This window comes from Streptomyces sp. NPDC008086 (genome assembly GCF_042957325.1).
Lineage (GTDB): Bacteria > Actinomycetota > Actinomycetes > Streptomycetales > Streptomycetaceae > Streptomyces.
The window spans coordinates 1-57671 of the sequence record NZ_JBIBIA010000019.1; the positions used below are offsets into that span (position 1 = coordinate 1).

The 57671-nt window shown below is 70.1% G+C and carries 45 protein-coding genes and 1 pseudogene (1 of these 46 running past the window's edge); 35 read left to right on the forward strand and 11 right to left on the reverse strand.

Annotated elements, in window-relative coordinates:
* From ACFZBP_RS40580 to ACFZBP_RS40600, 5 genes are all read left to right on the forward strand, one after another.
* A partial coding sequence (locus tag ACFZBP_RS40580) for an ABC transporter permease subunit (RefSeq protein ID WP_391420937.1) occupies window positions 1–548 on the forward strand: 548 nt, incomplete at its 5' end.
* A gap of 130 nt (window positions 549–678) precedes the next feature.
* On the forward strand, window positions 679–2904 hold the full coding sequence (locus ACFZBP_RS40585; RefSeq protein WP_391420938.1) for a 1,4-beta-glucanase: 2226 nt from the start codon (window positions 679–681) through the stop codon (window positions 2902–2904).
* Window positions 2904–4889 (forward strand): beta-galactosidase, encoded by a 1986-nt coding sequence (locus ACFZBP_RS40590; protein ID WP_391420939.1) that lies wholly within the window; start codon window positions 2904–2906, stop codon window positions 4887–4889. Before ACFZBP_RS40585 ends, ACFZBP_RS40590 begins: the two co-directional genes overlap by 1 nt.
* Window positions 4886–7093 carry a glycoside hydrolase N-terminal domain-containing protein gene (locus ACFZBP_RS40595; protein WP_391420940.1) on the forward strand — a complete coding sequence of 736 codons (2208 nt, stop codon included), beginning with the start codon at window positions 4886–4888 and terminating at the stop codon, window positions 7091–7093. Before ACFZBP_RS40590 ends, ACFZBP_RS40595 begins: the two co-directional genes overlap by 4 nt.
* Before the next feature lie 49 nt (window positions 7094–7142).
* Window positions 7143–7856 carry a hypothetical protein gene (locus tag ACFZBP_RS40600; protein ID WP_391420941.1) on the forward strand — a complete coding sequence of 238 codons (714 nt, stop codon included), beginning with the start codon at window positions 7143–7145 and terminating at the stop codon, window positions 7854–7856.
* Between the two features lie 25 nt (window positions 7857–7881).
* Here the strand turns inward: ACFZBP_RS40600 and ACFZBP_RS40605 are convergent, their stop codons facing one another.
* The 3 genes from ACFZBP_RS40605 to ACFZBP_RS40615 form a co-directional block, all read right to left on the reverse strand.
* Entirely contained in the window at window positions 7882–9069 is a 1188-nt protein-coding gene (locus tag ACFZBP_RS40605) for a sulfotransferase (RefSeq protein ID WP_391420942.1), read from the reverse strand.
* A gap of 108 nt (window positions 9070–9177) precedes the next feature.
* On the reverse strand, window positions 9178–11229 hold the full coding sequence (locus ACFZBP_RS40610) for a TIM-barrel domain-containing protein (RefSeq protein WP_391420943.1): 2052 nt from the start codon (window positions 11227–11229) through the stop codon (window positions 9178–9180).
* 91 nt (window positions 11230–11320) lie between these two features.
* Entirely contained in the window at window positions 11321–12340 is a 1020-nt protein-coding gene (locus tag ACFZBP_RS40615) for a LacI family DNA-binding transcriptional regulator (RefSeq protein WP_383461168.1), read from the reverse strand.
* Between the two features lie 357 nt (window positions 12341–12697).
* Here ACFZBP_RS40615 and ACFZBP_RS40620 point away from each other — a divergent pair, with 357 nt between their 5' ends.
* From ACFZBP_RS40620 to ACFZBP_RS40655, 8 genes are all read left to right on the forward strand, one after another.
* Window positions 12698–13507: an endo-1,4-beta-glucanase gene (locus tag ACFZBP_RS40620; RefSeq protein ID WP_391420944.1), complete on the forward strand. Its 810-nt coding sequence runs from the start codon at window positions 12698–12700 to the stop codon at window positions 13505–13507.
* A 110-nt stretch (window positions 13508–13617) separates the two neighbouring features.
* On the forward strand, window positions 13618–15552 hold the full coding sequence (locus ACFZBP_RS40625) for an acyl-CoA dehydrogenase family protein (RefSeq protein WP_383459913.1): 1935 nt from the start codon (window positions 13618–13620) through the stop codon (window positions 15550–15552).
* A 106-nt stretch (window positions 15553–15658) separates the two neighbouring features.
* Window positions 15659–16915, forward strand: a complete 1257-nt coding sequence (dxr, locus tag ACFZBP_RS40630; RefSeq protein ID WP_391420945.1) for a 1-deoxy-D-xylulose-5-phosphate reductoisomerase — start codon at window positions 15659–15661, stop codon at window positions 16913–16915.
* Window positions 16916–16923: 8 nt separating this feature from the next.
* Complete coding sequence (locus ACFZBP_RS40635) at window positions 16924–18216, forward strand: M50 family metallopeptidase (RefSeq protein ID WP_383459922.1); 1293 nt, start codon at window positions 16924–16926, stop codon at window positions 18214–18216.
* Window positions 18217–18385: 169 nt separating this feature from the next.
* A complete protein-coding gene (gene ispG / locus ACFZBP_RS40640) occupies window positions 18386–19543 on the forward strand; it encodes a flavodoxin-dependent (E)-4-hydroxy-3-methylbut-2-enyl-diphosphate synthase (protein ID WP_391420946.1) in 1158 nt (385 codons plus the stop codon).
* A gap of 229 nt (window positions 19544–19772) precedes the next feature.
* On the forward strand, window positions 19773–20621 hold the full coding sequence (locus tag ACFZBP_RS40645; protein ID WP_383459906.1) for a GNAT family N-acetyltransferase: 849 nt from the start codon (window positions 19773–19775) through the stop codon (window positions 20619–20621).
* An 88-nt stretch (window positions 20622–20709) separates the two neighbouring features.
* Entirely contained in the window at window positions 20710–21276 is a 567-nt protein-coding gene (locus tag ACFZBP_RS40650) for a GNAT family N-acetyltransferase (protein WP_383459903.1), read from the forward strand.
* 88 nt (window positions 21277–21364) lie between these two features.
* Entirely contained in the window at window positions 21365–23068 is a 1704-nt protein-coding gene (locus ACFZBP_RS40655; protein ID WP_383459900.1) for a proline--tRNA ligase, read from the forward strand.
* 307 nt (window positions 23069–23375) lie between these two features.
* On the opposite strand, the gene ACFZBP_RS40660 is transcribed toward ACFZBP_RS40655, so the two are convergent.
* From ACFZBP_RS40660 to ACFZBP_RS40670, 3 genes are all read right to left on the reverse strand, one after another.
* Window positions 23376–24275: an aminoglycoside phosphotransferase family protein gene (locus ACFZBP_RS40660; RefSeq protein ID WP_383459898.1), complete on the reverse strand. Its 900-nt coding sequence runs from the start codon at window positions 24273–24275 to the stop codon at window positions 23376–23378.
* A 61-nt stretch (window positions 24276–24336) separates the two neighbouring features.
* Window positions 24337–24813: a ferritin-like domain-containing protein gene (locus ACFZBP_RS40665; RefSeq protein WP_383459895.1), complete on the reverse strand. Its 477-nt coding sequence runs from the start codon at window positions 24811–24813 to the stop codon at window positions 24337–24339.
* Window positions 24810–25376 (reverse strand): hypothetical protein, encoded by a 567-nt coding sequence (locus ACFZBP_RS40670; RefSeq protein WP_383459891.1) that lies wholly within the window; start codon window positions 25374–25376, stop codon window positions 24810–24812. The genes ACFZBP_RS40665 and ACFZBP_RS40670 overlap by 4 nt, the downstream gene beginning before the upstream one ends.
* Window positions 25377–25586: 210 nt before the next feature.
* On the opposite strand from ACFZBP_RS40670, the gene rimP reads away from it, so the two are divergent.
* The 9 genes from rimP to ACFZBP_RS40715 all read left to right on the forward strand — a co-directional run bounded on the left by rimP (window position 25587) and on the right by ACFZBP_RS40715 (window position 37681).
* Entirely contained in the window at window positions 25587–26099 is a 513-nt protein-coding gene (gene rimP / locus ACFZBP_RS40675; RefSeq protein WP_391420947.1) for a ribosome maturation factor RimP, read from the forward strand.
* 2 nt (window positions 26100–26101) lie between these two features.
* On the forward strand, window positions 26102–27088 hold the full coding sequence (gene nusA, locus ACFZBP_RS40680; RefSeq protein ID WP_030054478.1) for a transcription termination factor NusA: 987 nt from the start codon (window positions 26102–26104) through the stop codon (window positions 27086–27088).
* A 102-nt stretch (window positions 27089–27190) separates the two neighbouring features.
* Window positions 27191–27487 (forward strand): YlxR family protein, encoded by a 297-nt coding sequence (locus ACFZBP_RS40685; RefSeq protein WP_079056305.1) that lies wholly within the window; start codon window positions 27191–27193, stop codon window positions 27485–27487.
* Window positions 27488–27634: 147 nt separating this feature from the next.
* On the forward strand, window positions 27635–30754 hold the full coding sequence (gene infB, locus ACFZBP_RS40690) for a translation initiation factor IF-2 (protein ID WP_391420948.1): 3120 nt from the start codon (window positions 27635–27637) through the stop codon (window positions 30752–30754).
* Window positions 30755–30938: 184 nt separating this feature from the next.
* Window positions 30939–31232, forward strand: a complete 294-nt coding sequence (locus tag ACFZBP_RS40695; RefSeq protein ID WP_383459879.1) for a DUF503 domain-containing protein — start codon at window positions 30939–30941, stop codon at window positions 31230–31232.
* A 37-nt stretch (window positions 31233–31269) separates the two neighbouring features.
* A complete protein-coding gene (rbfA, locus tag ACFZBP_RS40700) occupies window positions 31270–31725 on the forward strand; it encodes a 30S ribosome-binding factor RbfA (protein ID WP_031484943.1) in 456 nt (151 codons plus the stop codon).
* On the forward strand, window positions 31722–32627 hold the full coding sequence (gene truB, locus ACFZBP_RS40705; protein ID WP_383459876.1) for a tRNA pseudouridine(55) synthase TruB: 906 nt from the start codon (window positions 31722–31724) through the stop codon (window positions 32625–32627). The genes rbfA and truB overlap by 4 nt, the downstream gene beginning before the upstream one ends.
* Before the next feature lie 540 nt (window positions 32628–33167).
* On the forward strand, window positions 33168–36584 hold the full coding sequence (locus tag ACFZBP_RS40710; RefSeq protein ID WP_391420949.1) for a serine protease: 3417 nt from the start codon (window positions 33168–33170) through the stop codon (window positions 36582–36584).
* Between the two features lie 134 nt (window positions 36585–36718).
* The gene (locus tag ACFZBP_RS40715; RefSeq protein ID WP_391420950.1) at window positions 36719–37681 is read left to right on the forward strand and encodes a bifunctional riboflavin kinase/FAD synthetase; all 963 of its coding nucleotides are present in this window, start codon (window positions 36719–36721) and stop codon (window positions 37679–37681) included.
* A 75-nt stretch (window positions 37682–37756) separates the two neighbouring features.
* Here the strand turns inward: ACFZBP_RS40715 and ACFZBP_RS40720 are convergent, their stop codons facing one another.
* The 4 genes and pseudogenes from ACFZBP_RS40720 to eccE all read right to left on the reverse strand — a co-directional run bounded on the left by ACFZBP_RS40720 (window position 37757) and on the right by eccE (window position 43378).
* Window positions 37757–40600 (reverse strand): AAA family ATPase, encoded by a 2844-nt coding sequence (locus tag ACFZBP_RS40720; protein ID WP_391420991.1) that lies wholly within the window; start codon window positions 40598–40600, stop codon window positions 37757–37759.
* Window positions 40601–40765: 165 nt separating this feature from the next.
* Window positions 40766–40957, reverse strand: a pseudogene (locus ACFZBP_RS40725) (SCO5717 family growth-regulating ATPase); the annotation flags it as partial.
* A gap of 250 nt (window positions 40958–41207) precedes the next feature.
* A complete protein-coding gene (locus tag ACFZBP_RS40730; protein ID WP_383459866.1) occupies window positions 41208–42053 on the reverse strand; it encodes a hypothetical protein in 846 nt (281 codons plus the stop codon).
* Complete coding sequence (gene eccE, locus ACFZBP_RS40735; protein ID WP_383459863.1) at window positions 42053–43378, reverse strand: type VII secretion protein EccE; 1326 nt, start codon at window positions 43376–43378, stop codon at window positions 42053–42055. The genes ACFZBP_RS40730 and eccE overlap by 1 nt, the downstream gene beginning before the upstream one ends.
* Before the next feature lie 451 nt (window positions 43379–43829).
* Between eccE and eccB the strand changes: the two genes are divergently transcribed.
* From eccB to ACFZBP_RS40770, 7 genes are all read left to right on the forward strand, one after another.
* Window positions 43830–45419, forward strand: a complete 1590-nt coding sequence (gene eccB / locus ACFZBP_RS40740) for a type VII secretion protein EccB (RefSeq protein WP_383459861.1) — start codon at window positions 43830–43832, stop codon at window positions 45417–45419.
* A 219-nt stretch (window positions 45420–45638) separates the two neighbouring features.
* The gene (locus ACFZBP_RS40745; RefSeq protein WP_048584643.1) at window positions 45639–45950 is read left to right on the forward strand and encodes a WXG100 family type VII secretion target; all 312 of its coding nucleotides are present in this window, start codon (window positions 45639–45641) and stop codon (window positions 45948–45950) included.
* 130 nt (window positions 45951–46080) lie between these two features.
* The gene (locus ACFZBP_RS40750; RefSeq protein WP_383459858.1) at window positions 46081–46371 is read left to right on the forward strand and encodes a WXG100 family type VII secretion target; all 291 of its coding nucleotides are present in this window, start codon (window positions 46081–46083) and stop codon (window positions 46369–46371) included.
* A 234-nt stretch (window positions 46372–46605) separates the two neighbouring features.
* Entirely contained in the window at window positions 46606–48150 is a 1545-nt protein-coding gene (gene mycP, locus ACFZBP_RS40755) for a type VII secretion-associated serine protease mycosin (protein WP_391420951.1), read from the forward strand.
* Between the two features lie 55 nt (window positions 48151–48205).
* Window positions 48206–48541, forward strand: a complete 336-nt coding sequence (locus ACFZBP_RS40760; RefSeq protein WP_391420952.1) for a hypothetical protein — start codon at window positions 48206–48208, stop codon at window positions 48539–48541.
* 42 nt (window positions 48542–48583) lie between these two features.
* Window positions 48584–50122, forward strand: a complete 1539-nt coding sequence (locus ACFZBP_RS40765) for a WXG100 family type VII secretion target (protein ID WP_391420953.1) — start codon at window positions 48584–48586, stop codon at window positions 50120–50122.
* Between the two features lie 208 nt (window positions 50123–50330).
* Window positions 50331–51560: a S8 family serine peptidase gene (locus ACFZBP_RS40770; protein ID WP_391420954.1), complete on the forward strand. Its 1230-nt coding sequence runs from the start codon at window positions 50331–50333 to the stop codon at window positions 51558–51560.
* 94 nt (window positions 51561–51654) lie between these two features.
* On the opposite strand, the gene ACFZBP_RS40775 is transcribed toward ACFZBP_RS40770, so the two are convergent.
* The gene (locus tag ACFZBP_RS40775) at window positions 51655–51879 is read right to left on the reverse strand and encodes a hypothetical protein (protein ID WP_391420955.1); all 225 of its coding nucleotides are present in this window, start codon (window positions 51877–51879) and stop codon (window positions 51655–51657) included.
* A gap of 257 nt (window positions 51880–52136) precedes the next feature.
* On the opposite strand from ACFZBP_RS40775, the gene ACFZBP_RS40780 reads away from it, so the two are divergent.
* The 6 genes from ACFZBP_RS40780 to ACFZBP_RS40805 form a co-directional block, all read left to right on the forward strand.
* On the forward strand, window positions 52137–52463 hold the full coding sequence (locus ACFZBP_RS40780) for a hypothetical protein (RefSeq protein ID WP_391420956.1): 327 nt from the start codon (window positions 52137–52139) through the stop codon (window positions 52461–52463).
* Window positions 52463–53755, forward strand: coding sequence for a putative T7SS-secreted protein (locus ACFZBP_RS40785; RefSeq protein WP_391420957.1), 1293 nt, complete (start codon window positions 52463–52465; stop codon window positions 53753–53755). Before ACFZBP_RS40780 ends, ACFZBP_RS40785 begins: the two co-directional genes overlap by 1 nt.
* Window positions 53756–53792: 37 nt before the next feature.
* Window positions 53793–54500: a hypothetical protein gene (locus ACFZBP_RS40790; protein ID WP_391420958.1), complete on the forward strand. Its 708-nt coding sequence runs from the start codon at window positions 53793–53795 to the stop codon at window positions 54498–54500.
* Between the two features lie 14 nt (window positions 54501–54514).
* Complete coding sequence (locus ACFZBP_RS40795) at window positions 54515–55144, forward strand: hypothetical protein (RefSeq protein WP_391420959.1); 630 nt, start codon at window positions 54515–54517, stop codon at window positions 55142–55144.
* 470 nt (window positions 55145–55614) lie between these two features.
* Window positions 55615–56928 carry a hypothetical protein gene (locus tag ACFZBP_RS40800; RefSeq protein WP_391420960.1) on the forward strand — a complete coding sequence of 438 codons (1314 nt, stop codon included), beginning with the start codon at window positions 55615–55617 and terminating at the stop codon, window positions 56926–56928.
* Window positions 56928–57671, forward strand: partial view of a PQQ-binding-like beta-propeller repeat protein gene (locus tag ACFZBP_RS40805; protein ID WP_391420961.1) — the start only. It continues 828 nt past the right edge of the window; 744 of the gene's 1572 nt are visible here — the first part of the coding sequence; it begins with the start codon at window positions 56928–56930; the stop codon falls past the right edge of the window. Before ACFZBP_RS40800 ends, ACFZBP_RS40805 begins: the two co-directional genes overlap by 1 nt.

Genomic DNA, 57671 nt, shown 5'->3' on the forward strand with positions numbered 1-57671 from the left:
TCCTGATGACCATGATGGCGACGATGTTCTTCGGCGCCGGGCTGATTCCGACGTATCTGCTGGTGCAGTCGCTCGGGCTGACCGACACGTATCTGTCGTTGATCCTTCCCAGCGCGGTCAGTGTCTTCAACATCCTGGTGCTGCGGGCGTTCTTCATGGGGATCTCGCCCGAGCTGACCGAGTCGGCGCGGATCGACGGGGCCAGTGACCTGCGGATTCTGCTGACCATCATCATGCCGCTTTCGCGGGCTGTGCTGGCCGTGATCTCCCTGTTCTACGCGGTCGGGTACTGGAGTGCCTGGTTCAACGCGTCCATCTATCTCACGGACCAGCAGATGATGCCGTTGCAGAACGTGCTCATTCAGTTGGTGCAGAAGAACACCGAGGCGCCGACGGGGCTTCAGCAGGCGGTGCGTACGGGGCAACTCTCCTCGCTCGGGTTGCAGATGGCGGTCATGGTCCTCGCGCTCATTCCTGTCGCGGTTGCTTCTCCCTTCGTCCAGCGGCATTTCAAGAAGGGCATGCTGACGGGCGCGGTCAAGGGCTGATCGGCGCCCACTCAACGGGGTGCATCGGTTGTTTGGCGGCTGCGGGTTGGTCGTGGCTGGTCGCGCAGTTCCCCGCGCCCCTTCAGGGGCGCTCCCCTCCCCTTCCTTTCAGAGCAACGAGGTATGTGTCATGCATGCGTCCAGCCCCACCAGAAGAACCGTTCTCGCCGGCACCGCGGCCGCCGCCGCGCTCACCGCCCTTCCGTCCGTTGCCGGGCAGACGGCCCTCGCCGCGCCGCCCGCTGCCGCCGCCGGTGGGGCCTACCGCTGGCGGACCGCCGTCATGGGCGGCACCGGATTCGTCACCGGCGTGCTCTTCCACCCCTCCGTCCGCGGTCTCGCCTACGCCCGAACCGACATCGGCGGCGCCTACCGCTGGGACGACCGGACCGGCCAGTGGATCCCGCTGACCGATCATCTCGGGTGGGACGACTGGAACCTGCTCGGCGTCGAGGCCATGGCCGTCGACCCCGCGCACCCGAACCGGGTCTACCTCTCCCTCGGCACGTACGCCCAGTCCTGGGCCGGCAACGGAGCCGTGCTGCGCTCCGAGGACCGGGGTGCCACCTGGAAGCGCACCGACCTGACCGTGAAGCTCGGGGCCAACGAGGACGGGCGGGGTGCGGGGGAGCGGCTGCTCGTCGATCCGCGGGACAGTGACACGCTGTGGCTGGGCACCCGGCACGACGGACTGCTCAAGTCGACCGACCGAGGCGCCAGTTGGCAGGCGGTGAGCTTCCCGGCCGTGCCCAGTGCCACCGGCCAGGGCGTCACGCTGCTGGTCGCGGCCGGCCGTACCGTCTACGCCGGCTGGGGCGACTCCGACGGCACCGCCGGCCGGCCCAACCTGTACCGCACGTCCGACCGCACGACCTGGGAGGCCGTCCCCGGGCAGCCCACCGGCGCAGCGGCCAAGGTGCCGATCCGTGCCGCGTACGACCGGCACACGCGTGAGCTGTACGTGACGTACGGCAACGCGCCCGGCCCCAACGGGCAGTCGGACGGCAGCGTGCACAAGCTGCGGACCACCGACGGGAAGTGGACCGAGGTCACGCCGGTGAAGCCCGGCGGGGCGACGGACGACGGCGGGACCGACACCTTCGCCTACGGCGGAGTCGCCGTGGACGCCCGATGCCCCGGGACCGTCGTCGTCTCCACCAACAACCGCTGGGCGCTGGTCGACACCCTGTACCGGAGCACCGACGGCGGCCGCAGCTGGACGTCCCTGAAGGACAGGGCCGTCCTCGACGTCTCCGAGACCCCCTTCCTGACCTTCGGCGCCGACGCGCCCAAGTTCGGCTGGTGGATCCAGGCGGTCGGCATCGACCCGTACGACTCGAAGCACATCGTCTACGGCACCGGCGCGACCCTCTACGGCACCCGCGACCTGAAGAACTGGGCCCCGCAGATCCGCGGCCTGGAGGAGACGTCCGTCCGTCAGCTGCTCTCGCCCCCGGCCGGAGCGGCGCACCTGATCAGCGGCAACGGCGACATCGGCGTGATGTACCACGAGTCGCTCACGGCATCGCCCTCGCAAGGCATGGCCTCGAACCCGGTCTTCGGGTCGGCCACCGGGCTCTCCCAGGCCGCGGCCAAGCCGTCGTACGTCGTCCGGGCCGGCTGGGGCGACCACGGCAACGGCGCCTACTCCAACGACGGCGGCAGGACCTGGGCGCCCTTCGAGGCACAGCCCGCCATCGCCAAGGACGCGCCGGGGCCGATCGTCACCAACGCCGACGGCAGTGCGCTGCTGTGGTCCTTCGCGCACTGGGACGGCACCCTGTACCCGACCCGGCGCTCGGCCGACAACGGTGCCACCTGGGCCGAGGTCGCCACTCTGCCGAAGGGCGCCGTCATCGTCGCGGACCCCGTCGAGCCGAAGCTCTTCTACGCCTTCGACACCGCCACCGGCACCCTCCACGCCAGCACCGACGGCGGCCTGACCTTCACCGCCCGGGCCACCGGTCTGCAGTCCGGTGACAAGGAGTTCCAGCTGGCCGCCGCCCCGGGCCGGTCCGGCGACCTGTGGCTGAGCCTCAAGTGGAACGGGCTGTACCGCTCCACCGACGGCGGCGCCACCTTCAGCAAGGTCGGCAGCTGCCGGGCGTCGTACACGCTCGGCTTCGGCAAGGCCGCCGAGGGCGCCTCCTACCCGGCGGTCTACCTGGTCGGCTCGACCGAGACGATCACCGCCGTGTACCGCTCCGACGACGAGGCCAGGACCTGGACGCGGATCAACGACGACCAGCACCAGTGGGGCTGGATCGGCGCCGCCGTCACGGGGGATCCGAGGGTGTACGGCCGGGTCTACGTCGCCACCAACGGGCGCGGTGTTCAGTACGGGGAGCCCGTCTGATGCCCGAGCGACAAGGGCGGCCAGCCCTGAGCGACGCCACCCGTGGGCGCCTCCTCTTCGGCGGCGACTACAACCCCGAGCAGTGGCCCGAGGAGACCTGGCACGAGGACGTCCGGCTGATGAAGGCCGCCGGCGTCAACTCGGTCACCCTCGGTGTCTTCTCCTGGTCCACGCTGGAACCGGAGCCGGGCGCGCGGGAGTTCGGCTGGCTGGACCGGCTGATGGACCTGATGCACGACAACGGCATCGGTGTCGTCCTGGCCACCCCGACCTCCTCGCCCCCGCCGTGGATGGGCCGGCTGCACCCCGACACCCTGCCCGTCACCGAGGACGGCCGCACCGAGTGGTGGGGCGGCCGGCAGCACTTCTCGCACTCCAGCGCCACCTACCGGCGCTACGCCGCCGCCATCACCGAGGACCTGGCCGCCCGCTACGGCGGCCACCCGGCGCTGACGATGTGGCACATCAACAACGAGTACTGCACCTACGACTACGGCGACGAGGCCGCGGCCGCCTTCCGCCGGTGGCTCCGGGAGAGGTACGGCACCCTCGACGCGCTCAACGAGGCCTGGGGAACCGCCTTCTGGAGTCAGGGCTACGACACCTGGGACGGCGTCCTGCCGGCCCGTCTGCCGCACTACATGCGCAATCCCGCCCAGGTGCTGGACTTTCGCCGCTTCACCTCCGACATGCTCCTGGAGTGCTACGTCGCCGAGCGGGACATCGTCCGGCGGCACACCCCGCATCTGCCGGTGACCAGCAACTTCATGCCGCTGTGGTTCGGGCAGGACGCCTGGCGCTGGGCCCGGGAGGAGGACGTCGTCTCCGTCGACATCTACCCCGACCCGCACGACCCGCTCGGCGCCCAGACCGGCGCCCTCGTCCAGGACATGACCCGCTCCCAGGCACACGGGCCCTGGATGCTCATGGAACAGGCCGCCGGGCCTGTCAACTCCCGGGGCGTCAACCACCCCAAGCCCCGCGGCCTCAACCGCCTGTGGTCCCTGCAGGCCGTCGCCCGCGGCGCCGACGCCGTCTGCTACTTCCAGTGGCGCCAGTCCCGGCAGGGCGCGGAGAAGTTCCACTCCGGCATGGTCAGTCACGCCGGCGAGGAGGGCCGGACGTACCAGGAGGTCAAGCAACTCGGCGCCGACCTCGCGCGGATCGCCCCGGAGGTGTCCGGCCGGCACAGCGCCGCCGACGTCGCCGTCCTGCACGACTGGCACGCCTGGTGGGCCGGCGCCCAGGACGGCCGCCTCTCCCAGCGGGTCGACCACGCGGACGTACTCAAGGCGTGGCACCGCGCCCTGTGGCAGGCCCACCTCACCACCGACTTCGCCCACCCCGAGCACGACCTCTCCGCGTACCGGCTGGTCGTCGTACCACAGCTGTACCTCCTCACGGACGCGGCGATCGAGAACCTCCTCGCCTACGTCCGCGGCGGCGGCACCCTCGTCTGCGGCTTCCTCACCGGCGTCGCCGACGAGGACGACCGGGTGCGTCCCGGCGGCATGGACGCCCGGCTGCGCGAGCTGTTCGGCATCCGCACGCTGCACGAGTGGTGGCCGCTGGACGCCGGGGAGACCGTCGACTGCGAGGGCTTCGGCGGCACGCTGTGGTCCGAGGAACTGGAGGCCGACGGCACCGCCGACGAGACCGTGCCCTACAAGGGCGGCGAACTCGACGGACTGCCCGCCGTCCTGCGCAAGGACCGCGCCTGGTACGTCTCCACCCTCCCCGAGCCGGAGGCGTTGCGCGACCTGCTGGCCCGTATCGCGGCCGGCACGGGTGTCCGTCCGGTGCTCGACGGCCTCCCCGAGCAGGTCGAGGCGGTACGCCGGGGCGAGGTGCTGTTCGTGCTGAACCACGGCCGGGAGCCGGTGACCGTGGAGGTGCCCGGCACCCACCACGACCTGCTGACCGGGACGTCCGTCACGGACCGGGTCACCCTCGGCCGCTACGACGTGGTGATACTGCGGCCATGACCAGAACCCCGGCCCACGGAACGTGGGAACCGCAGCCCGCCGCCCGCTGGGAGGACGCCTTCCTCAGCGGCAACGGCCACCACGGCACCCTCGCGTTCGGTGACCCGAACGACGACCGCGTCATCGTCACCCATCACACCCTGGTGTGCCCCAACGGCAGCGACACCCGCCCCCCGAAGCTCGCCGCCGACCTCCCCGCCCTCCAGGACCGCCTCCTGGCCGGCGACCACACCGCGGCGGAGCGCTTCACCGACGGCCGCCCGCTGCAGTGGGTGCAGCCCTTCCACCCCGCCTTCCAGATCCGGCTGCGCCGCCCCTCCGACGAGGGGCACGGCTACCGCCGGTCCGTCGACTTCGCCACGGGCGTCGTCCGCGCGGAGTGTGCCGACCGGTCCAGCGAGGTCTTCGTCTCCCGCGCCGACGACGTCATCGTCCAGCGCATCACGACCCCCGGCCCCACCCTCGACATCTCACTGGACCACGCCCTGCCCGGCGCACCCGCCGCACTGGGCGTCGGCCACGGAGCCGCCCTCACCCCCGAGGGCGCCCTGCTCAGCCTGCGCGCCCGCTACCCCGACAGCGACCGCGCCTTCACCGGCGTCACCCTGATCGCCGTCACCGGCGGCACGACGGCTCTGACACCCCCGGGCGCACGCATCGAGGGCGCCCGGTCCGTCCTGCTCCTCACCCGGGTCCGGCGCCACACCGGCGAACTGGACGTGACCGCGGAGGGCCGCGGCCTGCGTGACCTGGCGGCCACGGAGTACGACGAACTCCTCGCACGCCATGTCGCCCTGCACCGCACCGCCTACGAGCGCGTCACCCTCGACCTCGCCGCCGACCCGGCCGAACGGGCTCTGCCAGGCTCCGAGTTGCTGAAGCGCCCCGGCGCCGCCGCCCTGCTGGAGCGGCTCTTCGCGGCCGGCCGCTACCACCTGCTGTCCGCCAGCGGCCTCTTCCCGCCCCGGCTGACCGGCCTGTGGACCGGCGACTGGAACACCGCGTGGTCGGGCGCGTTCACCAACGACGCCAACCTCAACCTCCAGACCGCCTCCGCCGCGGCCGCCGCCCTCCCCGAGGTCACCGAGGCCCACGCCACGCTGATCCAACGCCAGCTGCCCGACTGGCGCGACAACGCCCGCGCTGTCTTCGGCACCCGGGGCGTGGTGGCGCCCGCCCACACCGACGGCGAGTCCGGGCACATCTACCACTTCAACCGCGAATACCCCCTCCACCTGTGGACCGCTGGCGCCGACTGGCTGCTCAAGCCCCTCGTCGACCACGACGAGACCCACGGCACCCGCGACCCGCGCACCGCCGCCGCCCTCGCCGAAGTCGCCCACTTCTACGAGGACTTCCTCACCCGGACCGACGACGACGGCCATCTGGTCGTCGTCCCCTCCTACTCGCCCGAGAACCGCCCGGCCAACGCGAGCTGGGGCACGCTCAACGCCGCCATGGACCTCTCGGCGGCCCGGCACGCACTGCTCACCGCCGCCGACCACCACCCGGACACCCCGGACGCCGACCGCTGGCGCGCCCTCGCCGACCGCCTCCCCGCGCACCGGATCAACGCCGACGGCGCCCTCGCCGAATGGGCCTGGCCCGGCCTCGCGGACACCTATGACCACCGCCACCTCAGCCACCTCTACGGCGTCTGGCCGCTCGACGAGATCACCCCGTACGACACCCCCGACCTCGCGAGGGCCGCCCATCGCGCCCTCGCACTGCGCGGCGCCGAGAACGACTCCGCGCACGGCCACCTCCACCACGCCCTCATCGCGGCCCGCCTCAGGGACGCCGGCCGGGTCGCCCACGCCCTCGACCAGGTCCTGGGTGGCGACTTCTTCCACGCCTCCCTGATGAGCGCCCACTACCCGAACCGCGACGTCTACAACGCGGACGCCGCGCACACCCTGCCCGCCGTACTGATCGAGATGCTCGTGCAGTCGACCCCGGACCGACTGGTCCTGCTGCCCGCCCTTCCCCCCACCCTCCGGGAGGGCCGGCTCCTGGGCGTCCGCACCCGGTTCGGCGCGGAGGTCGACCTGACCTGGACGCGCGACGGCGCCACGGCGGTCCTCAAGCCGTCCCGCACCGTCCGCGTCGAACTCCGGACTTCCTCCGGCGACGGTGACAGCACCGCACAACCGCTCGACCTCGTCGCCGGAGAAGACCACGTCCTCAGCCTGGGGGCGTGGTAGCTCCCCGCACATCCCCCCGCATTTCCCCCCACCCATGGAAAGGGACACCATGGCAAAGAGCGCACTGCGCAAGATCACCATGGCCGTGCTGGCCCCGGCGATGGCCGTCGGCGCCACCGTCGGACTGGCCTCCGCCCCCGCCTCGGCCGCGGTCTGGAACTCCTGCGACCAGTGGGGCAACACCAGCCTGAACGGCTACACGCTCTACAACAACATCTGGGGCTCCGGCGCCGGCAGCCAGTGCATATGGGCCAACTCCGGCACCAACTGGGGTGTCTGGGCCAACCACCCCAACACCGGCGGCATCAAGTCCTACCCCAACTCCAAGAAGGTGATCAACAAGACGATCGCCTCCCTCGGCTCGCTCACCAGCAACTACAACGTCACCGTCCCGTCGTCCGGCGCCTACAACACGTCGTACGACATCTGGGACACCGACTACGACCACGAGATCATGCTCTGGGTCAACTACAACGGAGCCGTCGGCCCGATCGGCACGTCACAGGGCACCGTCAGCCTCGGCGGCCACACCTGGAACGTCTTCAGGGGCTCCAACGGCGCCAACAACGTGTACTCGTTCCTGCGGACCTCCGACTCCAGCTCCGGCACCGTGGACATCAAGCCGATCCTCAACTGGATCGCCGGCAAGGGCTGGATGTCCAGCAGCGAGACCATCGGTGACGTCCAGTTCGGCTACGAGATCACCTCGTCGTCCGGCGGTCTGGACTTCAACACCAACAACCTGACGGTCAGCAGCAGCTGACCTGGCGTCAGGGCCGGGGTCGACCTCAGCCGGGGTCGACCTCGGCCCGCAGCGCGTTGTAGTCCGCGAACGCCGACTCGACCTCGGCGTGGGTCAGACCGTAGCGGGCCAGGTCGTAGCGGTGCGGGCGGGTGCCCTTCGGGCGGGCGACGGCACCGGCGAGCCGGGCGGCCTCGGCGTCGGTCCACCGGGCGCCGACGGCGTCGTAGAGCTTCGGAGCGCCCGCGGCCGGGTCGGCGCCGAGCCAGGAGTACGGGGCGTCGACCACCGCCCGGGCGGGGAGGGCGGCACGGGCCGCGAGGCCGCGTCGCACGGCGGTGCTCAGCAGACCGGACCAGGTGGCTCCGATGCCGTGCAGGTCCAGCGGCCGGGTGCTGACCGCCATGCCGTGCTCGACCAGACTGCAGAACGACGCCACGGCGGTGACCGGATCCCGGTGGCACCACACGAGCGTGGCGTCCGGGAACACGGTGTGCAGCGCGTCCAGGTTGCCCAGATGCAGCGGTGACTTCAGGATCCAGCGGCGGCGCGGACGGCCGTGCTGCAGGACCTGGAACACCTGCTTGAGGTACCGGTAGTCGTCGGTGAAGTCCCGCTCGCGGTACCACGCCTCGTACTGCGGGAGCAGCGCCTGCGACAGCGGCATCAGCGCGTGGGGGAGGGCGAAGGTGCACTCCTCCGGTCCCTCGGCGGCCATCGGGTGGATGTCGCGGAAGCGCGGGGCGAACAGGTTGGTGCCCTGGACCATACGGCGACCGGCGGTGATCGCCTTGCGGCGGGCACGGGGCGAGGGCTCCGGGCCGGGCGTGAGCAGCTCCCACAGCAAGGGGGCGCGGTGCTCCTCCGACAGCGACAGCACGGTGTGCGTCACCGTCGTCGCGGTGCGCGGCAGGCCCACCACGAACACGGGCCGCTCGATCGGCTCCCGCTCGATCTCCGGGTGCTCGGCGATCAGCCCTCGCACCCGGGCCCGGTTGGCGAGATGCCTGCGCACGAAGGCCTGCGCCGACTGCCAGCCGACCGGCGTGAGGTTCTCCGCCTCGGCCCACCAGCCCAGCAGTGACCGGAAGTCGTCCACGAACTGCCTGTCGCCCTCCGCCCCGCCCGTCTCGGCGACGATCCGGTCGAAGATCCGGTCCGGACTGCGGCGGGAGGCGAAGCCCGGCCGCAGCAGCTGGTTGGCGAGGGTGAGGGCGAGCGGAGGCGAGGACACGGAAGGACCCTATCGCGCCGAACTCACCTGAGATGAAGGGCAGTTGATGAAAGGGAGGAGGAAGGGCGACCGGAAGACCTCCACCGTCCGGCCGCCCCCTCGACACGGCTACTCCGCTACAGGCAGCCGTGCCCCGTCCCGCAGGAACAGCGGGATGCGGTCCAGCGGGGCGTCGACCGTCACGGCCGCACCGCCCTCGTACGTCTCACCCGTCCACGCGTCCGTCCACCGCGCCCCCGTCGGAAGATACGTCGTCCAGGTGGTCGCCCCGGCCGTCAGCACCGGCGCGACCAGCAGGTCCCGGCCGAGCAGATACGCGTCGTCGACCGCCCACGCCGCCTCGTCCTCGGGGAACTCCAGGAACAGCGGCCGCATCACCGGCAGCCCCTCCTCGTGGGCCTCGCGCATGACCTGAAGGATGTACGGCTTCAGGCGCTCGCGCAGCCGGAGGTACCGCTCCAGGATCGCGCCGGCCTCCTCGCCGTACGACCACACCTCGTTGGGACCGCCGGTCATCTCCGGGCCGAGCGGCATGCCCGGGTCACGGAAGCCGTGCAGACGCATCAGCGGGGACAGCGCGCCGAACTGGAACCAGCGGACCATCACCTCGCGGTACGCCGGGTCGTCCGGGTCGCCGCCGTGGAAGCCGCCGATGTCCGTGTTCCACCAGGGGATCCCGGACAGTGCGGTGTTGAGCCCGGCCGCGATCTGGCGGCGCAGCGTCGGGAAGTCGGTGCCGATGTCGCCGGACCACAGAGCGGCGCCATAGCGCTGGCTGCCTGCCCAGGCCGAGCGGTTGAGGGTGACGATCTCCTCCTCGCCGGACGCGCGCAGCCCCTCGTAGAAGGTGCGGGCGTTCTCCGCCGGGTAGATGTTGCCGACCTCCAGGCCCGGACCCGTCCAGTAGCGCAGGTTCTCCTGGAAGCCCGGCTTCAGCTCCGGCTCGCAGGCGTCCAGCCAGAACGCCGTGATGCCGTACTGGTCGAGGTAGTTCTGCCTGACCTTGGACCACACGAACTCGCGGGCCTCGGGGTTCGTAGCGTCGTAGAAGGCCACCTGGACCGTCGAGGCCACCTCTTTGTCAGGCCAGTCGGCGTGCGCCATGGGGCCGTACTGGGTGCCGATGAAGTAGCCGCGCTGCTCCATGACGGGGTGGTTCTCGGAGAGCGGGGAGACCGACGGCCAGACGGACACGACGAGCTTGATGCCGAGCCCGTCCAGCTCGCGCACCATCGCCGCCGGGTCCGGCCACTCGGCCGGGTCGAACTTCCACTCACCCAGGTGCGTCCAGTGGAAGAAGTCGCAGACGATCGCGGAGATCGGCAGACCGCGGCGCTTGTACTCCCGGGCCACTTCGAGGAGTTCGTCCTGCGTGCGGTAGCGCAGCTTGCACTGCCAGAAGCCCGCCGCCCACTCCGGCAGCATCGGCGTACGGCCGGTCACCGCGCTGTAGCGGCGCTGGCCGTCGGCCGGGGCGCCCGCGGTGATCCAGTAGTCGATCTGCCGGGCGGAGTCGGCGACCCACCGGGTGCCGTTGTGCGCCAGCTCCACACGGCCGATCGCCGGGTTGTTCCACAGCAGGGTGTAGCCCCGGCTGGAGGCCAGCACCGGGATGCCGACCTCGGCGTTGCGCTGGATCAGGTCCAGCACCAGGCCCTTCTGGTCGAACCGCCCGTGCTGGTGCTGCCCGAGGCCGTACAGCTTCTCGTCCTCGTAGGCGGCGAAACGCTGCTCCAGCCGGTGGTAGCCGTTGCCGACGGCGGTGTAGAGCCGCGGGCCCGGCCACCAGAAGTGGGCGCGCTCCTCGGCGAGCACCTCCGTGCCGTCCTCGGTGCGCAGGAACCGGATCAGGCCCTCGGCGTCGACCTGGACGGTCAGCGCGCCGACGGTCAGCACCCCCAGCCCGTCCTCGATCTTGACGGTGGACTCGGTCGCCGGGGCGGACTCCAGCAGCGCGCCGGGCAGCCCGTCGAGGACCGGACCGCCGAGCCGGGCACGCACCCGGACCGCGTCCGGCCCCCACGGCTCGACCCGCAGGGTCTCCTGACGGCCGCTCCACTCCAGCGCGCCGTCCCGCTCACGGAACGTGCCGACGGTCGGGGAGGACTGCGCGAGGCTGACCGTGCCTGGCTGGGGCTGGTTTTCGGCAGGCTGATTCACGTGGGCGCTCCTGAAGAGGGCAGCGGGTGCAGACGGGGGGTGCCCGGGAGGGGCACGGTGAGGTGGCGGTGCGGGGGCGTTCGCGGGACGGTCAGTGGTGGGTGGCGGACGGCGCCGGGCCCGTGCTCGCCCGGATCGTCAACTCGGGGGCGATCAGCACGACTTCGTCGCTCCCGCGGCCGTCGAGCTTGGCGACCAGCTGCTCCACCGCGTGCCGGCCCATCTCCTGCGCGGGAATGGAGACGGACGTCAGCCGCACCGAGGCCTGGACGGCGACCTGGTCGGGGCAGACGGCGACCACCGACACGTCCTCGGGCACGGCCCGGCCCTGCTGGCGCAGCAGGGCGAGCAGCGGCTCGACCGCCGACTCGTTCTGCACGACGAACCCGGTGGTGCCCGGGCGTTCGTCGAGGATGCGGGCGAGGGTGACGGCCATCGCGTCGTACCCGCCCTCGCACGGCCGGTGCAGCAGCCGCATCCCCAGTTCCTGGGAGCGCAGCCGTAGTCCGTCGAGCGTGCGCTCGGCGAAACCGGTGTGCCGCTCGTAGACGGCGGGGGCCTCGCCTATGACAGCGATGTCGCGGTGCCCCAGCATCGCCAGATGCTCCACACAGAGCGCGCCGGTCGCCTTGAAGTCGAGATCGACGCAGGTCAGCCCGGTGGTGTCGGCGGGCAGCCCGATGAGCACGGACGGCTGGTCGGTGCCGCGCAGCAGCGGCAGCCGCTCGTCGTCCAACTGGACGTCCATCAGGATCATCGCGTCGGCCAGCCCACTGCCGGTGACCCGGCGTACGGCGTCGGGGCCCTCCTCGCCGGTCAGCAGGAGGACGTCGTAGCCGTGCGTCCGGGCCGTGGTGGCCACGGCTATGGCGATCTCCATCATCACCGGCACGTACATGTCGGTACGCAGCGGGATCATCAGCGCGATGATGTTCGACCTGCTGCTGGCCAGGGCGCGGGCGCCCGCGTTCGGGTGGTAGCCGAGCTCGCGGATGCTCTGCTCGACCCGCGTCCGGGTGGTCGCGGAGATGGACCGCTTGCCGCTGAGGACATAGCTCACCGTGCTCGCCGAGACTCCGGCGTGCTGGGCGACCTCGGCGAGGGTGACCATCCAGCTCTCCAAGCTTTGTGAAGCGCTTCGACAGTGCGCGCTGCGTACAGGGGTGGGTGTGAGGGTGGTTCGACAGTAGCTCCACCGGGGGTGGGTGTCCATAGGTTGTCGAAGCGCTTCGACTCCGATTTTCGAACCCGGCCGCGGCTCGCGCGGAGAACGCCGCCGCCCGGCAGGCGGCGGGCCCGGGGCGGTCTGCCCGGGGGCTCGGGTCCCTGCCTACCACGACCGGCCCCGGGGAGCCATGGAACGGGGCGCGAGGCATGGGACTCCGGCCGCCCGACGGCAACCTTCCGGCGCCGCCGCGGCCACTGAGGGGACGTAACCCGATCCACCCCTCCGGAAGGACCGCCCCCCATGCAGCACCGCCGCCCCCGCCTGTCCAAGAAGGCGAAGACCCTCGTCTCCGGCGCGGTCGCCCTCGCGGCCGCCGCCGGCGTCACCGTCGCCCGGGCGGACGAGTCGAGCAAGAAGTGCGCGGCCTTCGACACGATCACGCTCGGCAAGTACTACCTGAACAACAACCTCTGGAACGAGGGCAAGTACACCGGCACCCAGTGCGTCTGGGACAACTCCCGGTCCGGCTCGACGATCTCCTGGGGCACCGACTACAGCCTGGCCAACAGCGCCACCGGCAAGGACGAGGACGTGAAGTCGTACGCCTCCTCCGTCCTCGGCTGGCACTGGGGCTGGAAGGTCGACAAGGCGGCCACCGGACTGCCGATCCGCGTCGGCGACCGCAAGCCGGTCCGCACGAGCTGGGAGTTCTCGGTCAGCTCGAACCCCGGCACCATGAACGTCGCCCACGACCTGTGGCTGCACGCCAACAACACCGCCGACTGGCAGGACCAGCCCACCGACGAGGTGATGATCTGGCTCAACCGTCAGGGCGGCGCGGGCCCGCTGGGCACGAAGTACGGCAGCGTCAGCCTGGGCGGCGCTAGGTGGGACATCTACGAGGGCGACATCGGCTGGAAGGTCCACTCCTTCGTCCGCCGGACCAACACCACCGAGGCCACCCTGAACCTCGACGACTTCACCCAGGCACTCGTACGGCGCAACCTCCTCGGCAACGACAAGTACGTCTCCGGCATCGAGTCCGGCACGGAGGTCTTCAAGGGCACGGGCCGTCTGGACACCAAGGCGTACTCCGTCGACATCGGGTGAACGGGCGCGCGCAGGGTGGTGAGGTCGCCCGTAATCGGGTACATACGATCGGGTAGCACCCGTCGGTAACCAAACGGCCCAACATCCCGATTCGCGGCGAGGTGAGCCTCATGTCCGCAGCACCCACGAAGCCCACTGTCACTGAGCGTGAGGCACGCCAGGTGGCGGAGGCGGCCCGGCAGCAGGAGTGGCGCAAGCCCAGCTTCGCCAAGGAACTGTTCCTCGGCCGCTTCCGCCTCGACCTCATCCACCCCCACCCGATGCCCACCGACGAGGCCGCCCAGCGTGGCGAGGAGTTCCTCGCCAAACTGCGCGACTTCGTCGAGACGAAGGTCGACGGCGCCCTCATCGAGCGCGAGGCCCGCATCCCCGACGACGTGATCGACGGGCTCAAGGAGCTCGGCGCGTTCGGCATGAAGATCGACACCAAGTACGGCGGGCTCGGCCTCGGCCAGGTCTACTACAACAAGGCCCTCGCCCTGGCCGGCTCGGCCTCGCCCGCGATCGGAGTGCTGCTCTCCGCCCATCAGTCGATCGGCGTACCGCAGCCGCTGAAGCTGTTCGGCACGCAGGAGCAGAAGGAGACCTTCCTGCCGCGCTGCGCCCGCACCGACATCAGCGCCTTCCTGCTCACCGAGCCGGACGTGGGCTCCGACCCGGCCCGCCTCGCCACCTCCGCCGTACCCGACGGCGACGACTACGTCCTCGACGGGGTCAAGCTGTGGACGACCAACGGCGTGGTCGCCGACCTCCTCGTCGTCATGGCCCGCGTACCGAAGTCCGAGGGCCACAAGGGCGGCATCACGGCCTTCGTCGTGGAGACCAACTCGCCCGGCATCACCGTGGAGAACCGCAACGCCTTCATGGGCCTGCGCGGCATCGAGAACGGCGTCACCCGCTTCCACCAGGTCCGCGTCCCGGCGGCGAACCGCATCGGCCCCGAGGGCGCCGGCCTGAAGATCGCGCTGACGACGCTGAACACCGGACGGCTCTCCCTCCCCGCGTCCTGCGTCGCGGCCGGCAAGTGGTGCCTGAAGATCGCCCGCGAGTGGTCGGCAGCCCGTGAGCAGTGGGGCAAGCCGCTCGCGCACCACGAGGCCGTCGGCTCGAAGATCTCCTTCATCGCCGCCACCACCTTCGCCCTGGAGGCGATCACCGACCTCGCCTCGCAGATGGCCGACGAGGACCGCAACGACATCCGCATCGAAGGCGCCCTCGCCAAGCTCTACGCCTCCGAGATGGCCTGGACGATCGCCGACGAACTCGTCCAGATCCGCGGCGGCCGCGGCTTCGAGACCGCCGAGTCGCTACGGGCCCGCGGCGAGCGCCCCGTCCCCGCCGAGCAGGTCCTGCGCGACCTGCGCATCAACCGCATCTTCGAGGGCTCGACGGAGATCATGCACCTGCTGATCGCCCGCGAGGCCGTGGACGCCCACCTCTCGGTCGCCGGCGACCTCATCGACCCCGACAAGTCCCTCCAGGACAAGGCGAAGGCGGGCGCGGGCGCCGGTGTCTTCTACGCCAAGTGGCTGCCGAAGCTGGTCGCCGGCCAGGGGCAACTGCCATACGCGTACGGCGAGTTCAAGCAGAGCGTCGACCTCTCCCCGCACCTGCGCTACGTCGAACGCACGTCCCGCAAGCTCGCCCGCTCCACCTTCTACGCCATGTCCCGCTGGCAGGGCCGCATGGAGACCAAGCAGGGCTTCCTCGGCCGTGTCGTCGACATCGGCGCCGAGCTGTTCGCCATGAGCGCGGCCTGCGTCCGTGCCGAGCACCTGCGCACCCAGGGCGACCACGGCCGCGAGGCCTACCAGCTCGCCGACGCCTTCTGCCGCCAGTCCCGCCTGCGCGTCGAGGAACTCTTCGGCCGCCTGTGGTCCAACACCGACGACCTCGACCGCAAGGTCGTCAAGGGCGTGATGTCGGGCACGTACGAGTGGCTCGAGCAGGGCATCGTCGACCCGTCGGACGACGGCTCCCCGTGGATCGCGGACGCGACACCGGGCCCGAGCGGGCGGGAGAACGTGCACCGTCCGATCAGGTGAGGTCCTGGTGAGGGGTCACTGCCCGCGGCGACCCCTCACCATCCTGTTACCCGCTCGATGGGGATGCCCTGTGCTCCCCGTCGGTCGTTGCGGACACAATGGGGGGATGAGCGACAGTCCAGCCCCACTCGCCGACCCCCACCTCGTCTACGACCCCGTAGCGGGCGACGGCCCCAAGGACGTGGTGATCCTCGGCTCCACCGGATCGATCGGCACCCAGGCCATCGACCTCGTGCTGCGCAACCCCGACCGGTTCCGGGTCACCGCGCTCTCCGCCAACGGCGGCCGGGTCGCCCTCCTCGCCGAGCAGGCGTACCGGCTGAAGGCGCGGACCGTCGCCGTGGCCCGCGAGGACGTCGTCCCGGCGTTGCGCGAGGCACTCGCCGCGCAGTACGGCGCGGGGGAGCCGCTCCCGGAGATCCTCGCGGGCCCGGACGCGGCCACCCAGGTCGCCGCGTCGGACTGCCACACCGTTCTGAACGGCATCACCGGCTCCATCGGACTCGCGCCCACCCTCGCCGCCCTGGAGGCCGGCCGGACTCTCGCGCTCGCCAACAAGGAGTCCCTGATCGTCGGCGGCCCGCTGGTCAAGGCGCTCGCCAAGCCCGGGCAGATCATCCCGGTCGACTCCGAGCACGCCGCCCTGTTCCAGGCCCTGGCGTCCGGCACGCGCGCGGACGTCCGCAAGCTCGTCGTCACCGCCTCCGGCGGCCCCTTCCGCGGCCGTACGAAGGCGGACCTGGCCCAGGTGACCGTCGAGGACGCCCTCGCGCACCCCACCTGGGCGATGGGCCCGGTCATCACGATCAACTCCGCGACCCTGGTCAACAAGGGCCTGGAGGTCATCGAGGCGCACCTGCTCTACGACATTTCCTTCGACCGCATTGAGGTGGTCGTGCATCCCCAGTCGTATGTTCACTCGATGGTTGAGTTCACGGACGGATCCACGATCGCCCAGGCGACGCCCCCCGACATGCGCGGGCCGATCGCCATCGGCCTCGGCTGGCCCGAACGCATTCCCGACGCCGCGCCCACCTTCGACTGGAGCAAGGCGTCGACCTGGGAGTTCTTCCCCCTCGACAACGACGCGTTCCCCTCGGTCAACCTGGCGCGCCACGTGGGGCGGCTCGCGGGCACGGCCCCGGCGGTGTTCAATGCGGCCAACGAGGAGTGCGTGGAGGCCTTCCGGGCCGGCGCACTGCCGTTCAACGGGATCATGGAGACCGTCACCCGGGTGGTGGAGGAGCACGGCACCCCGGACGCGGGAACTTCCCTGACCGTCGCGGACGTCCTCGAAGCGGAGACCTGGGCCCGCAGGCGGGCACAGGAACTGGCGGCACACACGGCGGAGGCCCGTGCATGACGACCCTGATGTTCATCCTCGGCATAGTGCTGTTCGCGGTCGGGCTGCTCGCCTCGATCGCCTGGCACGAGCTGGGCCACCTGTCCACGGCCAAGCTGTTCGGCATCCGCGTGCCGCAGTACATGGTCGGCTTCGGCCCGACCATCTGGTCGCGGAAGAAGGGCGACACCGAGTACGGCATCAAGGCGATCCCGTTCGGCGGCTACATCCGCATGATCGGCATGTTCCCGCCCGGCCCCGACGGCCGTCTCGAAGCCCGCTCGACCTCGCCCTGGCGCGGCATGATCGAGGACGCCCGCTCGGCGGCGTTCGAGGAGCTCAAGCCGGGTGACGAGACCCGCCTCTTCTACACGCGCAAGCCGTGGAAGCGGGTCATCGTGATGTTCGCGGGCCCCTTCATGAACCTCGTCCTCGCGGTGGGCCTGTTCCTCACCGTGCTGATGGGCTTCGGCATCCAGCAGCAGACCACCACCGTCAGCTCGGTCTCCCAGTGCGTCATCGACCAGAAGGAGAACCGCGACGACTGCAAGGCGTCCGACGCGAAGTCCCCGGCCGCCGCCGCGGGCATGAAGGCCGGCGACAAGATCGTCTCCTTCGGCGGGGTGCGCACCGACGACTGGAACACCCTCTCCGACCTCATCCGCGCCAGCGCCGGCAAGGACGTCCCGATCGTCGTCGACCGCAAGGGCGAGCAACTGACCCTGCACGCGACGATCGCCACCAACTGGGTCGTGAAGAAGGACGCCAGCGGGGCGTACGTCAAGGACGACTACGTCCGGGCCGGCTTCCTCGGCTTCGGCGCCGCCACCGGCGTCGTCAAACAGGACTTCGGCGACTCGGTGACCTGGATGACCGACCGGGTCGGCGAGGCCGTCGACTCCCTGGTGGCCCTGCCCTCCAAGATCCCCGCCCTGTGGGACGCGGCCTTCGGCGACGGCCCGCGCGAGCCGGACTCCCCGATGGGCATCGTCGGCGCGGCGAGAGTGAGCGGCGAGATCGCCACCTTGGACATCCCGGCGTCGCAGCAGCTGGCGACGTTCGTCTTCCTGCTGGCGGGCTTCAACCTGTCCCTCTTCCTCTTCAACATGCTCCCGCTGCTGCCCCTCGACGGCGGCCATATCGCGGGCGCCCTGTGGGAGTCACTGCGCCGCAACACCGCGAAGGTGCTGCGCCGGCCGGATCCGGGCCCGTTCGATGTGGCGAAGCTGATGCCGGTGGCGTACGTGGTGGCAGGAATCTTCGTCTGCTTCACGCTTCTCGTACTCGTGGCAGACGTCGTCAACCCGGTCAGAATCTCCTAGTCACACGGAGTTCGAGGCGGCCCAGGATCGTATGTCCCGGGCCGCCTTCGTATGAGTGGGTTTACGGACCGTGATGTGCTGGGGCCCGCTGTGGTGCCGTAATCTCGAAGCCTGGAGCCCGCCGCTGACGGGACCGGACCTTGATCCACGACTTGGGGTTGCACAGCACATGACTGCGATTTCTCTCGGCATGCCGTCCGTTCCGACCAAGCTCGCCGAGCGCCGGAAGAGCAGGCAGATCCAGGTCGGGACGGTGGCGGTGGGCGGCGACGCCCCGGTGTCGGTCCAGTCGATGACGACGACGCGTACGTCCGACATCGGCGCGACCTTGCAGCAGATCGCCGAGCTGACGGCGTCCGGCTGCCAGATCGTGCGCGTGGCCTGCCCCACGCAGGACGACGCGGACGCCCTCTCCACCATCGCCCGCAAGTCGCAGATCCCGGTGATCGCGGACATCCACTTCCAGCCGAAGTACGTGTTCGCGGCGATCGAGGCGGGCTGTGCGGCGGTCCGCGTCAATCCCGGGAACATCAAGCAGTTCGACGACAAGGTCAAGGAGATCGCGCGGGCCGCCAAGGACCACGGCACCCCGATCCGCATCGGCGTCAACGCCGGCTCCCTGGACCGGCGCCTGCTGCAGAAGTACGGCAAGGCGACGCCGGAGGCGCTGGTCGAATCGGCCCTCTGGGAGGCGTCGCTGTTCGAGGAGCACGAGTTCCGGGACATCAAGATCTCGGTCAAGCACAACGACCCGGTCGTCATGATCGAGGCGTACAAGCAGCTGGCCGCCCAGTGCGACTACCCGCTCCACCTCGGCGTGACCGAGGCGGGCCCGGCGTTCCAGGGCACGATCAAGTCGGCCGTCGCCTTCGGCGCCCTCCTCTCCCAGGGCATCGGCGACACCATCAGGGTCTCCCTCTCGGCCCCGCCGGTCGAGGAGGTCAAGGTCGGCAACCAGATCCTGGAGTCCCTGAACCTCAAGCAGCGCGGCCTGGAGATCGTCTCCTGCCCCTCCTGCGGCCGCGCCCAGGTCGACGTCTACAAGCTCGCCGAGGAAGTCACCGCCGGCCTCACCGGCATGGAGGTCCCCCTCCGCGTCGCCGTCATGGGCTGCGTCGTCAACGGCCCCGGCGAGGCCCGCGAGGCCGACCTCGGCGTCGCCTCCGGCAACGGCAAGGGCCAGATCTTCGTCAAGGGCGAGGTCATCAAGACCGTCCCCGAGTCCAAGATCGTCGAGACCCTCATCGAAGAGGCCATGAAGCTCGCCGAACAGATGGAGGCGGACGGCGTGGAGTCGGGCGAGCCGTCGGTGGCAGTGGCCGGCTGAGGCTCCTCGCCCCCGCCGCCCCTACCCGCCCCGTCCTTTCAGCCCGTCCGGCGTTTGAGGACGAGGCCCGGAGGGCCGACAGCGGGGGGCTGGGGGCGCCGCCCCCAGGGGCGGTGCCGTGGCCCACCGTCCCCTCCTGAACGCCGGCCAACCTCCACAGGGCGGCGTGGCTCAGCTTCCGCAGGTACAGTGCGGGGACCAGCAGAACCCCAGCGTGAGGTCCCCGTACGTGTTGACCCAGACCACCTCCCGGGTCCTCGAACCGAGCGACCTGGACGCCGCGCTCGCCGTCCTCGACAGCGAGCCGGTCGCGAACGCCTTCGTGACCTCCCGGGTCCAGATCGCCGGCCTCGACCCCTGGCGCCTCGGCGGCGAGATGTGGGGCTGGTACGAGGGAGGCATGCTCACCTCCCTGTGCTACGCGGGCGCCAACCTTGTCCCCATCTGCGCGACCCCCCGAGCCGTACGCGCCTTCGCCGACCGCGCCCGCCGGGCCGGCCGCCGCTGCTCCTCCATCGTCGGCCCCGCCGAGGCCACCGCCCAGCTGTGGCGCCTGCTGGAACCCAGCTGGGGCCCGGCCCGCGAGGTCCGCGCCCACCAGCCCCTCATGGTCACCGACCACATGCCGGCCGACATCACCCCGGATCCGTACGTCCGCCGTATCCGCAAGGACGAGATGGAGACGATCATGCCGGCGTGCGTGGCGATGTTCACCGAGGAGGTCGGCGTATCGCCGCTCGCGGGGGACGGCGGCCTGCTCTACCAGGCCCGCGTCGCCGAACTCGTCGGCTCCGGCCGCTCCTTCGCCCGCCTCGACCAGGACGGCAAGGTCGTCTTCAAGGCGGAGATCGGCGCCGCGACGGACAGGGCCTGCCAGATCCAGGGCGTGTGGGTGGCCCCGGAGTACCGCGGGCAGGGACTCGCGGCCCCCGGTATGGCGGCGGTCCTCCGCTATGCCCTGGCGGACGTCGCCCCGGTGGTGAGCCTGTACGTCAACGACTTCAACACGGCGGCGAGAAGGACGTACGCCAGGGTGGGCTTCCAGGAGGTCGGCGCTTTCATGAGCATCCTGTTCTGAAACCCCCCTGGGGCGCGGGGAACTGCGCGAGCAAGCACGGATGAGCCGCACCCGGAATGCAGCGCGAACCCCACTGTAGGCTCCCCACATGCGCCTTCCCGGTCACGCACACCGCCGCCAACCCGACGACATCGTGATCGGCCCCCTGGACCTCGCGGCCCGAGTCGACGAGGCCCTCGCGGTCCAGGCCGTCGCTTTCGGCCTGGGCCCGGACGAGGTCGCGGTACGCCGCCAGATCGTCCTGCGCCACATGACGTACCCAGGAGCACGAGCCCTCGGCGCCACCACAGGGGAGCGCCTCGTCGGGTTCGTCTACGGCATGCCCAACGACCGCACCCACTGGTGGTCCACCGTCGTGGAGCCGTACCTCCGTGCCCAGGGCTACGACGACTGGCTCGACGAGTCCTTCGTCATCACGGAACTCCATGTCCTCCCGCAGTACCAGAACCGCGGCGTGGGCCGTTCCCTCATCACCACGATCACCGACGGCGCCGCCGAACCCCGCTCGATCCTCTCGGCGATCGACATCGAGAGCCCGGCCCGCGGCCTCTACCGCTCCCTCGGCTACCAGGACCTCGCCCGCCAGGTCCTGTTCCCCAGCGCCCCCAAGCCGTACGCCGTGATGGGCGCCCCCCTCCCGCTCCGCCGCCGGTAGGGGCAGGCCGCCGCAAACCGATTTCCACCGTCCCGTACCCCCCGGCTAACCTCCTGCCATAACCCAAACCAGCAGGAGTACGAGAACCATGGCGAACGCACCGGTCCAGCGCATGTCCCAGTTGATGGCGAAGACGCTGCGCGACGACCCGGCGGACGCCGAGGTCCTCAGCCACAAGCTGCTCGTCCGCGCCGGCTACGTCCGCCGCACGGCGGCCGGCATCTGGTCGTGGCTGCCCCTCGGCAAGCGGGTCCTCGCCAACGTCGAGCGCATCGTCCGCGAGGAGATGGACGCCATCGGCGCCCAGGAGGTGCTGCTCCCCGCGCTGCTGCCGCGCGAGCCGTACGACGCGACGGGCCGCTGGGACGAGTACGGCCAGGAGCTGTTCCGGCTCAAGGACCGCAAGGGCGGCGACTACCTGCTCGGCCCGACCCACGAGGAGATCTTCACCCTGCTGGTGAAGGACCAGGCGTCCTCCTACAAGGACCTGCCGGTCATCCTCTACCAGATCCAGCACAAGTACCGTGACGAGGCCCGCCCCCGGGCCGGCATCCTGCGCGGCCGCGAGTTCCTGATGAAGGACTCGTACTCCTTCGACACCGAGGACGAGGGCCTGGCGAAGTCCTACGCCCTGCACCGCGAGGCGTACCAGAAGATCTTCGCGCGCCTCGGCCTGGACTACCGCATCTGCGCCGCCACCGCGGGCGCGATGGGCGGCTCCAAGTCGGAGGAGTTCCTCGCCCCGGCCGGCGCCGGCGAGGACACCTTCGCCGACTGCCCGAACTGCGACTTCGCGGCCAACACCGAGGCGATCTCGTACGAGCTGAAGCCGGTGGACGCCGACGGAGTGGCCGCCCTCGAAGAGATCCCGACGCCCGACACCCCGACCATCGAGACCCTCGCCGCCCACCTCGGCGTCCCGGCCTCCGCGACCCTCAAGAACCTCCTCGTCAAGGTCGACGGCGAGATCGTCGCCGTCGGCGTGCCCGGCGACCGCGAGGTCGACATGGACAAGGTCGAGGCGCACTTCGCGCCGGCCGTCGTCGAGATGGTCACCGAGGCGGACTTCGCGGCCCGCCCCGACCTGGTCCGCGGCTACGTCGGCCCGCAGGGCCTGGGCGAGAAGGTCAAGTACATCGCCGACCCGCGCGTGGCCCCCGGCACCTCCTGGATCACCGGCGCCAACAAGGACGCCACGCACGCCAAGAACGTCGTCGCGGGCCGTGACTTCGAGGTCGGCGAGTACGTCGACGTCGTGGTCGTCCAGGAGGGCGACCCCTGCCCGAAGTGCGGCACCGGCCTCAAGCTCGACCGCGCCATCGAGATCGGACACATCTTCCAGCTGGGCCGCAAGTACGCCGACGCCCTCAAGCTCGATGTCCTCGGCCAGAACGGCAAGCCGGTCCGCGTCACCATGGGCTCCTACGGCGTCGGCGTCTCCCGCGCGGTCGCGGCCCTCGCCGAGCAGACCGCCGACGACAAGGGCCTGTGCTGGCCCGCCGAGGTCGCCCCGGCCGACGTCCACGTGGTCGCCGCCGGCAAGGCCCTGCAGACCGAACTCGCCCTCGACGTCTCCGAGAAGCTGTCCGCGGCCGGCCTGCGCGTCCTGTGCGACGACCGGGCGGGCGTCTCGCCGGGCGTGAAGTTCACCGACTCGGAGCTGATCGGCGTACCGAAGATCCTTGTGGCCGGGCGGCGCGCGGCCGAGGGTGTCGTCGAGCTCAAGGACCGCAGGACCGGTGAGCGCGAGGAGCTGACCGTCGACGAGGCCATCGCGCGCCTGACCGCGTAAAGGAAGCCCTCAGAAACCTCTCGGGGCGCCCAAAGGCACCTCACAGCTTTCCCTCAGGCCGTTCCCCGACCGTAGGACGTGACAGAGCGTCACTACGGGAGGGGAACGGTCCTGCGTACCAGAGTCCGAGGCCGACGCCGCCCGCAGCCGCTTCCGCACGGACTCGGAACTCGCCGCCCCCCAACGCGACGGCGGCGACGGCTGACTGCTCCGCCCGGGCTCTGCAACCAGCGGCGAGGCGGCCTACCCAGGGGCGCGGGGAACTGCGCGACAAGCCCCCACTCGCCGGAAGACAAGACACAACCCTCTAAAGCCACCCGGCAAACTCCAGCAACAACTCCGCATCCCTCGCCCGCCCCACCCGCAGCGCCCGCACCCCCGACTCCACGGCCCGGAACAACGTCCACCCGCGCAACCGCTCCTGATCCACCTCCAACGACTCCGCAAGCCGCTTCACCCGCCGCCGGGTGATCGCCGCCCCCGAAGGCGAGGCAATCAGATCCTCCACCCGGTCCCGCACCAGCCGGGCCAGGTCGAACGCACTCTCACCCACCACCGGATCCGGCCCCACCGCCAACCACGGCATCCGTTCCCCGGCCAACACCTTGCTCTGCCGAAACGTCCCATGCAGCAACCGCACCTCGGGCGGCGCGGCCAGCAACTCCTCCCGGGCGGCAAGAGCGGCATCCACGAGCACCGCCACCTCGCCGAAGTCCGACGCGGTCGCCCGCATCGCCTCGGCCTGCCGTCCCGTCCGCCGGTCGACGGTCTCGAAGGGATGGTCACCAGGCGGCTCCACCCACAGCCGCCGCAGCGTCCCCGCCGCCTCCAGCAACGCCTTCGCCTCCGGCAACGACCGCACCGACACGTCCGGATGCAACCGCTCCAGCAGCAGCACACCCTCGACCGGAGCCTCGTCGAGCAGTTGCACGGCGCCCACCCCGCCCCAGCGCGCCAGCGCCGCCCGCTCGCTCTCCGGACGCGCCCGTGGCGGGGCAAGCTTCAGCACGGCAGGGGTGCCGTCCGCCCGCCGGACCAGTACCACCAGGCTGCTGCGCCCGCCCGGCACCTGCACCCGCTCAACGGTCAACTCGCGTAGCGCGACGGCCTGGTGGGCCGTCTCCGGCAGCCTCTCCAACCAGTCGTCACCGTCCGGCGCCGTTTCACCGAGCGCCCTGACCAGACGCTGCGGCGGTTCGAAAGCCATGCGCGAGTCGTTCCCTTCCCGTACTTCCCTGCGGCCGTACGTGTTCGCCGGCCGGTCGGCGTCAGGCGGTGGGCGCCGGTGATGCCGACGCGGTGTCCGCCCGCTCGGCGAGCCCAGGGAAGGCTACGCTCTCGCCCCGCCAGCGCACCGCCCGCACCGCAGCCTCCCGCAGCGCCTCCGCTGCCGTACCCCGCAACGGGCCCTCGGCTGCCCGCACCAGGTCGGAGTACACCCCGGCCACCCGGTCCTCCAGGCCGGCCGCGAACCGGACGGCCGCCGCCGAGTCCGGCACCGGGAAGGGCAGCGCGTACGCGGCGCTCGCGGCGACCGGCTCAGCGCCCAGGTCACGCACCTCGCGCGCCAGCGCGTCCCGTCGCGCCCGGTGCGCGTCATAGGCTGCCCGTGCTTCCGAGCGCTGCTCCTCCCGGATCCGGCCGCCGACGACGCCGTACCCGTACACCGCCGCGTGCTCGGCGGCCAGCGCCGCCTGAAGGGCCTTCAGCTGCCCCTTCTTGCCGCCGTCGTCCGTCTCGCTCACTTGGCCCCCTCCGTCAGCAGATACGCGTGCGCCGCCCCGGCCGCCGCCACGGAGGCCAGCAGCCGCGCCAGTTCGCCCGGCAGCTCGAGCAGCGCCTTCGCCCGGCGGTCCGCGAGCGCCCGTTCGGCGGCGGCCAGCTCGGCCAGCGCGTCCCTCTCGTCCACGGGCACGGCGGCCGAAGGAGAGGCTGACGGCGACGCCTGCGCCCTACCGCCCGTCGACTCACCGTCCTTCGGCGCCTCGGACGTCGTGGAAGGCCCCCCGGCGGGCCCCCCGCCGAACGCCTCCACATGCCGTACGGCCTCCGTCCGCAACGGCACCACCAGCGCCGCCAGTCCCGGATGGACGCCGAGCACGGCGTCGTACCGCGCGACCAGCCCCTCGCTGTCCCGGGCCGCCCGCGCGCGTGCCCGCTCGGCCAGTGACGGACTGCCGCTGGTGCCGCCGTCCGAGTCCTCGGACCCGGAGGAGCAGCCCACCAGCAGCGCGGCACCCGCGGCGGAGGCGAGCAGGGTTCTTCTGCGCGGCCCCGAGGGGGAGCGCGGCGGCGAGGGGTACGGCACGGCAGACGTCCTCGGGGAACTCGTACGAAAGCGGTTACGGGAACAGCGGGTCGAACAGGCCCGTGATCACCGTACCCGCGCGAGCCGACGGCACCACTCATCGGCACCGTCCGTACGCAGGTGGACGGCAACAGTCCTTGCGACCGGATACCCTTTGACCAGACACGCGCCCCATCCCACAACAGCACACGCGGCCGAGGAGTCACCCGGATGAGCACCACCCAGAGCGAGAGGCTGCGAGAACTACTGGAGCCGCTCGTCAGCTCCCAGGGCCTGGATCTCGAAGAGCTCGCAGTGGACTCCGTCGGACGCAAGCGTGTGCTCCGCGTGGTCGTCGACTCCGACACCGGTGCCGACCTGGACCGGATCGCCGATGTGAGCCGCGCGCTCTCGGCGAAGCTCGACGAGACGGACGCGATGGGCCAGGGCGAGTACACCCTCGAAGTGGGTACCCCGGGCGCGGAGCGCCCCCTCACCGAGCACCGCCACTACGTACGTGCCGTCGACCGGCTGGTGAAGTTCCAACTCGCCGAGGGCGGCGAGCTGGTGGCGCGGATCCTGAAGGTCGACGACGACGGACTCGACCTCGAGGTGCCGGGAGTGAAGGGCCGTAAGGCCACCACCCGCAGACTCGGTTTCCCGGAGATCGACAAGGCGCGCGTGCAGGTCGAGTTCAACCGCAAGGACAGCAAGAACGAGAACGAGAAGGAAGAGGAGGCGTAGCCGTGGACATCGACATGAGTGCCCTGCGGGGCTTGGTACGGGAGAAGGAGATCTCCTTCCCCCTGCTGGTCGAGGCGATCGAGTCGGCCCTCCTCATCGCCTACCACCGCACCGAGGGAAGCCGCCGCCACGCGCGCGTGGAGCTGAACCGGGAGACCGGACACGTCACCGTGTGGGCGAAGGAGGATCCCGAGGATCTGGAGGAGGGCCAGGAGGCCCGCGAGTTCGACGACACCCCGTCCGGCTTCGGCCGTATCGCCGCCACCACCGCCAAGCAGGTCATCCTGCAGCGGCTGCGCGACGCCGAGGACGACGCGACGCTCGGCGAGTACGCGGGGCGCGAGGGCGACATCGTCACCGGAGTGGTCCAGCAGGGCCGCGACCCGAAGAACGTGCTCGTCGACATCGGCAAGCTCGAGGCCATCCTGCCGGTGCAGGAGCAGGTGCCCGGCGAGACGTATCCGCACGGCATGCGGCTTCGTTCGTACGTCGTCCGGGTGGCGAAGGGCGTCCGCGGCCCCTCCGTGACCCTCTCGCGCACGCACCCCAACCTGGTGAAGAAGCTCTTCGCGCTGGAGGTGCCGGAGATCGCCGACGGGTCCGTCGAGATCGCCGCCATCGCCCGCGAGGCCGGCCACCGCACGAAGATCGCCGTACGGTCCACCCGCAGCGGTCTGAACGCCAAGGGCGCCTGTATCGGCCCCATGGGCGGCCGTGTGCGCAATGTCATGGGCGAGCTGAACGGCGAGAAGATCGACATCGTCGACTGGTCGGACGACCCGGCCGAGATGGTGGCGAACGCGCTGTCGCCGGCCCGGGTCTCCAAGGTGGAGGTCGTGGACATGGCGGCCCGCTCGGCCCGCGTGACCGTGCCCGACTACCAGCTGTCGCTGGCCATCGGCAAGGAAGGGCAGAACGCCCGGCTCGCCGCCCGACTCACCGGCTGGCGGATCGACATCCGTCCGGACACCGAGCAGGCCGGGGAATAGATCCCGGCCTCAGGTCGCTCAGATCACGTCAGGTTACTGCGCGGCAACTGTTCGAATCCTGCCCCAAAGGGGTGAGGTCGGTACGGGGAGGTAGACTTAAAGGTGTCTGGCCGGACACGCGTCCGCGCATGCCCTGAACGCACCTGTGTGGGGTGCCGGGAGCGAGCGGCCAAGGCTGATCTGCTGCGCATCGTGGCGATCAAGGACGAGTGCGTCCCTGATCCTCGCGGTACGCTGCCCGGCCGGGGTGCGTATGTACACCCCGCACTGGTCTGTCTCGACCAGGCGGTGCGCCGCCGGGCGTTCACGCGGGCGTTGCGCGCCCCGGGAGCGCTCGACACAAAGGCGTTGCGCCAGTACGTCGAGCAGACAACAGTTGCTGAGCAGGCAACACCGTAAGAAGCGTCGTGCGGAACCGCCGTGCGGCCCAGGTACCCCGCGAGTTGGAAGTAGGTCGAGATTGCGATGAGCACTCGATGAGCACGCGATGAGTACGCCCATGAAGTAGCGACGGTCCGGCCGCAACCCGGACCTAAAAGGAGCGAAGTGGCTAAGGTCCGGGTATACGAACTCGCCAAGGAGTTCGGTGTGGAGAGCAAGGTCGTCATGGCCAAGCTCCAGGAACTCGGTGAATTCGTCCGTTCGGCGTCTTCGACCATCGAAGCGCCCGTCGTCCGCAAACTGACGGACGCCCTCCAGCAGGGCAGCGGTGGCGGCAAGCCCGCCCCCGCCCGCAAGGCTGCCCCGGCGAAGCCGGCGGCCCCCTCTCCGGCGCAGGCTGCCCGTCCGGCCGCCCCGCGCCCGCCGGCCCCCAAGCCGGCCGCTGCCGAGAAGCCCGCGGCTCCCGCCGCGCCGGCCGCTCCCGGCCCCCGTCCCACCCCGGGCCCGAAGCCCGCGCCGCGCCCCGCGCCGGCGTCCCCGGCTCCGACCACGCCCGAGTTCACGGCGCCCCCGGCGGCTCCCGCCGCTCCGGCCGCCTCTCAGGGCCAGGGCTCCGGCCCGCGTCCGGGTGCTCCGCGTCCGGGCGGCCAGGCGCCGCGCCCCGGCGCCCCCCGTCCGGGTGGTCCCGGCCAGGGCGGCCAGGGCCGTGGTGACCGCGGCGACCGTCCCGGCGCTCCGCGTCCGGGTGGCGGCGGCGCGCGTCCCGGTGCCCGTCCGGCCGGTCCCCGTCCGGGCAACAACCCGTTCACCTCTGGTGGCTCCACCGGCATGGCGCGCCCGCAGGCGCCCCGTCCGGGCGGCGCCCCGCGTCCCGGCGGCCAGGGCGGCCCCGGTGCCCCCGGCGGCGCTCCGCGTCCGCAGGGTCAGGGCGGTCCCCGTCCTCAGGGTGCGGCGGGCGGTCCCCGTCCGCAGGCTCCGGGCGGCGCTCGTCCCACCCCGGGCGGCATGCCCCGTCCGCAGGGCGGCGGCCCGCGTCCCGGTGGCGGCCCCGGTGGTCCGCGTCCGAACCCCGGCATGATGCCGCAGCGTCCCGCTGCGGGCCCGCGTCCCGGTGGCGGTGGCCCCGGCGGCCGTGGTCCCGGTGGCGGCGGTCGCCCCGGTGGCGGCGGCGGTCGTCCGGGCGGCGGCGGCTTCGCCGGTCGTCCCGGTGGCGGCGGCGGTGGCGGCTTCGCCGGTCGTCCGGGTGGTCCCGGTGGCGGTGGCGGCGGTTTCGCCGGCCGTCCGGGTGGTCCCGGTGGTGGCGGCGGTGGCCGTCCCGGCTTCGGCGGTCGTCCCGGTGGTCCGGGCGGTCGTGGTGGCACGCAGGGCGCCTTCGGTCGTCCCGGTGGACCCGCGCGTCGTGGCCGCAAGTCGAAGCGGCAGAGGCGCCAGGAGTACGAGGCCATGCAGGCCCCGTCGGTCGGCGGCGTGATGCTGCCTCGCGGCAACGGCGAGTCCATTCGCCTGTCGCGCGGTGCTTCGCTCACCGACTTCGCGGAGAAGATCAACGCCAACCCGGCGTCGCTCGTCGCGGTCATGATGAACCTCGGCGAGATGGTCACGGCCACGCAGTCCGTCTCCGACGAGACGCTGCAGCTCCTCGCCGACGAGATGAACTACACGGTTCAGATCGTCAGCCCGGAGGAGGAGGACCGCGAGCTTCTCGAGTCCTTCGACATCGAGTTCGGCGAGGACGAGGGCGACGAGGAGGACCTGGTGGTCCGCCCGCCGGTCGTCACCGTCATGGGTCACGTCGACCACGGTAAGACCCGACTCCTCGACGCCATCCGCAAGACGAACGTCATCGCGGGCGAGGCCGGCGGCATCACCCAGCACATCGGTGCCTACCAGGTCTCCACCCAGGTCAACGACGAGGACCGCGCGATCACCTTCATCGACACCCCGGGTCACGAGGCGTTCACCGCCATGCGTGCCCGTGGTGCCCGGTCGACGGACATCGCGATCCTGGTCGTCGCGGCCAACGACGGCGTCATGCCGCAGACGGTCGAGGCGCTCAACCACGCCAAGGCGGCGGACGTCCCGATCGTCGTCGCGGTCAACAAGATCGACGTCGAGGGCGCCGACCCGACCAAGGTGCGCGGTCAGCTCACCGAGTACGGGCTGGTGGCCGAGGAGTACGGCGGCGACACGATGTTCGTCGACATCTCCGCCAAGCAGGGGCTGCACATCGACTCCCTGCTGGAGGCCGTGATCCTGACGGCCGACGCCTCGCTCGACCTGCGGGCCAACCCGAACCAGGACGCGCAGGGCATCTCGATCGAGTCCCGCCTCGACCGCGGCCGCGGTGCCGTGGCGACGGTCCTCGTCCAGCGAGGCACCCTGCGGGTCGGCGACACGATGGTCGTGGGCGACGCCTACGGTCGTGTGCGCGCCATGCTCGACGACAACGGCAACAACGTCGCCGAGGCCGGTCCGTCGACGCCGGTCCAGGTGTTGGGTCTCACCAACGTCCCGGGCGCGGGCGACAACTTCCTCGTCGTCGAGGAGGACCGTACGGCCCGCCAGATCGCGGAGAAGCGTGCCGCTCGCGAGCGCAATGCGGCCTTCGCGAAGCGCACGCGCCGCGTGTCGCTGGAGGACCTGGACAAGGTGCTGAAGGCCGGCGAGGTCCAGCAGCTGAACCTGATCATCAAGGGCGACGCGTCCGGATCGGTCGAGGCTCTGGAGTCCTCCCTGCTGCAGCTGGACGTCGGCGAAGAGGTCGACATCCGCGTCCTGCACCGCGGCGTCGGTGCGGTCACGGAGTCCGACATCGACCTGGCCATGGGCTCCGACGCCATCGTCATCGGCTTCAACGTCCGGGCAGCCGGCCGTGCGCAGCAGATGGCGGAGCGCGAGGGCGTGGACGTCCGGTACTACTCGGTCATCTACCAGGCGATCGAGGAGATCGAGGCGGCCCTCAAGGGCATGCTCAAGCCGGAGTACGAAGAGGTCGAGCTCGGTACGGCGGAGATCCGCGAGGTCTTCAAGTCGTCCAAGCTGGGCAACATCGCGGGTGTTCTCATCCGCTCCGGCGAGGTCAAGCGCAACACCAAGGCGCGCCTCGTCCGCGATGGCAAGGTCATCGCGGAGAACCTCAACATCGAGGGTCTGCGTCGCTTCAAGGACGACGTCACCGAGATCCGCGAAGGGTTCGAGGGCGGTATCAACCTCGGCAACTTCAACGACATCAAGGTCGACGACGTCATCGCGACGTACGAGATGCGCGAGAAGCCGCGGGCGTAACAGCCACGGTTGGTGCCGGCCGGCGGGACTTCGGTTCCGTCGGCCGGCACGCCGTTTGGCCCTCGGTCAGCGGTGCGTAATATCCGTCGATCGGCTCACCCCCTTCGATGTACCGTTCTGATGTCCCTGCCGATCAGCCGGCGGGGCCATCGATCCCGGGCCGGCGGGTGAACCGGTTTCACACATGTATGTGGGGACTCTGTCCTTCGACCTGCTCCTCGGTGACGTGCACTCACTGAAGGAGAAGCGCTCTCTCGTCCGTCCGATCGTGGCCGAACTCCAGCGCAAGTACGCGGTGAGTGTGGCGGAGACGGGGAACCAGAACCTCCATCGCAGGGCCGAGATCGGGCTCGCGGTGGTCTCCGGGGACACGGGACACCTCGCCGACGTACTGGACCGCTGTGAGCGGCTGGTCGCCGGGCGGCCCGAGGTGGAACTGCTCTCGGTTCGACGCAGACTCCACAGCGACGAAGACTGAAGCAAGCAGCAAGAGAAGTTACTAAGGAGACGGACCAGTGGCCGACAACGCGCGGGCGAAAAGGCTGGCGGACCTCATCCGGGAGGTGGTGGCCCAGAAGCTGCAGCGTGGGATCAAGGACCCGCGGCTCGGCTCGCACGTCACCATCACGGACACCCGGGTCACGGGTGACCTGCGGGAGGCGACCGTCTTCTACACGGTGTACGGGGACGACGAGGAGCGGGCGGCCGCCGCGGCCGGACTGGAGAGCGCCAAGGGCGTACTGCGGTCGGCGGTCGGGGCCGCCGCGGGCGTGAAGTTCACGCCGACCCTGACCTTCGTCGCCGACGCCCTTCCGGACACCGCCCGGACCATCGAGGACCTCCTCGACAAGGCCCGGCAGTCGGACGAGAAGGTGCGTGAGGTGTCCGCGGGCGCCAAGTACGCCGGTGAGGCGGACCCCTACCGCAAGCCGGGCGCCGAGGACGAGACGGACGGCGACACCGCGGAATGACGCAGAAGCACACCACGCCCGACGGCCTTGTCATCGTCGACAAGCCGTCGGGCTTCACTTCGCACGACGTCGTCGCCAAGATGCGCGGTATCGCGCGCACACGGCGCGTCGGGCACGCCGGCACCCTCGACCCCATGGCGACGGGCGTCCTCGTCCTCGGCGTCGAGAAGGCGACCAAGCTGCTCGGTCACCTGGCCCTGACCGAGAAGGAGTACCTGGGCACGATCCGCCTTGGCCAGACCACCGTCACCGACGACGCCGAGGGCGAGATCACGGCGGCGGTCGACGCCTCGAAGGTCACCCGCGACGCCATCGACGCCGGGATCGCCAAGCTGACCGGCGACATCATGCAGGTGCCGTCCAAGGTCAGCGCCATCAAGATCGACGGGGTGCGCTCCTACAAGCGGGCGCGGGAGGGGGAGGACTTCGAGATCCCGGCGAGGCCGGTCACCGTCTCGTCGTTCTCGGTCTACGACGTCCGGGACGCGGTCGCCGACGATGGCACCGCCGTCCTCGACCTGGTCGTCTCGGTGGTCTGCTCCTCCGGCACGTACATCCGTGCCCTTGCCCGTGACCTCGGTGCCGACCTCGGCGTGGGCGGCCACCTCACGGCGCTGCGCCGCACCCGGGTCGGCCCGTACAAGCTGGACTCGGCGAGGACCCTGGAGCAGCTCCAGCAGGAGCTGACGGTCATGCCGATCGCCGAGGCCGCTGCGGCCGCGTTCCCCCGCTGGGACGTCGACGCCAGACGGGCCCGGCTGCTGATCAACGGGGTCCGGCTCGACATGCCCGACGAGTACGCGGGTGCCGGCTCGGTCGCCGTCTTCGGCCCCGAGGGCCGCCTCCTCGCGCTCGTGGAGGAACACAAGGGCAAGGCGAAGAGCCTGGCCGTCTTCGGCTGAGGCGCGCTATCGGTTGCCTGCCCGTGGAGCGGCGGTCACGGGGTCGTGCCCGCCGCTCCACGGTCCCCCCTCGGTTCCCCCACCTCTAGGGTGTATCCAACGACGCCCGCCTGTTCACCCGTCTGTGCAGGCGCTCGGAGTGAACCGAGGGAGCGGAAGGGGGCGCGTTCGCCGAGCGATCTGTCCCGCTGATCACATCCCGCCTACCGTCGAAAGAACAGGGCGTAGGCGTATGGGCGTGTGGGCGCACGGCGGGAAGGTTCGACGATGGCGGATGCCGGGGCATGTCCTTGGGGTTTGGGGGATGCGTCGGGTTCCTGGGCGGCGGCTGACGGGGGCGGTGCGGCTCAGGCGGATGTCGGGTCGGGGCTTCGGGATCTCGGGGAGGCGGCCGGGCCCTGGGCCGGCGCGGAGTTCCTCGGTGCGGCTGACCGGGTCCCGCGCCGGGACGGTGGGTCCGGGGGCGGGGTCGATGAAGGTCGTGGTGGGGAATGCCCGGGCCGCGAGGGGCCGGGTGTGCGGGTCCGGGACGAGGACCTGGTGCGTATTCATGATCTGGCCGGTCGGCCCCGGGGGGTCGGGTTCGTGGCCGACCATCGTGGGACCGTCGTCACCAGCCCGGAGGTCGTCGACGGCCTGGACCGGGTGGTCCTGCGCGCCGCCGACGGGGAACGCTGCTGTGTGGTGCCCGCGGCCGAGGTGACCTCGTTGGCGGAGGCGGGGCTGGCGCTCGTACCGACTCAGGGGCTGGGCGTCGGGCCGTTGCCGGTGAGTGGGCGGGAGCGGGTCGGGGTCGGGGCGTATGTGCGGATCGCGGCCGGCGGGTGGCGGGAGGCGCGGGTGCTGGGCGACGTGTCCGCGACGTACGCCGGGGCGGACCGCGTTCATCTCGTCGACCGCGCACTGGAGTTGGCGATCGGCACCGCAGGACGGGACGCGCTGCGGCAGGGTGGCGGGGCGGCCGGGGGACCCGTGCTCGATGCCGGTACCGGCACTGTCGTGGGTGTGCTCGGCACGGCCCTGCGGTCCGGTCAGCGTGACGCCGTACTCGCCGTGCCGCTGAGCCCCACGGCCGACGGGCCGCTGGCCGAGCTGCTGGCCGAGAACGCGGCGACCGTGCCGGCGTACGGAGCCGACCTCAACCTGGCGGGCGTACTGGAGCTGACGGCCACGTCGGTCGGGCAGGACGGTCCGCCGGCGGACGCCGGGGGAGCGGTGGCTCCGGTCGAACGGGTCTCCATCACGCGGGAGTTCAGCGCCTTCACCGCGAGCCGGGCGGGCGTGCTGGGCCTCGTCGGGCGCCCCGGCAGCGGCCGTACTACGGAACTCGCGGCCCTCGCCGCCCGCCGCCACCACGGCCCGGAACCGGCCCCCACCCTGTGGCTGCGCGGCGCCGACCTGAAGGGCGACGACACCTCCGTGGCCGACGCCGCGCGCCGGGCGCTGACCCGGGCGGCGCGCATCGTGGCGGCGTCGGCCCGCGTCGACGCGGCGGCCCTCGGCGACACGACCCCGGAACGCCTGGCCGACGTCTCCCGCGCCACCGGCCGCCCCCTGCTGCTCCTCCTGGACGGCCCGGAGGAGATGCCGCCCGTCCTGGCCCACCGGCTCACGGAGTGGACCGAGGGCACGGAGGAGTGGCTGCGGGTGACGGGGGCGCGGCTGGTGGTGGCGTGCCGGGCGGAGTACTGGGAGGGAGCCGGCGCCGAGTTTCCGCGGGAGCTGCTGTACCGCCCCGCCGAGCCGGCCGGGGACGGGGCGTCCGACCGGTTTCCGGCCTGTGTGCCGCTCGACGACCTCACCCCCGACGAGGCCCGGCAGGCACGCGCCCGCTACGGCATCCCGGAAGGCGCCCTCACCGGCCCCGATGCCCGCCACCCCCTCACCCTCCGGCTCCTGTCCGACGTGCGCGCCGCCCTCCCCGACGCCCCGGCCGCCCCGGTCGACCGCGACGACGTCCTCTCCGCCCACCTCGACCTGATGTGCCTGCGCGTCGCCGTCCGCCTCGCCGTCGAGAACGGCCTGCGCGGCACCGCCGTACGCCGCCTCGCCGCCAAGGTCTCCGGCCAGGTCCACGAGGCCGCGCGGCGCAGCCTCGGGCCGGGGCAGGGAGAGCTGGACCGGGCGTCGTTCGAGGCGCTGTTCCCGTGGAGCCAGGCGCCCGCGAGGCTCGGCGGCGGTACAGGCTGGGCCTCCGCCGTCCTCGCCGAAGGCCTCCTCGTCCCCGCGGGCAACGGCTACCGCTTCGCCCACGAGGAGCTCGCCGACTGGATCCAGGGCATGCACCTCGACCTGGACGAGGCCCTGCACGCCCTGGTCCACCGCCGCCGCACCGACCCCGACGCCGAGCACCCCCTCCCCGTACCGCGCCACCGCGTCGGACCCGTCGTCCAGGCCCTCCTGCTGCTCCCGCGCCACCAAGGCCCTCACCAACTCACCCTGCGCCTCCATGAGTTGATGGACGCGCTGGAGGCCGACCGCAGCTCCTGGTGGGCCGCCCGGCTCCTCGCCGAGACCCTGCTGCGCGTCCCCAACGCGACGCCGTACCTGGACGTACTGCGCCTCCTCACCGACCGGATCGTGGTCTGGCGGCGCCACGAACGCGTCGCGCCCCGCGAGTTCGACCCCGGCTTCTGGACCGCGCTGCCGCTCCCGGACGGCGAACGTCTCGGGCTGCTGCGCCGCCTCGTCCTCACCGACGGCCCGCCGACCGAGACACCAGACGCCGGGGAGCCCGGCCAGCCCCGGCACCCCCGCTACCTGGACGCCGTCGCCACGCTCCTCGCCGCCGACCCCACCGCCGTACAACGTCACCTCACCCGCTGGTTCGACGACGACCGCCCGCTGCCCGCCACCCCGCACGCGACCGTCGCCCGCGCCGCCCAGGCGCTGCTCCACACGCACCGCCACGGCGCCCTCGACGACCTCACCGAGACCCTCGTCGACAGCGCGCACCGCAGGGCCGACGAACTCCTCGCCGTACTGGCCGAGGAGGAGACGTCCGCGATCTGCCGGGCCGTCGACCGCTGGGCGCGTGACGAGCGGCCCGGGCGGCGCGTCGCGGCGGTGGCCTACGGGCTGCGCGCCGCACCCCATGTCCGCACCGAGGCCGACCGCGAGCTGCTGCGCTACGCCGCCCTCGCCCTGCTCGCCCGCCCCGACGACTGCACCCTGCACGGCGGCGCGCTCGCCGTCCTGGTCCAGGACCCCCGCACCCGTACCCGCCATCTCCCGCGGGCGCTGGCGCACTTCGCGGCCGACGACCCCCAGTTCCCGCCCGGTGCCCTGCTCGTCGCCCTGGCGACCCATCCCGAGCAGGTCCTCGGAGCCTTCCAGGACCGGCTGAGCCGGCCGGACGCCGCAGAGGCGCTGCGCGCACTCGCCGACGCCGCCACGCCCGGCCAAGCGCGCAGGGTCGCCGGCGTCGTCGGGGAGGCGGTGCGGCGGCGCCCCGAGACCGCCGCGGACGTCGCCGTGTACGTCGGCCGGCGCCTGGAGCAGGGGCCGAGCGTCCGCGCGGTCCTCCTGCCGCTGGTCACCGGGCTGCTGGACGGCGGCACGGAACCGGTGCGGGCCGCCCTCGCCGTCGTCCTCGCCGCCCCCGGCACACCCGACTCCCGCGCCCTGCGCCGCGAGCTGCTGGACTTCCTCCTCGCCCACGAACGCGCGCCCGCCGTGCTCGACGCCTTCCTGCACGCCACCGTGCGGCGGCGCGGCGAGGGGTCGGACGACGGCCTGCGCGACCTCGTCCACCACACCGGCCTGCTGCTCGTCCGCACCCCGGACGGCGCGGCCCGCTTCGACCGCGGCCTGGTCGACCTGGGTCGCCACGTCCCCGGCTTCGCCGCCCGGGTCGCCGGCTGGCTGACCGACACCCCGCAGGAGTGGACGGCGGTGGTGGGCCCGAGCACCCGCAGGATGATCGAGAACCTGTCCGGCGTCCGAGTCCCCGCATGAGCGGCGCGTCCGTACGTGCACCCGGTCACAGCACCCATGCCGATGCGGGCCGTGAGCGCCCGGCATGGCACCCTTAGACCTGCGTAAGAGCGTACGAGCAAACACGGACACGGGTTCGACGAGGAGCGGTCACAGTGCAGCGCTGGCGTGGCTTGGAGGACATCCCCCAGGACTGGGGGCGCAGCGTCGTCACCATCGGTTCCTACGACGGGGTGCACCGCGGGCACCAGCTGATTATCCGGCATGCCGTGGACCGCGCCCGGCAGCTGGGCGTCCCCGCCGTCGTCGTCACCTTCGACCCGCACCCCAGCGAGGTCGTGCGCCCCGGCAGCCACCCGCCCCTGCTCGCCCCGCACCACCGCCGCGCCGACCTCATGGCCGAGCTGGGCGTGGACGCGGTGCTGATCCTCCCCTTCACGACCGAGTTCTCGAAGCTGTCGCCGGCCGACTTCGTCGTCAAGGTCCTGGTCGACAAGCTGCACGCCAAGGCGGTAGTCGAGGGCCCGAACTTCCGCTTCGGCCACCGGGCCGCGGGGAACGTCGAGTTCCTCGCCGAACAGGGCAAGACCTACGACTTCGAGGTCGAGGTCGTGGACCTGTTCGTGACCGGTGAGGCGGGCGGCGGTCAGCCCTTCTCCTCGACCCTGACCCGGCGCCTGGTCGGCGAGGGCGACGTCGAGGGCGCGGCCGAGATCCTGGGCCGCCCGCACCGCGTCGAGGGCGTCGTCGTACGCGGCGCCCAGCGGGGCCGCGAGCTCGGCTTCCCCACGGCCAACGTCGAGACGCTCCCGCACACCGCCATCCCCGCCGACGGCGTCTACGCCGGCTGGCTGCACGCGCAGGGCGAGCGGATGCCGGCCGCGATCTCCGTCGGTACCAACCCGCAGTTCGACGGCACGGAGCGCACGGTCGAGGCGTACGCGATCGACCGTGTCGGCCTGGACCTGTACGGCCTGCACGTCGCCGTCGACTTCCTCGCCTTCGTCCGCGGCCAGGCGAAGTTCGAGTCCCTGGACGCCCTGCTGGAGCAGATGGCCGCCGACGTCAAGCGCTGCCGGGAGCTGATCGCGGCCGCCGAGACGCACGAGAAGCAGTAGCCGGTCCCACCACGACGAAGGGCGGCCGGTGCCTCGTAGGCACCGGCCGCCCTTCGTGGTTCACGCGCTCGCGCGCTACTGCTGCGTCCAGCCGGGCGGTACGGAACCCTGCTGGGGGTGCTGGCCCTGCTGCGGGTCCTGGGGCGGCGGCGCCTGCTGCTGCCAGCCCTGGCCGGGCGCGGGCTGCTGCGGGGCCTGTCCCCAGCCCTGACCCGGCTGCGGGGCGCCGCCCTGCTGGGGGTAGGGCTGCTGGGGCTGCTGCTGCGGGGCCGGGTAACCCTGCTGGTCCGGGTAACCCTGCTGCGGCTGCTGGTACTGCATGTTCGGGTTGCCGAAGCCCTGCTGGGTGCGCGCGATGTCCTCGGCGATGACCGAGGCGAGGTCGAAGTAGGCCTCGCGCGTCTTCGGACGCATCATGTCGAGGTCCACCTCGGCGCCCGCCGCGAGGTGCTCGTCGAACGGGATCACGACGACACCGCGGCAACGGGTCTCGAAGTGCGCGACGATGTCCTCAACCTTGATCATCTTGCCCGTCTCACGGACACCGGAGATCACGGTGATCGACCGCTGGACGAGATCGGCGAAGCCGTTCGCCGACAGCCAGTCGAGCGTCGTCGAGGCACTGCTCGCACCGTCGACCGAGGGCGTGGAGATGATGATCAACTGGTGGGCGAGGTCCAGCACTCCGCGCATCGCGCTGTAGAGCAGACCCGTACCCGAGTCCGTGAGGATGATCGGGTACTGCTTGCCGAGCACGTCCAGCGCGCTGCGGTAGTCCTGGTCGTTGAAGGTGGTGGAGACCGCCGGGTCCACGTCGTTGGCGATGATCTCGAGGCCCGAGGGCGCCTGCGAGGTGAAGCGGCGGATATCCATGTAGCTGTTGAGCTGCGGGATCGCCTGCACCAGGTCACGGATGGTGGCACCCGTCTCACGCCGGACCCGTCGGCCGAGGGTGCCGGCGTCCGGGTTGGCGTCGATCGCGAGGATCTTGTCCTGGCGCTCGCTGGCGAGCGTGGCGCCGAGCGCCATCGTCGTCGTGGTCTTGCCGACGCCGCCCTTGAGGCTGATGACCGCGATCCGGTAGCAGGACATCACCGGCGTACGGATCAGACCGAGCTTCCGCTCCCGCTCCGCCGCCTCCTTCTTGGCTCCGAGCTTGAACCGGGAAGGGGCCTGGTTGTTCTTGCGGGCCTTGGGCTGGTTGCGCAGCAGCCGGTCGGACGACAGCTCCACGGCCGCGTTGTAGCCGAGCGGAGTGCCGGGCGCGGCTTGCTGCTGCTGCTGGGGTGCGCCGGGGCCGGCCTGCGGGCCGGGCGGGGCGCTCCAGCCCTGGTTGCCCTGGCCCTGGTTGCCGTAGGCGGCGGGCGGGACAGCCGGGTTCTGCTGGGGTGCGGGCTGCTGCGGCGCCTGCTGCTGGGGCTGGGCCGGGGGCTGCTGCTGGGGTGGCTGCTGGGGGTAGCCGTAGCCGCCCTGCTGGGGCGGGTAGCCGTAACCGGGCTGCGCGGGCTGCTGCGGGGGCTGCGGGTAGCCGTAGCCCTCGGCCTGGGGCTGGACCGGCTGGGGCTGCCCGGGGTGCGGCTGCGGCTGGGGCTGCTGCTGCGCGGGCTGCGGCTGGCCGGGGTGCGGGGCCTGGGGCGGGTAGCCGTAACCGTCGGCCTGGGGCTGCGGCTGCGGCTGGCCCGGGTGCGGTGCTCCCTGCTGCGGGTAGCCGTATCCGGCTGCCTGCGGCCCTCCGGGCTGGTGCGCCTGGCGCGGGTCGGCGGGCGCGGGCTGTCCGCCCTGCGCCGGGTAGCCGGGCTGCGGCTGGGCAGGGCCGAACGCGCCCTGCGCCGGGGCCTGTTGCCCGGGCTGACCGGGGTGCGGCTGGGCGGGGGGCTGGGGGTAGCCGTAACCGGCGGCCGCGGCGGCCTGCGGGTCCGGCTGCCCGGCCTGCTGCGGTGCTCCCTGGGCGGGGTGCGCGGGCGCGAAGCCCTGCGGCAGCGGAGGGAGGCCCTGCTGGGGCTGGGGCTGGGGCGGCACGGGGGGCTGCGCCTGCGGCTGCTCCGGTGCCTGTGGGGCGGGCTGCGCCTGCGGCGGCAGCGGGACCTGGCCGGTCGACTGGGGCTGGGGCTGCTGTCCCTCGGGCGCGGGCGGCTGGGCGGGAGCGGTGGGGGCAGCGGGGGCGGGCGCGGACTGCGCGTCCGGGGCTCCCTCCGGCTCCGGCTCCGGCGCGGCAGGGGCCGCCGAGGTGGCCGGGGGCTGGGGCTGGGCGGCGGAGGCGGACTCGTCGCCTTCCGCGCCTGCCGTGCCGTCCGGCACGGAGACGGAACCGGTGGAGTCGGCCGACTCCGCCTCGTCGTTCCGCTCCTGCTCCGGCTCCACGTCATCGTCGTCGCCGAACAGGCGCGCGGCCTCGGCGTCGGCGGCGGCGTGGTTGAGCTCGGGCTCCGGCTCCGCCACCGGCTGCGCGGGGGCGGGCGGTTCGGGCGCGGTCGGCGCCGGGACGCCGGCCGCCGGGGTGGCGGTCGGCGAGGGAGCTGCCTGGGCGTCCGGGTCCACAGGGCGCAGCACCGGGAAGCCGGGGGCGCCGGGCGCCTGGGCGGGCGGCTGCTGCGGGGGTGCCGCGGCAGGCGGCTGGGCAGGGGAGTGTTGCTGCGGGACGCCGAAGCCGCCGGAGGTGCCCTGGCCCTGCTGCGGGGCACCGAAGCCGCCGGACGTGTCCTGCCCCTGCTGGGGAACGCCGAAGCCACCCGACGTGTCCTGGCCCTGCTGGGGCGCCGGCTGCTGGGGGTAGCCGTAGCCACCGGCAGCGGGCGCGCCCGGCGCGGACTGCTGCTGCGGGAAGCCGTAGCCACCCGTGCCGGGGTTCTGCTGGCCGGCGTTCGGCGTGCCCTGCGGCGGGGTGGCCTGCGCGGGCGGGGCCGGCTGCTGCTGAGGCACGCCCTGGGCGGGCGGCTGCGCCGGGGGAGCGTGCGGTCCCGGAGCCTGGGGCGCTGCGCCGGGAGGCCCGGTGGGCGACCCGACGGGTGAGCCGGTCGGCGGTGGCGGCGTGGGCCGGTCACCGTCCGGCTGTCCACCGGACGAGGAACCACTTTGCGTACTTTGGGCGTACCAGGCGGGAGGTGTGTAGACGATTTCGAACTCGCCGGTGAGATCCACCTCGTGATCGTCCCCGTCCGAGGAAGGGCTCCCGCCGTTGTACTCGGACCGATCCCTGTTCACTGCTTGCCTCCTGGTCAGCCACTGCTGCTGAGCTGGTCGTCGTCGCGGCCGGGCGGACCGAGTGGCTAGTCCCACGCGACTGCGATCGTCACCGCACCACCAGAAGCCTAATCACTCGCATGGCGGGACGGAAAAGCCCCCATGGGGGCGGACGCTATAGCCCCGGGTGTGTGGACGGAAGGGCCTCATGGTGCGTACGGAACGCCCTGTGGCCGAGCCTTCGCAACACCCTGTGACCGAGGCCTCGTCACCCCACGTGGCCGAAATCTCGTAACACCACGTGGCCGAGGCCCCGTTCGCGCCCCGCTCCCGGGACGACGACCTCTCAGTCCATACGACGGGCCACGCCGAGCAGCCCCGTCTCCGCATCGGTGGGTTCGGTCATGACGAACTTCTGATGCTTGCGAGTGCACCACAGGGCGACGCCGTCGTGAAGGGTCGGCAGGTGCTGGAGTTGCTCCTCCGGGATGCCCAGCGTGTCTCGTACGGCCTCGGTCTCGTAGGGCGAGATGCGCTGAATCCCCACCAGATGGGCCTGGGACAGCCAGCGCGGCGCGTGCTCGCTGACGAACGGCAGCACCGTCACCACCGCCTGCCACGGCACCGACGTCACCCGGCCCCGCGGCGGGCGGATACCGCAGTCCCGGATCAGCACGACCGGGCTCGAAACCGACGGCCCCTGCGCGGGCACCCGGCCCACCGGATAGACCGTGACGCACTGCTGGCCGCCGCCCGCCGCCTGGGCCAACTGCTGCCAGGCCTGCGGACGACCGGTCTCCACACCCACGCGCGCGCCCGTCGCGGCCGCCCGCAGCGCCAGCACCTGGGCGAGCCACAGACCGCCCACGAGCACGACGTCGAACGGCGTCGGACGGGACAGACCGAGCACCGCCGGCTGCGACTCCGGGTCGGTGCCGATCAGTACGCCGTCGTCACCGATCGGCATGCTGATCGCCGCGAGCTCGTCGACGGTGACGACATGGCGGTTGCGGCGCGGGCCGCGCAGCCCGAACCCCGGGCTGAAGATGCGCCGTTGCTGCTGCGGTGCCTCCGGCTGCCGACCGATGATCGGGATCATGCCGGTGTCGGTGGGCGAGGCCACGTGAGCCGGAGTGCGCCCGGGGGCCCGGCCCTGCTGCCCCGGAGGCATGGTCGATGCGGGGTGGGACATCAGTGCGTACCTCCGAGCGGCAGAGTGGCGAGGGCTCCGGGGACCTGCTCCCGGTCGAGACGGACCAGGCCGACCTTCGCGGCACTCGCGGCCCGCTCCAACTCACGCCCCACCTGGCCGAGTTCGCTGTCACCGCGAGCGGTGACCCGGACGTGCCCGGTGAGGGCGACACCGCGGTTGCCGGCCTTGCTCAGGGTCATGCTGAACGTCGTGGCGAGCACGGGCAGTGAGGTGAACCGCGTCACCAGCTCGGGCAGCGCCACACCGCCACTGCCCAACTGCGGCCAGCGGGACACCCAGTACGTCGTGTGCCACCGGTCGTCGACCCGCCAGGTGCGGACCGCCTCGACCGTACGGCGCTGCGGGGTCCGCCCGTCCTGGGAGTGCTGCGCGTTGGCACGCGGGTTCAGACAGCTGGACGTCGCCAGCGCCTGCACCAGCTCGGTCTCGTCCAGGATGGTCGCCTTGAAGCCGGCCCCGGCCAGTCGGCTGGCCAACTGGTCGGCCACCCGCAGCAGGGCGCGCTGCGCACCGGGAACGCCGTCCCCGCGCGCCTTGACCGCCTCCGGGCACAGCTCCGGGTCGAGCTTGAGGGCGACCCAGGTGAGTCGGAGCGCGGGGGAGCCGGCCTGCGCCTGGAGGGGGCCGTACGAGCGCGCGGCCAGCGACTGCGAGGGCAGGTGCGGGGCGGGCGCCGGCTGGGTGTGCTGCACGACCTGGACGGAGGCGAGACGGATCCCGTCGACCTCCAGGGCGTCCTGGATCAGTCGCAGCGGCAGCTGCCGGTCGGCGGCCGCGGGACGCAGCGGCTGGTCTCCCGGCTGGACGAAGAGGACGGCGGTCAGGAAGGAGCCGTCGCCGATCATGCCGATCGAGCGGTCGTCACGGGAGACGAAGGAGTACGTCCGCAGGGCCGGGTCGCACTCCACGACCGGCGCCAGCATCGCGTCCGTCCCCGGCGGAACGGGCTGCTTCGCGTCACGGCGGCGCTGCCTCAGCGCGCGCGAGGTCTCGTACCACTCGGGCAGCGGACGGCGGCCCCGGCGCAGGACGGCCAGGAGCAGCAGCAGCGCGGCGACGACACCGGCCGGGACCAGCAGCCAGGACTGGTCGGCGGCCCAGGCGGCCAGCATGACCGCCGCCGCCAGCTCCACCAGGATGAGCTGCTGGAGCCGTACCGGACCCAGACCGCCCGGGCGGGGCAGCGTGCGCGGCGACGCGGCGGCGGGGGCGGCCGGAGTGGCCGACGCACGTCTGCCGCCGCCCGGACCTCCCTGTTGCTGCTGTGCGCGGCGTCCGCGCCGAGTGCTCGTAGCGCTGGTCATCCCCCGGGACATCCCTTTCGCGAAGTAGTGGCCGTGGGCAGGGCCGGATCCTCTGTGTCCGAGAAGTCCGAGAGGTCCGAGATCCCGGCGACGGTCCAGGGCACCGATGCCCTCAACATCCATGCGGGTGGCTCACGGTACCCGCTGCGGAACACCGGGCGACACAGGGGACACCCAAAACCCAGGTGGTCAGCCTGTCATGGACCGACCCCGCATGGTGGAGCGCTGTGGTGAAGCTCTGTGAAGATGCGGGGGCGGCCGCAGACCTGATGGATCGTCGCCCTTCGGCGCAAGGCATAGTAGGGGCCTGCGCGGCCGAGCCCGTCTGACGCGCCGGCCCGCCGGGTACGGCCGGCCCGGACAATGCCGAACATCACGGCCGCGGTCGGACATCGCAACACGTCGGACATCGCAACACGATCGAGCATCACAAACGGGAGACACGGGGACCATGGCAAAGCGTCGGGATGAGCTCGCCGCCTACACGTTCGCTCGCAAGCGCACCGTCGCGGCGTTCCTGGCGCCGTCGCCGGGCGGCTCGGAGGAAGGCGCTCCGCGTCCCATCCGCACGGTTATGCCCAGCCTCGGTGTGGGCCTGGTGCTGGTCATAGGGTTCATCGCCTGGGGCGTGATCAAGCCCACGGCGCCCAAGGGTTGGGACACCCCGGGCGAGTACATCATCGTCGACAGCGACTCGACGACGCGGTACGTGGTCCTCGACCCGGACCCCAAGGACGGCAAGGTCGAGAAGGTCCTACACCCGGTGCTCAACTACGCCTCCGCCAAGCTGCTGCTCGACAAGGGCAAGGGCAGCGTGCTGGAGGTCCCCGGCAAGGAGATCGACAAGAGCGGGATCCGGCACGGGGCCACCGTCGGCATTCCGTACGCCCCCGACCGGCTGCCGTCCAAGGACGACGCGGCGAAGGCGAAGACCTGGGCGGTGTGCGAACGCCCCGTCGAGGGTTCGGCGAACGCCATCGACCGCGCCGTCTTCGTCTTCGACTCCGACGACGCCAAGTCGGTCAGGAACGCGGGCAAGGTAGACCACCGTGAGGCCCTGTACGTCATCGACAGCCAGACCAGGCGGGAATTCCTGGTCGACGGCAACGGCAACCTGTTCATGCTGGGCGACAAGGCGGGTCTCGACCCGGCCACCATGGTGCAGCTGCGGTCCGCCGTCTTCGGCCGGGACGCCAAGCCGCAGCCGGTGAGCCGTGAGTGGCTGCACACCTTCAACGAGGGCGGGGTCATCGACTTCCCGAAGGTGCCGTCCGTCGGCGAGACCACCTCGCTCCAGGGGCTCCCCCCGGAGGCGAGCACGGTGGGACGGGTGCTCAAGGCGCCGGACGCGCAGGGCGAGCAGTACTACGTGGTCCTCAAGGACCAGATCGCCGCCATCACGCCCTTCGTCGCCGCCCTGCTCAAGGCGTCGCCCTCCGCGCAGACGGCGTACGGCACGAACCCGATCGAGGACATCAAGGTCGACACCCAGACCATCACCACGGCCAACCGCGGTGAGGCGAACCGCTTCTACCAGGCCCAGGGCTGGCCCCAGACCGTTCCGCAGCAGGCCAACCCCGCGGCCACGGCGAGCAGCGACGCCCGTACCACCTCGTGCAGTGTCTACAACGGCACCATCGGCCAGGACAACAAGCCGCAACTCGCCGCCTGGGCCGGGACGGCGTACCCGAAGAGGGTCATCGCCGACTCACTGAGCGCCTACGTCTCCTCCGGCTCCGGCCTGCTCTTCACCGAGATCACCGGTGCGGCGGCCGGCGGCGGCGCCCAGTACCTGCTGACGGACACGGGCCTGCGCTACTCGCTGCCGAAGAGCAACGACAGCGCGGCGAAGGGGTCGGACAGCGACTCGGCGACTTCGGACTCCTCCGGCGGCGACGCCAGCGAAACGGACAAGGCACGTACGCGGCTTGGCTACGAGGACGTGTCGCGGCCCGCGATCGTGCCGCAGACGTGGGCGGAATTCATCCCGAAGGGCCCCACCCTGGACACCGGCAGCGCCGCGCAGGAGCAGAGTCAGTGAGCCGCCAACAGGCTTACGGGCACAGGCACTTGAGAGTAAGACGGCGCGAGAGTCACAGGATGATCGCTCAAGTGTGTGAGCCGTGTAACTGATTGGTCTTGCCTGTGGTTGAGTGACAGGCTGACGATAGAGTGTTTGCAGCGCTCAAGCGTGCGAAGCACTCGTCCGGGTACCGGTACAGGTTTCCCGGATCAACGACGACATGGGGGAAGGTTCATCATGGCCGGCCAGTTCCGGGTAACAGAGGACGAACTCACCAAGCTCTCGGGCGACATCAACACCGTGAACGGTCAGCTGCAGGGCGAGATCCGCCGCCTCAACGGAGTGATCGACCAGATCGCCGGCGGCTGGAAGGGCCAGGCGGCCCAGTCCTACCGCCAGCTGCAGGATCGTTGGAACCAGGACGCGAAGAGGATGAGCGACATCCTCAACGACATCAAGGAAGCCGTGGACTCCACGCGGAGCAACTACTCCGCGTCGGAAGAGCAGCAGAACGCCGAGATCAGCAAGATCATGTCGGACTTCGGCTGATCGAGCCGTCCGGCCTGAAGGCCTCCGGGCGAGCTTCGGCCCTGCTGAACGCTCCCGAGTCCTGAGTCCTTCGGATCCTTCTGATCCCCACCGACTTCCTTCGGTTTCATCCGGTTCATCCTGAAAGGGAATGACGATGTCGATCCTCGTCAATTACGCAACGATCACCAACGCGTCCACGGACGTGAAGTCCACCGCCGGCCGCATCAAGCAGCAGCTCGACGACCTCGAGGCCGCGGTCAAGCGCGTCGCCAGCACCTGGGAGGGTGAGGCGCAGGAGGGCTACCAGCGCAAGCAGCGTGAGTGGGACAAGACCGCTGCCGACCTGCACACCACCCTCCTGAAGATCTCGACGGCGCTCCAGAGCGCGGCCGAGAGCTACCAGGCCACGGAGAAGAGCAACGCCAACACCTGGAGCTGAGCCCGTCGGCGGCCCAAGGGGCATGAGATGAAGAGATTCGGCCCAGCCGACGCCACAGCGTCCGCTGGGCCGTCCTCTGCTTCGGGGGCCTCCACAGCTTCTGCGGAACCGCAGGAACTCCCCTACGGGGATGCACACAGCAAATTCCGCAAACATTCACACACGTCGCAACACCCGCGACACACACCTGACCCAGCTTCGAAGGAAGCAAGGAAGCCCTGGGGGCCTGAAGAGATGAGGGGCCTGAACGTGGTGGGCCTGAACGCGGTGAGCCTGAATGCGGCGGGCAGCACGGCCCGCTCGCACAGCCGCACCGGCCGCGCCGGCCGCAACGGTGGAACCCGCGCACTGCAGCGGGCTTTCGGCGTGCTCGCGGTGACGGGGATCTGCCTCGCGGCGGCACCGCCGGCGGTGGCTGGGCCTGCGGGGCCGGCTGGTTCGGCGGCGGCGTCGGCTGGTTCGGCGGGGTCGGCCGGCTCGGCGGTTCCCACCCGCCTCGCGGGCTCGGGCAACTCGGTCTCCGTCCGTTCCGACTCGGGTGACTCCGCCTCCGTCCGTCCCGACTCGGGTGACTCCGACAGTGGCCGCGCCCGCTTCGGCCTGGCCGACAGCTCGGAGTGCGTCTTCGGCGGCGACGTCATCAAGTCCACGCCCTGGTCGCTGCAGCGGATCCTCCTGAACCAGCTGTGGGAACAGGCGACGGGCAAGGACGTCAAGGTCGCGGTGATCGACACGGGCGTCGACAAGTCCAACAAGCAGCTGACTGGCGCGGTGTCAGGCGGCAGGTCCTACGTCGGCGGCTCCGGCACCCAGGACATCGAAGGCCACGGCACCCGGGTGGCGGGCATCATCGCCGCCCGCCCGATCAAGGGCACGGGCTTCGTCGGCATCGCCAAGGAAGCGGACATCCTGTCCTACCGCTACACCGGTGGGGAGGGAGAGAAGGGCCAGGGCGACGCGGGGACCATGGCCGACGCGATCGGGGACGCGGTCGCCGACGGCGCGAAGATCATCAACATCTCGTCGGACACCCAGAACAAGCAGGACGACGACACACTGCGGGCTGCCGTGCAGAGCGCCGTGAGCAAGGGCGCCCTCATCATCGCCGCCGCCGGCAACGACGGAGCGGACGGCAAGTTCGCGAAGACGTACCCCGCCGCGTACGACGGCGTCCTGGCCGTTGCGGCCTCCGACCGCAACGACGAACGGGCCCCCTTCTCACAGGCGGGCGACTTCGTCGACGTCGCGGCACCCGGCGTCAGCATGGTCTCCACGGTCCCCCGTGGCGGCCAGTGCACCGCCGACGGCACGAGCTTCGCGGCGCCGTACGTCGCCGGGGTCGCGGCCCTGCTGAAGCAGAAGTACCCGGAGTGGGACGCCGCCCAGATCGCCACCCGCATCGAGGAAACCGCCCAACGCCCCGGCCGCGAGGCCAACCCCTTCATCGGCTGGGGCGTCGTCGACCCGGTCGCCGCACTGTCGGAGGAGTCGGAGCCCGGCGCGTCCCCGGAGCCGGACCCGCCGGTCGCGGCCGGCGGGGGAAGCGCGGTCATCCCGATGGCCGTCACCATGGGCGAGAGCGAGGCGGAGCGCGAACGCCGGGTGGCCATTTATGTGTTGGGCACGGGGCTCGCTCTTGCGCTTGTGGTTGCGGGGAGTGGGGTGGCTGTGCGGGACTGGCGTAACCGGCGGGGTGGATCGGCCGGGCGGCCGGGGAGGCCTGGGAGGTCCGGGCAGGCTGTGCGGACCGGGGCGTCCGTCAGTCGGCTTGGGCGATGATTGGGCACCGAGTGGGTGCTGACAACTTGAGGAACAGGGGAGAGGACAACGGGGTATGAGTAACGGAATGCGGGTTGATCTGAGCGAGCTGGATAACGTCATCCGCAAGCTCAACGGCCTTCTGTCGGACATGGACAAGGCCAACACGAAGGCCAAGTACGAGACGGACATCCCGAGTACTGCGTTTGGAAGTATGAAGTTCTTGGAGTCAAACGAACTTCATGAGGCCCACCAGAAGCAGAAGACCCGGATCGAGAACATCATTCGCGATCTGCACAAATTGATCGACGACTTCAGTACGAGCACCTCGAAGGTCAGGGACAAGTACAGCAACCAGGAGCAGGCAAACGCGCAAGGTGTAAGTGCTGCTCCCGAGAATGCGGCCAACTAAGCGGTTCAGCGATCGGTCACTGACAGAGGGGACGTTTCGACAATGGGCTACGGCTACGGCGGTTACTACAACAGCCCTGAGTACTACGAGGCTCAGCAGAAGGCACAGCAGCAGCGCATCCAGGACAAGCACGACCAGAGGCTTGAGTCGACCAAGGATGGCGGTATGGGGGGGCCGGACCGCAGCAAACTCGACTCAGATTTCATGAAGATGAGTATCCCGGAGCTGCGATCCATGATCCTGGACGCGGACCCCGGCCGGATCTACGAGGTCAGCCAGCACTGGAAGTCGGTCCACAACATCCTTTCCGGTGGCGACGGTGACGGCAAGACCGGGGGTGTGGACTCGGTATCCGCGAAGGACAGCGTCGCGGGCATGATGCAGAGCGCCGTTGAAAACGTCCTCGAGCACTGGGAGGGTGAGGCGGCCGCGGCATTCCGTAAGAAGGCCAACGAGATCTTGCAGAACATCCGAAACGGGTCTGCATGGGCCAACCACTACGGGGAAACCATGCACGCCGTCCAGAACGATCTGCGGAACTCCATGGCCAAGATGCGGGAGGTCGAAGAGCCTTCTGGCTGGGACAGGGCCTGGGACAAGCTTACGGACGATGAGCGCAGCGATGAGCAATTGCTGGCAGACATCAACAAGGGCGTGAGTACGGAGGCCGCCGCCAAGGCGAATGCAGACTCCCTGTCTGCGGGTAAGGAAGCCCAGCTTCAGGGGGTGGCGATCATGGAGCAGTTGGGGGTGAATTACAAGGCCTACTCGGCTGGCGGGATTGACGACAAGATTGAGGACCCCTTCTCGCCTCCGAACCCCAGTACACCGATGCCCACCCCTATCGCCATGCCGTCTGGCGGAGGCGCGGCGCCGGGCACCGGAAGTGGTACTGCCAAGCCGTGGAGCGCAGGTCCCACAACGACCATTAAGCCGACGCCTTCGACGCCGCGTAACCCTGGCATCACGGGCGGTTCCCAGCTCCCGACAGCTGGAACGAAGGTGGACAGCATCTCGCCAGGCCTGACAGGGACTGGTCCCAGCACGGGTGTTGGCGGATCCGGCGTCGGTGCTGGCAACTTCGGTACCAGCGGGGCTCAGGGTTCCGGCATCGTGGCTCCGGGTGGAGCATCTGGCCTCGCGGGTGGCGCTGCCGCCCGCGGCGGCATTGGTGCCGCGGGCGGTCGTGGTGGTATGGCTGGCGGAGCGGCAGCAGGCCGCGGCGCCGGAGGCCGAGCCGGCATGGGCGGCATGGGCGGCGGCGCAGCCGGCGCAGCCGGCCGAGGCGGTGCTGGTGCTGGCGGCCGGGGAGCCCTCGCGAAGTCTCGTGGCGGCGTTGTCGGCGCGGCCAAGGGAGTCACCGGCAAGGGTGCCGGTGGCGGTGCAGGCCTTCACGGTAGCCGTGGAGGAACCCAGCGCGGCGCCATGGCGGGCGGAGCCGGTGGCATGGCCGGTCGCAACGGCCGACGGTCCGAGGACGAGAACAGCCGGGGGGACCGCCCCGACTACCTGGTCGAGGACGAAGAGACCTGGATCTCAGAAGAGGACCGCAACCGAAACATCCCGCGGACAATCGAGTAAGCACGTAAGCGGGTCGGACGGACTGCTGTCGTCTGCCCATGCTATGAAGGCTGGCGCACCCAGCCATAGCTGAGTGAGGAGCAGGGAATTGGGTTTCAAACGAGTCTCGTCAACGGCAGGGGCTATGGCTTTGACGGGAGCCTTGCTCCTCACCTCAGCCCCGACTGCGTCGGCAGATCAAGTTCGAGACGCTCAGTGGCCACTGAGCGTGTACGGCGCAGAAAACGTATGGCAGACCTCGCAAGGGGCAGGGGTCACTGTTGCTGTAATCGACTCAGGTGTCGATGCCAGTCAGCCGGATCTAACCGGGCAGGTCCTGCCTGGCAAGGACTTCACCGGTCAGGGCAACCCTCATCGGGATGAGAATGGCCATGGAACGGGCATGGCCAGCCTCATTGCTGGTCATGGACACGGAGCGAATAATTCTTCGGGAATTATGGGCCTTGCGCCGAAGGTGAAGATCCTTCCGGTGCGCGTGAGTGCAACCAAGGCCGATAAGTACATCAATGATTGGTCTGTTGGAGTCCGCTATGCAGTGGACCAAGGTGCGTCGGTAATTAACCTCTCATTCAATGACGCTGGAGCCTATCCTGGTTCAAAGGCTGCTAAAGCCATCGCCTACGCGCAGGCAAAGGACGTTGTAGTTGTCGCGGGTACAGGCAATGATTCAGGAACAGTCAATTATCCGGCCGCTCTCCCGGGAGTGGTGGCCGTCTCAGCTGTGGACAAGGCGCTCAACTTCTGGTCTAAGTCAAATACCGGGAACGTCACCGTCGCGGCACCCGGTGTGGAAACTCCTCAGGCTGACCCGACTAGCCGCAGTGGCTATGGGGTAGCCGATGGAACTTCTGGTTCCACTGCCTACGTCTCAGCCATCGTCGCGCTTCTCCGCTCCAAGTACCCCGACCTAACCGCAGGCCAAATCATTAACCGCCTGATCAAGTCGGCGTCCTTCCTGAACAACACGGGCAGGACGGCCCCGGACAGGGAACTCGGATACGGAATCGCCCGTCCCGGAACGGCGCTGAGGATGGACATCCCAAAGGGCCCCAAGGAGGGCCCCCTAGCTCAGTCCGCTCCGTCCACGTCAACCAACTCCGGCGCTGCCTCCGACGACAACGACAGCACAAGCCTGGCCAAGAAAAAGAAGAAGTCCTCCTCGGGCAGCTTCCTCCTCATCGCCGGCATCGCAGCAGCCGTGGTCGTCATCGGCATCCTCTTCGCGGTATTCCGCAACCGCCGCAACGGAGGCAGCGGCGACGGGCCTGGCTCCGGCGGCGGAACCCCTTCTCACGGCACGGGCTATCCGCCCCAGCCTCCGGCGGGCTATCAGTCGTACCCCAACGCGGCTCCCAACCAGGGCTACCCCACACCTCCGGGACAGCCCCCGCAGCAGCCCAGCCCCTACACCCAACAGCCGCCACAGCAAGGGCAGTAGGGGGACTTCTGCCTGAGAGACTGGGGCGCCGAATTTCCGCACGGGCTCTCAATCCGCTGCCGATGAGATGACCGCACCGCAAGCCACTTCAGCATCATTTTGCCGCCTGGCAGTCGTCACCACTTTGCTGTGACCTAGATGCCAAGAACGAGAAAGGATCATCGCAATGGGCCTCGTCGCCCTGGTGGTTGGCGTCATCGGCCTTGGAGCCGTAATTGGTGCGGTCATCGTCCTTGCTGTGCTGCGCAGGCGCCGTAACTCTGTGGATGGAACGCATCAGCAGTACATGGGTGGCTGCCCACCCCAGCAGATGATGCATCCGCCCGCTCAACCGCTGTATCCCGGTGCACCTCCCACTCAGGGATATCCAGTTGCTCCCACACAGCCCCCGGGACAGCCCCATCCCTACGCTCAACAGCCTCCGTATCAGGGCCAGTAGATGGTCGCTCGATCGTGGCCGGTAGCGCGGTTCGTCGCGCCTGCCCTACGGGCGACCTGAGCGACGAAGTCGCGTCAGTATTGTGAGTTTTCCGGCTTGCTTTCGTTACGTCTATCATTCAGGGAGTTATCTACTTCATGGGGGAGCACTTCAAAACGGATGTGGATCAGCTGGGGCAGTTCCTCAAGACTCTTGAGGGCTGCATCAGGGATCTGAATGAGGCGCGGAACGCTCTGGCACACGTCCGCGCGGACCAGATCGGGACTAAGCGTCTGGACGAGGCGTGTGATGGTTTCCAAGAGCGGTGGAAGTACGGATCCGAGCAGACCAGCAAGATGGTCGAGGCTGTCAGCGAGGGTGTGAGGTCCAACAAGAAGGGCTACCAAGAAGTCGAGGAAGCTCTGGAGAAGGCCTTCAAGCACATGGCGGAGCAGGCCACTTCAGGCGGAGGGGGTGCGAAGTAATGGCTGCGAACCCCTACCCCAATCTTGGCTGGAACCCCGTACCCGGCATACCCGGTGAAGTCAATGCCCTGAGACAGAAGGTCAGTTCGGCCGCCACTGCACTACGCAGTTGTCACACTCAGCTCGACAAGCTGATTGGCGAAAGCAGTTACTGGGAGGGTGACGCGGCAAAGGCGTTCCGGGAAGCTATCGACGGTGAGTTGCCGACCTACATCAAGAACGCTGCCCGTTCCTTGGAAAAGGCGGCAGCGCAATTGAGTAACTGGGACGGTTACCTGACGTCCAATCGGGACTTGGCGCGAAAATACGATGATGCCGCAGCCGAGAAGAAGGCCGCAATCACATCGGCAAAGGAACATCATGCCCATGCCGAGAAGCATCCGGACCTGGGACTCGCCGGCCAACAGTTCCCCACGCAGGAAGAGGCCGACGCGGCGACTGCACGGTTGCGGGCAGCTGAGCGCAACCTCAACCTAGCGACCATCGCTCTGAACAAAGCCAATGGCGAGTACAACGACATCATCGCGAAGGCTGAGGTACTGGAGCACACCCATACGGACAACGCGGAAACGGTCGCCAAGTCGCTCGACGATGCCACAGACAAGCTGGCACCGAGGGAACCAGGCTGGCTGAGTAAGGCCGTCGACGCCATTTGGGACGGTATCAAGGCGACTGGCGAGTTCTTGCTGGAACATGCGGGGACCATTGGCGCCATCGCTGGGCTCCTGGCGCTCTTCCCAACGCCGCTGGCGCCGCTATTCGCGGGAATTGCTTTGGTGGCTAGCGGGGTTTCGATGGGCAAGAATTTTGCCGATGATGATTTCCGAGAAGCCTTTTTCCCGTGGGGGGACAAGTTTGGGTGGAACATGGATACTTTCTCTGCCTATGCCTCGTTCGGTGGCGACGCACTCGGGATGGTGCCCGGAGCGAAGGCCCTCACCGCGGCTAGTCGAGAAATCGCTGATGGTCTTCGAATGGCCGATGAAATGGGCGTCGCAGTAAAAAATGTTGAAAAGGTGCAGGAGTTTGGTCGGGAATTTGGTCATGTCTTCAAGGTGAGTGCCAAGTCCGGCGTGGACGATGCCTGGGAAGCTGCATCCAACAGTGCAACGGGTTCTGCCAAGTTGATGGCAAATATCAGCGCCAACGGCCTCAACGTCGTGGCAAACTCCGTGTCCTCACTCGAGGAAGCGGGAGTTCTCCCGAAGGAGGGCAGCAGCCACAACTTCGCAGAGTTTACCAAGGCGGGGGCCAGTCTCCTCGGCCTTGCTGGAGAGCTGAAGCTCGTATGATGCTCATCGCTACAGACTCCGAAAGGCGGATCCCTCAGTGACCGAGCTCACCACGGAACAGGAACGGGTGAGAGAGCAGGAGTCGGCCTTCTGGTATTTGATTCCGCACGGCTATCTGCAGTTGGATCTCAATCCTCCGGTGGAACAGATCGAGGCGCTGGTCCGGCAGTTGCTCGGTCTGCCGGACGAGATGCGTGATCGTGCGGAAGAAGTCCTGCGCTTCTACGCCGGTGTTGTCACTTCGCTGAATGCTAATCGTGTGCAAGCCTGTTTGGTCGGTTCGCATCCGGATGGTGCTGGTGGGATCGCCTTCTCTGTACTCACTGTCTCGACCGTCCCGACGTCCGGGTCCAACGCCAAGTTGGTGATCGCCAACTTGGCAGGCACCGCTGCCACCAGTCCGGACCAGGGTATGCGCCCCCTTGAACTGCCATGCGGTCCAGGCTTTCTCGTCGAGAAGAAGCTCAGCGCCACGATACCGGGCAGGCCGCCCGAGGGTCATGACGCGTTCTCACAGGGGCGGGTCTGGCAGGGCACAGTCGCGGTGACTGGCGCCGGTACCCCCGACATCATCATGATCCAGATGGTGACGGCCTCTGTCGAGCTCGCTGACGACTACAGGGATATCCTGCTCGGCGTTGCTCACACGGTGACATTCACAGACCCTTCGCTGCTCGACGCCGGGAGCTCCGTGGAGCCCGAGCGGGAGAGCGCGGCCGCATCGATACGCAGTGATTTCGGGTGAGGATGGAGAATCACATGGCGACCCCAGATCTGGCGCCCGATGTCGAGCGGGTGCTGAAGCACAACAGGAGGAAGTGGGTAAAGCATGCCAGAGGGCGCATTGGCCTCGGTCTTGGTTTGATCGCATTGCCGCTCCTGCTGCACGTAATGGGCGTCCCGGATTCCTTCTTCACGCCGCTCCCTGTCCTTGCTGGATTTTTTGTCCTGCTGTTTTTGTTCATTCGTGCAAGCCGTGGTCGACGGCTTGCGGCGTGTGAGAAGGTGCTGCGCACCTATCCCCTCGAATACCACACGCGAGTGGTCAAGAAGAGCGAGCAGTGGCTGTTGCTCGGGACGGTGTTCACTATCAAGGTTTCCACTCGTGGTCAGCACGGCGCACCGCTGATGCGCGCTATCAACGCCTCGACGGTCCGTCGCTGGCCCCAGAGTGCAGAGGGCGGGGGTGCTTGGGTTGCCGGCGATCTCCCCTTTGGCGGAGTCATGATTGTGCCCGGCACCAATGACATGTTGTTTATGCAGCCAGCGGAATGGCAGAAGTTTGCGGACAAGCGCGAGCAGGCGGAGCCATCACGTAGCGCGAAGGCGCAGCAGGCTGGGCTAACCCAGTTGGTGGAGAAGGAACCGAATATTACGTACTTCTACTAGCCTCGATCGTTCATGAGGGTCCGTCAGCAAGCTGACGGACCCTCATGAACGATCGAGGCTAAGCAACTTTTGATCACACTGTCTGCACGGGAGCCCCATGGAGCCAGGTAAGGGCTCCGTTAGTAAAGGTCATAAGGTGTTGTGTGACCTAAGGGGAGGGTGAGTCGGGCAGTGCAAGTGTCGCTCAGAGAGCCTGCACGCATCGCCCATTGAGGGTCTGGGTGAGTCAACCCGTCCTCTGTCGCGTGTGGCCGGACCGCATCGTTCCCCTCATCAGAATGTCCGCGTGAGAGGTTGTCATGTCCTATTCCGCGCCGCCCGGAGGGCCGGGGAACGCCGGCCCGTACGGGGCACCGGCCCCGCAGCAGGGGTGGTACGCGCCTCCGCCGCCACCTCCGCCTCCGCCCGGCAACTCAGGCGAGGGCAAGGGGCTGAAGCGGGTCGTCATCGGGTTGCTGGTCCTGGCCGTGGTGGCTGTCTTCGGAGTCGGTGGGCTGGCTCTGTACAAGGCCGCCGGCGGAGGCTCGCTGCCCGGGGCTCAGGGCGGAGGTGATGAAGAGCAGCAGATACTGAGCTCGGACGAGATCGCGACGTTGCTCAACGGCCGTACGACCGCCTTGAAGAGTGGAGACGAAGAAGAGTTCCTGGAGCCCTTCGTCGGCGCGGCAAAGGAAAAGCAGCGCAAGATCTTCCAGAACCTGCGGAAGATTCCTTTCGCGGAGAGCAAGTACATGGTCCTCAAGCAGACGGGCGACGGCTCGGACGAGTGGGGCTCCGATGTGAAGCTCACACTGGATGTCGCATTCGTCCACCAGATCGAGGGCGTTGACGTCCGTCCGGTCTCCGAGTGGTATCGGTGGGCGGTCGAGAAGGAGTCCGAGTCGGCCGAGCCGCGCATCAGCGAGGTGGGGGGTTCGCCGGGGGCGGCCGCCTTGGCCAACGCGGTCTACTATCCCGCTCCCTGGGACCTCTACGACGACATGTACGTCAAGCGCCAGGCCCACACCATCACGGTCTCGGCCAACAAGAACGCGGCGGACGCGGATCGTTTCGCGCCGGTCGTCGAGGAAAGCGCCAAGAAGGACCTCGAACTGTGGGGGGCGAACGCCACATCGGTCGCCAATACCCCTGAGGGCTTTCTCGTCGTACTCGAGCCGGACCGCAAGACGTACACGAAGCTGTACAACAACGATGGTGACGACCTGGGTTGGGACGCCGGAGAAAGCGTACCCATGCCCGCCTTCAATGTCGGTAACGGCGGCGACCAGGAACAACTCCAGTACGGCGGCGCCCGCATCAAGATGGACAGCTCGACGAGCCGGTTCACTTCCGCGGCATGGCGGGCGGGCGTCGGAGACATTTCGCGGCATGAGATCGCGCACGCTCTCGTTCAGCCGCAGGACCCCGGCGCATACGGCAACGATGAGAAGACAAGCATTCGGGCCTGGGTCGTCGAGGGATTCGCGGAGTACGTGTCCTATCGGTTCGACCGGGCCCAGGGCGATGAGCGGGTACGCCGTGGCCTGGCGGGCGAGGACTTCACTGGTGAGTTGCCCGGACAGGACTTCGAGGTGGAGTACAGCTCGGTCGGCGCGAACTACGCCCTCAGCTATCTGGCGATGCGGTTCCTCGCGGAGAAGGGCGGCGAGGACGCGCTCTTCGAGTTCGTCGTGGACCACTATCGGACGCCCACGAAACTCGATCAGCAGCTTCAGCGGGCGGTCGGCATGAACGAGAGCGAATTCCAGGCCGCATGGGCCCAGTACGTCAGGAGCAGCATCTGATGAGCGCCAACGGACCGGGCCCGGGTGCCGGCCCCTACAACCAGCAGCCGCCGCCGCAGCAGCCTCCCATGCCACCGCAACAGGGCCACGTGCCGCCGCAGGGGTACGGCCATCCCCAACAGCCACCCACGACGCCACCTGGCCAGCCGGGCTACGGCTACCCGCAGCATCCGGTGCCCCCGCAGCATCCGATGGCTCCCCAGCAGGGCTACGGTCAGCAGGGCTACGGCCAGCCAGGTCATCCGCCGCAGTACCCGGGGGCACCCGTTCCGTCTGCGCGGCCGCGAAAGAAGAAGACCGGGCTCATCGTGCTGCTCGTCGTCGCTCTCGTCGTCCTCGGCGGAGCCGGAGGGGCCGCGTGGTACCTGATGGTCGGCTCCGCCACACAGCCGCTGTGGAGTGTGCCGTCGAAGTCGGAGTGGTCGCTGAGCGAGCAGGAGGTGGACGGCACCTGGTTCACCGACAAGGCCGTCGTACAGACCCTGGCCGGTGGTGTGAAGGCATACGACCGTGAGACCGGAAAGCAGTTGTGGGCCACTCCGCTGCCCGGCGCGGGAAACCAGGCCTGCGTCGCGCCCTCCGTCTCCGACGGCGGAATCGGCGTAGTCGCCTACGGTGCCTCGGGAATGGGGGGAGCGCACGGCCAGTGCGACCATGCGGTGGCGTACGACCTCAACTCCGGCAAGGAACTGTGGCACAAGACATTCAAGGTGAAGGACGAGTTCAAGACCGGCACGGAGCTT

What these genes read in the sequence shown, in the direction of transcription:
- ACFZBP_RS40730 (WP_383459866.1), bottom strand. Translation starts at nt 42,053, where the DNA reads ATGTCCCACCCCGCATCGACCATGCCTCCGGGGCAGCAGGGCCGGGCC.
- ACFZBP_RS40780 (WP_391420956.1), top strand. Translation starts at nt 52,137, where the DNA reads ATGGGGGAGCACTTCAAAACGGATGTGGATCAGCTGGGGCAGTTCCTC.
- ACFZBP_RS40785 (WP_391420957.1), top strand. Translation starts at nt 52,463, where the DNA reads ATGGCTGCGAACCCCTACCCCAATCTTGGCTGGAACCCCGTACCCGGC.
- ACFZBP_RS40585 (WP_391420938.1), top strand. Translation starts at nt 679, where the DNA reads ATGCATGCGTCCAGCCCCACCAGAAGAACCGTTCTCGCCGGCACCGCG.
- ACFZBP_RS40660 (WP_383459898.1), bottom strand. Translation starts at nt 24,275, where the DNA reads ATGGCTTTCGAACCGCCGCAGCGTCTGGTCAGGGCGCTCGGTGAAACG.
- ACFZBP_RS40750 (WP_383459858.1), top strand. Translation starts at nt 46,081, where the DNA reads ATGACGATGTCGATCCTCGTCAATTACGCAACGATCACCAACGCGTCC.
- ACFZBP_RS40795 (WP_391420959.1), top strand. Translation starts at nt 54,515, where the DNA reads ATGGCGACCCCAGATCTGGCGCCCGATGTCGAGCGGGTGCTGAAGCAC.
- ACFZBP_RS40655 (WP_383459900.1), top strand. Translation starts at nt 21,365, where the DNA reads ATGGCGAACGCACCGGTCCAGCGCATGTCCCAGTTGATGGCGAAGACG.
- ACFZBP_RS40620 (WP_391420944.1), top strand. Translation starts at nt 12,698, where the DNA reads ATGCAGCACCGCCGCCCCCGCCTGTCCAAGAAGGCGAAGACCCTCGTC.
- ACFZBP_RS40760 (WP_391420952.1), top strand. Translation starts at nt 48,206, where the DNA reads ATGAGTAACGGAATGCGGGTTGATCTGAGCGAGCTGGATAACGTCATC.
- ACFZBP_RS40595 (WP_391420940.1), top strand. Translation starts at nt 4,886, where the DNA reads ATGACCAGAACCCCGGCCCACGGAACGTGGGAACCGCAGCCCGCCGCC.
- dxr (WP_391420945.1), top strand. Translation starts at nt 15,659, where the DNA reads ATGAGCGACAGTCCAGCCCCACTCGCCGACCCCCACCTCGTCTACGAC.
- ACFZBP_RS40635 (WP_383459922.1), top strand. Translation starts at nt 16,924, where the DNA reads ATGTTCATCCTCGGCATAGTGCTGTTCGCGGTCGGGCTGCTCGCCTCG.
- ACFZBP_RS40600 (WP_391420941.1), top strand. Translation starts at nt 7,143, where the DNA reads ATGGCAAAGAGCGCACTGCGCAAGATCACCATGGCCGTGCTGGCCCCG.
- ACFZBP_RS40765 (WP_391420953.1), top strand. Translation starts at nt 48,584, where the DNA reads ATGGGCTACGGCTACGGCGGTTACTACAACAGCCCTGAGTACTACGAG.
- ACFZBP_RS40650 (WP_383459903.1), top strand. Translation starts at nt 20,710, where the DNA reads ATGCGCCTTCCCGGTCACGCACACCGCCGCCAACCCGACGACATCGTG.
- eccB (WP_383459861.1), top strand. Translation starts at nt 43,830, where the DNA reads ATGGCAAAGCGTCGGGATGAGCTCGCCGCCTACACGTTCGCTCGCAAG.
- ACFZBP_RS40695 (WP_383459879.1), top strand. Translation starts at nt 30,939, where the DNA reads ATGTATGTGGGGACTCTGTCCTTCGACCTGCTCCTCGGTGACGTGCAC.
- ACFZBP_RS40745 (WP_048584643.1), top strand. Translation starts at nt 45,639, where the DNA reads ATGGCCGGCCAGTTCCGGGTAACAGAGGACGAACTCACCAAGCTCTCG.
- truB (WP_383459876.1), top strand. Translation starts at nt 31,722, where the DNA reads ATGACGCAGAAGCACACCACGCCCGACGGCCTTGTCATCGTCGACAAG.
- rimP (WP_391420947.1), top strand. Translation starts at nt 25,587, where the DNA reads ATGAGCACCACCCAGAGCGAGAGGCTGCGAGAACTACTGGAGCCGCTC.
- eccE (WP_383459863.1), bottom strand. Translation starts at nt 43,378, where the DNA reads ATGACCAGCGCTACGAGCACTCGGCGCGGACGCCGCGCACAGCAGCAA.
- ispG (WP_391420946.1), top strand. Translation starts at nt 18,386, where the DNA reads ATGACTGCGATTTCTCTCGGCATGCCGTCCGTTCCGACCAAGCTCGCC.
- ACFZBP_RS40615 (WP_383461168.1), bottom strand. Translation starts at nt 12,340, where the DNA reads ATGGTCACCCTCGCCGAGGTCGCCCAGCACGCCGGAGTCTCGGCGAGC.
- ACFZBP_RS40625 (WP_383459913.1), top strand. Translation starts at nt 13,618, where the DNA reads ATGTCCGCAGCACCCACGAAGCCCACTGTCACTGAGCGTGAGGCACGC.
- ACFZBP_RS40775 (WP_391420955.1), bottom strand. Translation starts at nt 51,879, where the DNA reads ATGCATCATCTGCTGGGGTGGGCAGCCACCCATGTACTGCTGATGCGT.
- mycP (WP_391420951.1), top strand. Translation starts at nt 46,606, where the DNA reads ATGAGGGGCCTGAACGTGGTGGGCCTGAACGCGGTGAGCCTGAATGCG.
- ACFZBP_RS40590 (WP_391420939.1), top strand. Translation starts at nt 2,904, where the DNA reads ATGCCCGAGCGACAAGGGCGGCCAGCCCTGAGCGACGCCACCCGTGGG.